At 38.7% G+C, this 57,671-nt stretch carries 58 protein-coding genes and 1 other RNA gene (2 of these 59 only partly in view); 52 read left to right on the forward strand and 7 right to left on the reverse strand.

Annotated features, from left to right (window positions below):
- Together FI644_RS17300 and FI644_RS17305 are read left to right on the forward strand one after the other, a co-directional pair.
- Positions 1-2,039, forward strand: the 3' portion of a protein-coding gene (locus tag FI644_RS17300; protein ID WP_053476977.1) for a vitamin B12-dependent ribonucleotide reductase. Its footprint begins 523 nt before the window's first position; 2,039 of the gene's 2,562 nt are visible here — the last part of the coding sequence; its start codon lies off the left edge, out of view; its stop codon occupies positions 2,037-2,039.
- A 146-nt stretch (positions 2,040-2,185) separates the two neighbouring features.
- Entirely contained in the window at positions 2,186-3,070 is an 885-nt protein-coding gene (locus FI644_RS17305; protein WP_053476976.1) for a patatin-like phospholipase family protein, read from the forward strand.
- A gap of 25 nt (positions 3,071-3,095) precedes the next feature.
- On the opposite strand, the gene FI644_RS17310 is transcribed toward FI644_RS17305, so the two are convergent.
- Entirely contained in the window at positions 3,096-3,485 is a 390-nt protein-coding gene (locus FI644_RS17310) for an SA1362 family protein (RefSeq protein ID WP_281176508.1), read from the reverse strand.
- Between the two features lie 237 nt (positions 3,486-3,722).
- Between FI644_RS17310 and FI644_RS17315 the strand changes: the two genes are divergently transcribed.
- The 4 genes from FI644_RS17315 (at position 3,723) to efp (ending at position 6,527) form a co-directional block, all read left to right on the forward strand.
- On the forward strand, positions 3,723-4,244 hold the full coding sequence (locus tag FI644_RS17315) for a YqhR family membrane protein (protein WP_053476974.1): 522 nt from the start codon (positions 3,723-3,725) through the stop codon (positions 4,242-4,244).
- A gap of 131 nt (positions 4,245-4,375) precedes the next feature.
- Positions 4,376-4,822, forward strand: coding sequence for a type II 3-dehydroquinate dehydratase (gene aroQ / locus FI644_RS17320; RefSeq protein WP_053476973.1), 447 nt, complete (start codon positions 4,376-4,378; stop codon positions 4,820-4,822).
- Between the two features lie 2 nt (positions 4,823-4,824).
- Positions 4,825-5,886, forward strand: coding sequence for a M24 family metallopeptidase (locus FI644_RS17325; RefSeq protein WP_053476972.1), 1,062 nt, complete (start codon positions 4,825-4,827; stop codon positions 5,884-5,886).
- Between the two features lie 83 nt (positions 5,887-5,969).
- On the forward strand, positions 5,970-6,527 hold the full coding sequence (efp, locus tag FI644_RS17330) for an elongation factor P (protein ID WP_056685514.1): 558 nt from the start codon (positions 5,970-5,972) through the stop codon (positions 6,525-6,527).
- A 42-nt stretch (positions 6,528-6,569) separates the two neighbouring features.
- Here the strand turns inward: efp and FI644_RS17335 are convergent, their stop codons facing one another.
- Entirely contained in the window at positions 6,570-6,749 is a 180-nt protein-coding gene (locus FI644_RS17335) for a hypothetical protein (RefSeq protein WP_053476970.1), read from the reverse strand.
- 142 nt (positions 6,750-6,891) lie between these two features.
- Between FI644_RS17335 and ssrS the strand changes: the two genes are divergently transcribed.
- A non-coding RNA gene (gene ssrS, locus FI644_RS17340) (6S RNA) lies at positions 6,892-7,075 on the forward strand.
- A gap of 48 nt (positions 7,076-7,123) precedes the next feature.
- Here ssrS and FI644_RS17345 read toward each other — a convergent pair.
- Positions 7,124-7,792, reverse strand: coding sequence for an SIMPL domain-containing protein (locus tag FI644_RS17345; RefSeq protein ID WP_212139242.1), 669 nt, complete (start codon positions 7,790-7,792; stop codon positions 7,124-7,126).
- Positions 7,793-8,341: 549 nt separating this feature from the next.
- Here FI644_RS17345 and spoIIIAA point away from each other — a divergent pair.
- The 8 genes from spoIIIAA to FI644_RS17385 all read left to right on the forward strand — a co-directional run bounded on the left by spoIIIAA (position 8,342) and on the right by FI644_RS17385 (position 13,594).
- Positions 8,342-9,274 (forward strand): stage III sporulation protein AA, encoded by a 933-nt coding sequence (gene spoIIIAA / locus FI644_RS17350; protein WP_053476968.1) that lies wholly within the window; start codon positions 8,342-8,344, stop codon positions 9,272-9,274.
- Positions 9,268-9,783, forward strand: a complete 516-nt coding sequence (gene spoIIIAB / locus FI644_RS17355; RefSeq protein ID WP_053476967.1) for a stage III sporulation protein SpoIIIAB — start codon at positions 9,268-9,270, stop codon at positions 9,781-9,783. Before spoIIIAA ends, spoIIIAB begins: the two co-directional genes overlap by 7 nt.
- Before the next feature lie 20 nt (positions 9,784-9,803).
- Complete coding sequence (gene spoIIIAC / locus FI644_RS17360) at positions 9,804-10,010, forward strand: stage III sporulation protein AC (protein ID WP_009794945.1); 207 nt, start codon at positions 9,804-9,806, stop codon at positions 10,008-10,010.
- 14 nt (positions 10,011-10,024) lie between these two features.
- Entirely contained in the window at positions 10,025-10,414 is a 390-nt protein-coding gene (gene spoIIIAD / locus FI644_RS17365; protein ID WP_172797718.1) for a stage III sporulation protein AD, read from the forward strand.
- A gap of 110 nt (positions 10,415-10,524) precedes the next feature.
- Positions 10,525-11,733 (forward strand): stage III sporulation protein AE, encoded by a 1,209-nt coding sequence (gene spoIIIAE / locus FI644_RS17370; protein WP_053476965.1) that lies wholly within the window; start codon positions 10,525-10,527, stop codon positions 11,731-11,733.
- Positions 11,734-11,745: 12 nt separating this feature from the next.
- A complete protein-coding gene (spoIIIAF, locus tag FI644_RS17375) occupies positions 11,746-12,375 on the forward strand; it encodes a stage III sporulation protein AF (RefSeq protein ID WP_053476964.1) in 630 nt (209 codons plus the stop codon).
- Positions 12,368-13,042 carry a stage III sporulation protein AG gene (gene spoIIIAG / locus FI644_RS17380; protein ID WP_053476963.1) on the forward strand — a complete coding sequence of 225 codons (675 nt, stop codon included), beginning with the start codon at positions 12,368-12,370 and terminating at the stop codon, positions 13,040-13,042. Before spoIIIAF ends, spoIIIAG begins: the two co-directional genes overlap by 8 nt.
- Positions 13,043-13,045: 3 nt before the next feature.
- Entirely contained in the window at positions 13,046-13,594 is a 549-nt protein-coding gene (locus tag FI644_RS17385) for a SpoIIIAH-like family protein (protein WP_053476962.1), read from the forward strand.
- 51 nt (positions 13,595-13,645) lie between these two features.
- On the opposite strand, the gene FI644_RS17390 is transcribed toward FI644_RS17385, so the two are convergent.
- A complete protein-coding gene (locus FI644_RS17390) occupies positions 13,646-15,127 on the reverse strand; it encodes a methyl-accepting chemotaxis protein (RefSeq protein WP_142108662.1) in 1,482 nt (493 codons plus the stop codon).
- Between the two features lie 299 nt (positions 15,128-15,426).
- On the opposite strand from FI644_RS17390, the gene accB reads away from it, so the two are divergent.
- The 14 genes from accB (at position 15,427) to spo0A (ending at position 30,049) form a co-directional block, all read left to right on the forward strand.
- A complete protein-coding gene (accB, locus tag FI644_RS17395; RefSeq protein ID WP_053476960.1) occupies positions 15,427-15,915 on the forward strand; it encodes an acetyl-CoA carboxylase biotin carboxyl carrier protein in 489 nt (162 codons plus the stop codon).
- A 14-nt stretch (positions 15,916-15,929) separates the two neighbouring features.
- Positions 15,930-17,288 (forward strand): acetyl-CoA carboxylase biotin carboxylase subunit, encoded by a 1,359-nt coding sequence (gene accC / locus FI644_RS17400; RefSeq protein WP_053476959.1) that lies wholly within the window; start codon positions 15,930-15,932, stop codon positions 17,286-17,288.
- Positions 17,289-17,303: 15 nt separating this feature from the next.
- Positions 17,304-17,708, forward strand: coding sequence for an Asp23/Gls24 family envelope stress response protein (locus tag FI644_RS17405; protein ID WP_053476958.1), 405 nt, complete (start codon positions 17,304-17,306; stop codon positions 17,706-17,708).
- A 255-nt stretch (positions 17,709-17,963) separates the two neighbouring features.
- On the forward strand, positions 17,964-18,353 hold the full coding sequence (gene nusB, locus FI644_RS17410; RefSeq protein WP_053476957.1) for a transcription antitermination factor NusB: 390 nt from the start codon (positions 17,964-17,966) through the stop codon (positions 18,351-18,353).
- A gap of 47 nt (positions 18,354-18,400) precedes the next feature.
- A complete protein-coding gene (gene folD / locus FI644_RS17415; protein ID WP_053476956.1) occupies positions 18,401-19,267 on the forward strand; it encodes a bifunctional methylenetetrahydrofolate dehydrogenase/methenyltetrahydrofolate cyclohydrolase FolD in 867 nt (288 codons plus the stop codon).
- 243 nt (positions 19,268-19,510) lie between these two features.
- Positions 19,511-20,851, forward strand: a complete 1,341-nt coding sequence (xseA, locus tag FI644_RS17420; RefSeq protein ID WP_053476955.1) for an exodeoxyribonuclease VII large subunit — start codon at positions 19,511-19,513, stop codon at positions 20,849-20,851.
- A 5-nt stretch (positions 20,852-20,856) separates the two neighbouring features.
- Entirely contained in the window at positions 20,857-21,090 is a 234-nt protein-coding gene (locus FI644_RS17425) for an exodeoxyribonuclease VII small subunit (protein WP_053476954.1), read from the forward strand.
- A 2-nt stretch (positions 21,091-21,092) separates the two neighbouring features.
- Positions 21,093-21,986 carry a polyprenyl synthetase family protein gene (locus tag FI644_RS17430; RefSeq protein WP_053476953.1) on the forward strand — a complete coding sequence of 298 codons (894 nt, stop codon included), beginning with the start codon at positions 21,093-21,095 and terminating at the stop codon, positions 21,984-21,986.
- A 317-nt stretch (positions 21,987-22,303) separates the two neighbouring features.
- Positions 22,304-24,196 carry a 1-deoxy-D-xylulose-5-phosphate synthase gene (gene dxs, locus FI644_RS17435; protein WP_053476952.1) on the forward strand — a complete coding sequence of 631 codons (1,893 nt, stop codon included), beginning with the start codon at positions 22,304-22,306 and terminating at the stop codon, positions 24,194-24,196.
- Between the two features lie 2 nt (positions 24,197-24,198).
- Positions 24,199-25,044 (forward strand): TlyA family RNA methyltransferase, encoded by an 846-nt coding sequence (locus FI644_RS17440; RefSeq protein WP_053476951.1) that lies wholly within the window; start codon positions 24,199-24,201, stop codon positions 25,042-25,044.
- Positions 25,045-25,255: 211 nt separating this feature from the next.
- Complete coding sequence (gene ahrC, locus FI644_RS17445; protein ID WP_053476950.1) at positions 25,256-25,705, forward strand: transcriptional regulator AhrC/ArgR; 450 nt, start codon at positions 25,256-25,258, stop codon at positions 25,703-25,705.
- 197 nt (positions 25,706-25,902) lie between these two features.
- Entirely contained in the window at positions 25,903-27,591 is a 1,689-nt protein-coding gene (gene recN / locus FI644_RS17450; RefSeq protein ID WP_053476949.1) for a DNA repair protein RecN, read from the forward strand.
- Between the two features lie 122 nt (positions 27,592-27,713).
- The gene (spoIVB, locus tag FI644_RS17455) at positions 27,714-29,003 is read left to right on the forward strand and encodes a SpoIVB peptidase (protein WP_053476948.1); all 1,290 of its coding nucleotides are present in this window, start codon (positions 27,714-27,716) and stop codon (positions 29,001-29,003) included.
- Between the two features lie 257 nt (positions 29,004-29,260).
- A complete protein-coding gene (spo0A, locus tag FI644_RS17460; protein WP_053476947.1) occupies positions 29,261-30,049 on the forward strand; it encodes a sporulation transcription factor Spo0A in 789 nt (262 codons plus the stop codon).
- A gap of 92 nt (positions 30,050-30,141) precedes the next feature.
- On the opposite strand, the gene FI644_RS17465 is transcribed toward spo0A, so the two are convergent.
- The gene (locus tag FI644_RS17465) at positions 30,142-30,285 is read right to left on the reverse strand and encodes a YycC family protein (RefSeq protein WP_075209181.1); all 144 of its coding nucleotides are present in this window, start codon (positions 30,283-30,285) and stop codon (positions 30,142-30,144) included.
- 27 nt (positions 30,286-30,312) lie between these two features.
- On the opposite strand from FI644_RS17465, the gene FI644_RS17470 reads away from it, so the two are divergent.
- Positions 30,313-31,035 (forward strand): glycerophosphodiester phosphodiesterase, encoded by a 723-nt coding sequence (locus FI644_RS17470; RefSeq protein ID WP_053476946.1) that lies wholly within the window; start codon positions 30,313-30,315, stop codon positions 31,033-31,035.
- 37 nt (positions 31,036-31,072) lie between these two features.
- Here FI644_RS17470 and FI644_RS17475 read toward each other — a convergent pair whose 3' ends face one another.
- Positions 31,073-31,306, reverse strand: a complete 234-nt coding sequence (locus tag FI644_RS17475) for a DUF2627 domain-containing protein (protein WP_053476945.1) — start codon at positions 31,304-31,306, stop codon at positions 31,073-31,075.
- A gap of 162 nt (positions 31,307-31,468) precedes the next feature.
- Here FI644_RS17475 and FI644_RS17480 point away from each other — a divergent pair, with 162 nt between their 5' ends.
- From FI644_RS17480 to FI644_RS17560, 17 genes are all read left to right on the forward strand, one after another.
- Positions 31,469-33,535: a sigma-54-dependent Fis family transcriptional regulator gene (locus tag FI644_RS17480; RefSeq protein ID WP_053476944.1), complete on the forward strand. Its 2,067-nt coding sequence runs from the start codon at positions 31,469-31,471 to the stop codon at positions 33,533-33,535.
- 145 nt (positions 33,536-33,680) lie between these two features.
- Positions 33,681-34,586 carry a phosphate butyryltransferase gene (yqiS, locus tag FI644_RS17485; protein WP_142108663.1) on the forward strand — a complete coding sequence of 302 codons (906 nt, stop codon included), beginning with the start codon at positions 33,681-33,683 and terminating at the stop codon, positions 34,584-34,586.
- A gap of 35 nt (positions 34,587-34,621) precedes the next feature.
- The gene (gene bcd, locus FI644_RS17490) at positions 34,622-35,719 is read left to right on the forward strand and encodes a branched-chain amino acid dehydrogenase (protein ID WP_053476942.1); all 1,098 of its coding nucleotides are present in this window, start codon (positions 34,622-34,624) and stop codon (positions 35,717-35,719) included.
- Between the two features lie 146 nt (positions 35,720-35,865).
- Positions 35,866-36,972, forward strand: coding sequence for a butyrate kinase (gene buk / locus FI644_RS17495; RefSeq protein WP_053476941.1), 1,107 nt, complete (start codon positions 35,866-35,868; stop codon positions 36,970-36,972).
- 293 nt (positions 36,973-37,265) lie between these two features.
- The gene (gene lpdA, locus FI644_RS17500) at positions 37,266-38,684 is read left to right on the forward strand and encodes a dihydrolipoyl dehydrogenase (RefSeq protein ID WP_053476940.1); all 1,419 of its coding nucleotides are present in this window, start codon (positions 37,266-37,268) and stop codon (positions 38,682-38,684) included.
- 57 nt (positions 38,685-38,741) lie between these two features.
- Positions 38,742-39,737, forward strand: coding sequence for a thiamine pyrophosphate-dependent dehydrogenase E1 component subunit alpha (locus FI644_RS17505; RefSeq protein ID WP_056685505.1), 996 nt, complete (start codon positions 38,742-38,744; stop codon positions 39,735-39,737).
- Between the two features lie 15 nt (positions 39,738-39,752).
- Positions 39,753-40,736, forward strand: coding sequence for an alpha-ketoacid dehydrogenase subunit beta (locus tag FI644_RS17510; RefSeq protein WP_053476938.1), 984 nt, complete (start codon positions 39,753-39,755; stop codon positions 40,734-40,736).
- Positions 40,737-40,990: 254 nt separating this feature from the next.
- Positions 40,991-42,307 (forward strand): dihydrolipoamide acetyltransferase family protein, encoded by a 1,317-nt coding sequence (locus FI644_RS17515; protein WP_053476937.1) that lies wholly within the window; start codon positions 40,991-40,993, stop codon positions 42,305-42,307.
- A 391-nt stretch (positions 42,308-42,698) separates the two neighbouring features.
- Positions 42,699-44,528 (forward strand): methylmalonyl-CoA mutase family protein, encoded by a 1,830-nt coding sequence (locus FI644_RS17520; protein ID WP_053476936.1) that lies wholly within the window; start codon positions 42,699-42,701, stop codon positions 44,526-44,528.
- Positions 44,521-46,713, forward strand: coding sequence for a methylmalonyl-CoA mutase (scpA, locus tag FI644_RS17525; protein ID WP_053476935.1), 2,193 nt, complete (start codon positions 44,521-44,523; stop codon positions 46,711-46,713). Before FI644_RS17520 ends, scpA begins: the two co-directional genes overlap by 8 nt.
- Position 46,714: 1 nt before the next feature.
- Entirely contained in the window at positions 46,715-47,836 is a 1,122-nt protein-coding gene (gene meaB / locus FI644_RS17530; protein ID WP_053476934.1) for a methylmalonyl Co-A mutase-associated GTPase MeaB, read from the forward strand.
- A 249-nt stretch (positions 47,837-48,085) separates the two neighbouring features.
- Positions 48,086-48,523, forward strand: a complete 438-nt coding sequence (locus FI644_RS17535; protein ID WP_053476933.1) for a BrxA/BrxB family bacilliredoxin — start codon at positions 48,086-48,088, stop codon at positions 48,521-48,523.
- Positions 48,524-48,779: 256 nt separating this feature from the next.
- Positions 48,780-49,568, forward strand: coding sequence for a transporter substrate-binding domain-containing protein (locus FI644_RS17540; RefSeq protein WP_142108664.1), 789 nt, complete (start codon positions 48,780-48,782; stop codon positions 49,566-49,568).
- Positions 49,569-49,802: 234 nt separating this feature from the next.
- Positions 49,803-50,462, forward strand: a complete 660-nt coding sequence (locus tag FI644_RS17545; RefSeq protein ID WP_142108665.1) for an amino acid ABC transporter permease — start codon at positions 49,803-49,805, stop codon at positions 50,460-50,462.
- Complete coding sequence (locus tag FI644_RS17550; RefSeq protein ID WP_142108666.1) at positions 50,455-51,177, forward strand: amino acid ABC transporter ATP-binding protein; 723 nt, start codon at positions 50,455-50,457, stop codon at positions 51,175-51,177. Before FI644_RS17545 ends, FI644_RS17550 begins: the two co-directional genes overlap by 8 nt.
- A 102-nt stretch (positions 51,178-51,279) precedes the next feature.
- Positions 51,280-52,275, forward strand: a complete 996-nt coding sequence (locus FI644_RS17555; protein WP_142108667.1) for an aromatic acid exporter family protein — start codon at positions 51,280-51,282, stop codon at positions 52,273-52,275.
- Positions 52,276-52,298: 23 nt separating this feature from the next.
- Complete coding sequence (locus FI644_RS17560) at positions 52,299-52,811, forward strand: L,D-transpeptidase (protein ID WP_142108668.1); 513 nt, start codon at positions 52,299-52,301, stop codon at positions 52,809-52,811.
- A gap of 47 nt (positions 52,812-52,858) precedes the next feature.
- On the opposite strand, the gene prli42 is transcribed toward FI644_RS17560, so the two are convergent.
- On the reverse strand, positions 52,859-52,954 hold the full coding sequence (prli42, locus tag FI644_RS26400) for a stressosome-associated protein Prli42 (RefSeq protein WP_172797656.1): 96 nt from the start codon (positions 52,952-52,954) through the stop codon (positions 52,859-52,861).
- Positions 52,955-53,160: 206 nt separating this feature from the next.
- On the opposite strand from prli42, the gene mce reads away from it, so the two are divergent.
- The 5 genes from mce to FI644_RS17585 all read left to right on the forward strand — a co-directional run.
- Positions 53,161-53,571, forward strand: coding sequence for a methylmalonyl-CoA epimerase (mce, locus tag FI644_RS17565; RefSeq protein WP_142108669.1), 411 nt, complete (start codon positions 53,161-53,163; stop codon positions 53,569-53,571).
- Between the two features lie 4 nt (positions 53,572-53,575).
- Complete coding sequence (locus FI644_RS17570) at positions 53,576-55,126, forward strand: acyl-CoA carboxylase subunit beta (RefSeq protein WP_142108670.1); 1,551 nt, start codon at positions 53,576-53,578, stop codon at positions 55,124-55,126.
- A 129-nt stretch (positions 55,127-55,255) separates the two neighbouring features.
- Entirely contained in the window at positions 55,256-56,377 is a 1,122-nt protein-coding gene (locus FI644_RS17575; protein WP_142108671.1) for a tripeptidase T, read from the forward strand.
- A gap of 383 nt (positions 56,378-56,760) precedes the next feature.
- Positions 56,761-57,237 carry a chemotaxis protein CheW gene (locus tag FI644_RS17580; protein ID WP_056685499.1) on the forward strand — a complete coding sequence of 159 codons (477 nt, stop codon included), beginning with the start codon at positions 56,761-56,763 and terminating at the stop codon, positions 57,235-57,237.
- 95 nt (positions 57,238-57,332) lie between these two features.
- A protein-coding gene (locus FI644_RS17585) for a DNA polymerase IV (protein ID WP_142108672.1) crosses the window boundary here: on the forward strand, positions 57,333-57,671 show its 5' end (the start). It continues 948 nt past the right edge of the window; the window shows 339 of its 1,287 coding nt (coding positions 1-339); its start codon is at positions 57,333-57,335; its stop codon lies off the right edge, out of view.

Here is a 57,671-nt window from a genome sequence, read left to right on the forward strand (position 1 = left end):
TATATGGGGCGGGAGCAGATACGGACGTAACATACTTTAACTGCTATGTTATGCCATTTGTTCAAGATTCCCGTGAAGGCATCTCTGAACACCGTAAGCAGGTGATGGAAATCATGAGCCGCGGAGGCGGAGTCGGAACGAACGGTTCCACCTTAAGACCACGAAACACGCTGGCAAAAGGGGTTAATGGAAAATCATCAGGCTCTGTTTCATGGTTAGATGATATTGCGAAATTGACTCATCTTGTTGAGCAAGGCGGTTCCCGCAGGGGGGCCCAGATGATCATGCTTAGTGATTGGCATCCTGATATTATTGAATTCATCATTTCAAAAATGCAAAATCCAAGAATTTTGCGATTCTTGCTTGAAACGACGAATGATGAAACAATTAAAAAATATGCAAAAGAAAAATTAAAATATACCCCTTTTACTGAGCAAGAACTAGCAATGTACCAAGGAATTGTAAATTATAAACAAATTCCAGGACATGGCGGCTTTAATGAGAAAATTATTAATGATGCGGAAGAGAAATTAGCAACTGGCGGAAATTACTCTGTTCATAATTCTGAATTCCTTACTGGAGCGAATATTTCTGTTTGCTTAACGAAGGAATTCATGAATGCAGTTGAGAATGATGCTGAATATGAACTTCGATTCCCAGATGTAGAGAGCTATGATCAAGATGAAATGCGTATCTACAATGAGGAATGGCATAAATTTGGGGATGTCCGCGAATGGGAAAAGCTTGGTCATAAAGTCCGAGTTTATCGCAAAATCCAAGCAAAAGAGCTTTGGAATTTAATCAACATATGTGCGACTTACTCAGCAGAACCAGGCATTTTCTTTATCGATAATGCAAATGATATGACAAATGCAAGAGCATATGGACAGAAGGTTGTAGCAACAAACCCGTGTGGGGAACAGCCTCTCGCACCATACAGTGTCTGCAATTTGGCTGCGGTTAACCTAGCAGAAATGGCAGATAAGGAGAACAAAACAGTAAACTTTGAGAAACTAAAACGTACAGTTGAAGTTGGTGTACGGATGCAGGATAACGTAATAGATGCAACTCCATATTTTCTTGCAGAAAATAAAAAACAGGCTCTTGGTGAACGCCGTGTTGGTTTAGGAGTCATGGGTCTGCACGATTTATTAATCTATTGTGAAACAGAATATGGTTCTGAAAAGGGCAATGAGCTTGTTGATAAAGTATTTGAAACAATTGCGACGACTGCCTACCGTTCTTCTGTTGAACTTGCCAAGGAAAAAGGAAGCTTCCCGTTCTTAACTGGGGAAACAGAAGAAGAGACAAATCGTTTAAGAAAAGCCTTTACAGAAACTGGATTTATGCAAAAAATGCCTGCAGATATTCAACAATCAATTATCGAAAACGGAATTCGCAACTCCCATCTTTTAACCGTGGCTCCTACAGGATCCACAGGAACGATGGTTGGGGTATCAACAGGCCTTGAACCTTACTTCTCCTTCTCTTACTTCAGAAGCGGCCGTTTAGGCAAATTCATTGAAGTGAAGGCAGATATTGTTCAAGAATATTTAGATGCAAATCCGGATGCAGATCCGAATAACCTGCCTGAATGGTTTATTGCTGCTATGGACTTAGCACCAGAAGCGCATGCAGATGTTCAGTGCATTATTCAGCGCTGGATTGACAGCTCTATCAGTAAAACGGTTAATGCACCGAAAGGATATAGTGTTGAACAGGTAGAAAAGGTGTACGAGCGATTATACCGCGGCGGTGCAAAAGGCGGAACTGTGTATGTTGACGGTTCACGTGATTCGCAAGTTTTAACGTTAAAAGCTGAGGAAAACAGCTTCGATGATACGAGCTATGATAAAAAAGAAAAAACGAAACAACATGTTGTACTTGTTGATACAATCAATGATCTTCGTTCTACAAATGTAACGATTGGTTCAGAGGTTGGGAACACATGTCCAGTCTGCCGCAAAGGAAGCGTTGAGGAAATTGGCGGATGCAACACATGTACAAATTGCAACGCTCAGCTAAAATGCGGATTGTAGAATAAAAACGAAAGAAAAAGAAGATGGAGTCTTAGTCCATCTTCTTTTTTGCGTATCAAAATAAAAAACATCATGTCCACCGTACTATTTTTGTGTGTCCTTGATTAAAAATGTATCAAGTGAGTACATCGACGGGAGTGGCTTGCATGTATATAGACGGTGTTTTTTCAGGAGGGGGAATAAAAGGGTTTGCACTAATAGGTGCCTATGCTGAGGTTGAGAAAAGAGGCTTTCGTTTCAAAAGAGTAGCTGGGACAAGTGCAGGATCAATTGTCGCAGCTTTAATTGCTGCAAAATATACAAGTGAAGAAATTTATCAATTAATGGATGAACTTGAATTGGAGAAGTTTCTTGATTCGAGAAAAACCTATATCCCTTTAGCAGTGACGAAATGGGTGTTCCTTTATTGGCGACTCGGATTGTACAAAGGAGATGAACTGGAGAAATGGGTTAAAGAAAAGCTGGCTGCCAGAGGGTTAAGAAAGTTTTCTGATCTTCCTCAGCAGGCACTGAGAGTCGTTGCTTCTGACTTAACCAATGGCCGTCTCGTCGTTCTGCCGGATGATTTAATTCATTACGGCATTGATCCTGGGTCATTTTCAATTGCTAAAGCTATCCGAATGAGCTGCAGCCTTCCGTATTTTTTTGAACCAGTAAAGCTTCATACAAGGGGGGAGGCAAGTATTATTGTTGATGGCGGAGTACTGAGTAATTTTCCGATGTGGCTATTTGATAAAGACAATGTGAAAAAAATACGTCCAGTATTAGGAATAAAGCTAAGTCATAATGCCGTTGACCGACCGAAAAATAAAATCAAAAATGCGATCCAAATGTACGAAGCGTTATTTGAAACGATGAAGGATGCGCATGATTCGAGATATATTTCCAGAAAGCATGCGAAAAATATTATCTTTATTCCAACGGAGGGGGCATTAACAACAGAATTTCAATTAACTCAGGAGAAGAAACAAGCACTTGTCCAGTTAGGAGAGCAATGTGCAAATCAGTTCTTTTCACAATGGACGTATTAGACAAAAATAAAAAAGGTCGAGCTTATTATAGGGAAGCCCGATCTTTCTTTTTGCCTTTTTTTCCTTGAATCACGGTTAAATGTGTGGAAGACTTTTTTTTCGACTTTTTAAGAGATGTTAAGGAATTCCCGGAATTGGTCTTACGGGTATGTCCTTTCCCTAAGTGATTCGTCTGAAAACGCTTTTTTGATTTTTTTGCTGCGCGTATAAAGGCTTGTTGTTCACGTTTTCTTGGGCTAGCTTTATAAAAACGCTGAAAAATATAGTAAATTACAGCACCAACTAATAAAATGACAGCAATCCTTAGCAAAAAACCGGTAGGATTTGAGAACAAATTAGCAGTCATTCCCACGACAGCAAGTAAGATAAGGCCGAGGACTACGAATACTGAAATCCGATTTTTCAAGAAAGCCACCTCCCTATGAGCATGATGAGCATATTTTCTATCTTTTAAACTTGATCTACCTAGAAATTATTCGATATTTTTTGTTATTAACTCGTAAAAAGCTGTCTGTACCTATCTCTATTCTACAGAAAATATGAAAAAACCTCTAGGAAGGAGGCTTAATTTCCTTTAGGGTGTTTATCTAAATTCTTTTTCATGCAAGGGAATAAACCGGAAAGGACATAATAAGAAATGGAGGTGGTAAAAATGGCAGTAGAAAAGCAACTGGAACAAAATCAACGTGAAAAACCAATGTCCTTTATTACCTTGGTAATAGTAACTGGATTAATTGGTGGAATATTGTGGAGTGGTCTTGGCTATTTAGCCTACGTATTTAATTTAACAGGTATTAGACCCAATGTTATATTGGAGCCATGGACAATTGGGGACTGGAAAGAGGGCTGGCTTGGAACGGTTATTAGTATTGTAATGATTGGTGGAATATCCATTGTTCCAGCTTTTATCTATTATATTTTCTTACGCAGGTTCCCGAGTATCTGGATAGGGGCAGGTTATGGCATCGGTTTATTTATCGTTGTTTTTTTTATCCTCAATCCAATATTTCCAGGTATTGACCCTTTTAATGAACTTGAGAGAAATACCATTTTTACTTCTGTTTGTTTTTATATTTTATATGGTGTATTTGTAGGATATTCCATTTCATATGAAGAGAGCGAAATCAAATATAAAGAAAGAATGGAAAAAGACGCACAGCAGGATTCTAATTGAGAGAACTTAAAAAGCAGTTATATCCCCTGTTTGATCCTATCCTATTAAAGAAGCATTCTTAAAGTAGTGGAAAAGAAATCATTTATGATAAAATATTCTTGTAAATCAATCTTTTCCACGGGAGTGCGTAAATGAATAAAATATTATTATTGAATGGTCCCAATCTTAATTTATTGGGGAGACGTGAACCAGGTATATATGGTTCTACAACGTTAAAGCAGCTGGAAGAGAAAATTGTGGCTTTAGGCGAATCTAATGACACAGAAGTAGTCTGTTTTCAATCCAATCATGAAGGGGAGATCATTGATAAGCTTCATGAAGCAAATGATATCGGTGTGAATGGAATTATTTTTAACCCAGGTGCCTTCACGCATTATAGCTATGCAATAAGAGATGCAATTGCAGGGATACAGGTTTCTGTGATTGAGGTACATATTTCAAACGTCCATTCCCGTGAGTCCTTCCGTCATACCTCGGTCATTGCCCCAGTTGTGGCTGGACAAATTGTAGGCTTAGGCATGATTGGATATGAATTAGCCTTCCATGCTTTTCTAGAAAGAATAAAGGGGAGAGAATAAAAATGGAAAAATTACAAAGATTACGCTCAAGCTTTGAAAAACTAGGAATAGACGGCATGCTCATTACAAGTACATATAATCGCCGTTATATGACAAATTTTACTGGTTCTTCAGGGGTAGTGCTTATCAGCGGGGAGCATGCTCAATTTATTACAGATTTTCGCTATATTGAACAAGCTACTGCTCAATGTGCAGGGTATGAAATTGTTAAACATGCAGGCTCTATTCCAGATGAAGTAGCAGTACAAGTGAAGAAATTAGGAATAAAAAAGCTCGGCTTTGAACAAGATTATTTAACTTTTTCTGCTTTTAAAACATATGAAAAGGCCGTTCAGTCGGAATTAGTCCCTGTTTCTGGCGAAATTGAAAAATTACGCTTGATTAAGACGGATGCAGAGATTAAGATATTAAAGGTAGCGGCAGACATTGCGGATGCTGCCTTTAAACATATGGTTGAATACATCCGCCCAGGATTAACTGAGATGGAAGTTTCCAATGAGTTAGAGTTCTTTATGAGAAAAGCGGGTGCTGCCTCATCATCCTTTGATACAATTGTCGCTTCAGGCTATCGTGGTGCCCTTCCACACGGTGTGGCAAGTGATAAGGTAATTGAAAAAGGGGATATGGTAACTCTCGACTATGGTGCTTATTATAAAGGGTATGTCTCTGATATTACACGAACAGTAGCAGTCGGTGAACCTGATAAAAAGCTTAAGGAAATATATGACATTGTATTACAAGCACAAATGCGCGGAATGGATGGCATTAAGCCAGGGATGAGCGGAAAAGAAGCAGATGCTTTAACACGTGATTATATTACCGAAAAGGGGTACGGAGAATATTTCGGACATTCTACTGGCCATGGGATAGGCTTGGAAGTTCATGAAGGACCATCTCTTGCTTCTAAATCAGATATTATTCTTGAACCTGGAATGGTCGTAACGGTAGAGCCTGGCATTTACATACCAGGATTAGGCGGTGTCCGTATTGAAGATGATACTTTGATTACGAATGACCATAATGAAACGCTAACACATTCAACAAAGGATTTAATTATTCTTTAATAGCTTGCGTCTGGGGCTAGTGAATTATAGTAGCAGAGGCGTTGAAACTAGGCACGAAAAGCTAGACAATTAGGAGGAGTTACATGATTTCAGTAAATGATTTTCGTACAGGTTTAACAATTGAAGTTGATAACGGGATTTGGCGTGTAATGGATTTCCAACATGTTAAGCCGGGAAAAGGAGCGGCATTTGTCCGTTCAAAATTGCGTAATTTGCGTAACGGTGCTATTCAGGAAAAGACTTTCCGTGCAGGTGAAAAAGTTGCAAAAGCACAAATTGACAATCGCAGAATGCAATATTTATATGCAAATGGAGATCAGCATGTTTTCATGGATAACGAATCTTATGAACAAATTGAACTGCCAGCAGCATCTATTGAATATGAACTAAAGTTTCTAAAAGAAAATATGGAAGTTCAAATCATGTTGTATCAAAGTGAAACACTTGGGGTCGAACTCCCAAATACGGTTGAATTAGAAGTAACTGAAACAGAACCCGGCATTAAAGGTGATACTGCTTCAGGCGGCACTAAACCAGCAACACTTGAAACAGGTCTAATTGTTCAAGTCCCTTTCTTTATCAACCAAGGCGATAAATTAATTATTAATACTACAGAAGCTTCATACGTTTCACGTGCATAATATGGAAAATGAAAATCCCGAAAGGAAGTCCTTTCGGGATTTTTAGTTGTCTTTTTTTATTGTTGACCGGCCTTCTGCCCCAGGGGAAATATCTGTATCACTTCGATTATTATAGGTAGGATCAGAAATTGCTTCGGTTCTATTATCACGTGTTCCTCCAAGATATCTGTACTTTAAATCTCTTTGGTTTTTTAAGAATTCTTCGCGATTTTCGTTTGTCATAAATACTTTCCCTTCATTTCTTTATTTCAGCCATATATAGTATTGTTATCTACTTCCAATAGATTATGATAATAAATATCAGATTTCTCCTTCTATTTATTTCCACTTGTACAGTTGGCTAATATAAGCTAAGATAGGAATACAGAAGCTGCGTTGTTCGCTTGTATATGAAGTTTCAACCTTTATTTAGAATGAGGGAGTTCAATATCATTGCTGGAACATCATGCCTCCATTTGATGAGGACGAATGAGAAAGCAATTGCGGACACCCACCTGTTGGAGCAGGTATGAAACTCCGTATAAATCGGCGGCAAAGGCGGCTATACATAACAAATGAGAAAAGCAATAACCAAATGGGTTATTGCTTTTTTTATTTCATGAATATATATATTCAGCAGTGATATAACTTTTAAATTCTATTGTCCCTGGCTGAATTGGAGTAGCAACCTCGCTTTTTGCAAAGGCGGTTGCCTGGAAGGGAATAGGGGCACCTTGCTGATGTATATTTTCTATCACTTGTATTGGTGTTTTTATTAATTTGACACCTAAAGTCCCCGCAATTGTTTCTGCTTTCTGGAAGGAATTTACAACTGCTAAGGATAGCGCCTGTTGGACGAACTGGTCAGCATCCTTTGTAGTAAATTGTATTCCAGAGACGATGTTTGCACCATTGCTGACAGCTGTATCAATGACTATCCCGGTATTTTCTATATGTTCAATAGTAACAAGGAGAAGATGTTGAACTTTATACCCTCTAAAAATTTGTTCTCCATCCTTATAATCATATTGCGGAAAGATAGAATAGTCGACAGTTTGAATCTGTTGCTCCGGCACTCCAAGTTTCTTTAATGCCTCCTTAATCCTCGCTATGATTATTGAATTATTATTCTGAGCCTGTGTTACATCCATAGCCTCAGTAGATGCCCCTAATGTCACCTTAGCCATATTTGGCTGCACTGAAACTCTGCCTTCCCCAAAAACACTTATTATATTCATCCTTTTATTTGACATGTAATTATTTCTATATGGCGGATAGTAGTACATTCTCTCCTGCACTTCCCTTCACTATTTTGGCTTTATTTATATGTACGATAAAAGGAAAGGCAACATTCGAAAATTTTAATAGAATTTAGGGCAACAGAAGAAATCAAGTCATATTGTTTTAAAGCAGGCATACATTTTAAGTAGTGCTAGTCCAAATAGAAAAGCGAAAGCGCCTTGTTCAGGGGCGACAAGCATAAGACGAGCCGACGGGAAGGTTGCTCTTTAACCTTCATGGCGGATGGGCTTATGACCTCGAGCCCCTAGGCGCAGCAGCTAGACAAATAGAAAAGCGAAAGCGCCTTGTTCAGGGGCGACAAGCATAAGACGAGCCGACAGGAAGGTTGCTCTTTAACCTTCATGGCGGATGGGCTTATGACCTCGAGCCCCTAGGCGCAGCAGCTAGACAAATAGAAAAGCGGAAGCGCCTTCGGAACAATCAAAGTGCCGATTGTTCCTGCGGGGATTACTCAAAGGAGATTTCCTTAGTGCCCACCCCCGACAAGCACAAGTTTGCTAGTAAATCAGACTATGATTAGGAGGATTAGTGCATTGGAAACGATTCTAGCCTTTTTGCCGAAAACGATAGCTGATCAATTGCAGCATTTTTCCCCTCCTCAATTGCTGGAGTTAGAAGAGATACGAGTCCGAATTCATCGACCCGTTGAATTAACTGTGAAAGGAATTCCGACGTTTTTACCCTATATTGTAAAACCGGATGATGCTGTTCATCTGCTAAATAAAATTAGCCACTTTTCCATCTATACCCTTGAGGAAGAATTGCGGAGGGGTTATATCACAATTGAGGGTGGACATCGTGTGGGATTGGCAGGCAAGGTTATTCTTGAATCTGGCAAGGTAAAAGCGATAAGAGACATTTCATCCTTTAATATCCGAATTGCCAGAGAACAAATTGGTATTGCCGACAGGCTAGTCCCTCATTTATATAATGAGAGCTGGCTTCATACGATGATTATCGGTCCACCTCAAACAGGTAAAACGACGCTTTTGCGTGATATTGCAAGAATCATATCTAGCGGGGATAAGAATGGGCTTTTCCATTCATATAAAGTAGGGATCGTTGACGAACGATCAGAAATTGCAGGAAGTGTAAATGGAATCCCGCAAATGACATTTGGCCCTCGAATCGATGTCCTTGATGCTTGTCCGAAAGTAGAAGGGATGATGATGATGATTCGCTCGATGAGCCCCGACGTACTGATAGTTGATGAAATTGGCAGGCAGGAAGATGCAGATGCCATTATGGAAGCGGTAAATGCCGGAATCAAATTAATGATGACAACACACGGCACCTCATTAGAAGAGATAAGAAAACGGCCAACCATTCGACCTATTCTTGAGATGGGTATTTTTCAGCGCTTCATTGAATTGAACAGGAGAAGCGGGCCCGGAAGCATAACGAGCATGAAAGATGGGACAGGCCGAGAACTCCTGAATGAAGTGAGAAGTGATGTAAGATGGTGAAAGTCATAGGGGCTATTTTTATCATTATAGCTACTACTTGGGCTGGATTTGAGGCGGCCAGACATCTAAATGAGCGGCCGCGTCAGCTGCGGCAATTAAAATCAGCACTCCAGTCTTTAGAGGCGGAAATTATGTACGGCCACACCCCACTGCACGAGGCCGCAAGAAGGCTTGCTTCGCAGCTATCAAAACCGCTGTCGTCCTTCTTTGAGTCCTTTGCGAAAAGATTGACTCATTCAGAAACAACAGTGAAAGATGCCTGGGAGCAGAGTTTAAAGGAAATATGGAAAATTACTGCACTAAAGCAAGGGGAATTTGAAATCATGAAACAATTCGGGGAAACATTAGGCAGGCATGATCGGACTTCTCAGCAAAAGCAAATTATGCTTACCTTGGCCCATTTAGAACGTGAAGAAGCAGATGCATATGATAAGCAGGCAAAATACGAAAAAATGGTTAAAAGCTTAGGTTTCTTATCAGGGCTTTTACTAATTATCTTATTAATGTAGAACGAGGCGGAGGAGAGTTTATGGGCTTAGAGGTCGATATTATTTTTAAAATTGCTGGTGTGGGGATTGTTGTTGCATTTTTACACACAATCCTTGATCAAGTGGGGAAGAAGGAATATGCCCAGTGGGTGACATTGTTTGGCTTTATCTACATTTTATTTATGGTTGCTTCCATTGTTGATGATCTGTTTCAAAAAATTAAGTCTGTCTTTCTTTTCCAAGGCTAAAGGAGGGCTTCGCCATTGAAATTCTCCAAATAGTTGGTGTGGCACTTGTTGCTACATTTCTTGCATTGATTGTAAAAGAACAAAAGCCAAATTTCGCCTTCTTACTAATTGTATTTGTTGGCTGTGCAATTTTCCTTTTTTTGGTTGATCAAATTTATGCGATTATCCACATGATTGAACAAATAGCAGTAAATGCAAAAATCAATATGATGTATATTGAAACAATCTTAAAAGTAATTGGGATCGCCTATATTGCTGAATTTGCTGCCCAAATCACAAAAGATGCGGGTCAAGGAGCCATTGCTTCCAAGATCGAGTTAGCAGGGAAAATTTTAATCCTTGCAATGGCCATTCCTATTTTGACAGTAATGATTGAAACAATCATTCAAATGATTCCTGGCTAGACCGAATCCAACTGTAGTTCCCACCTCACGATGCTGCATAGCTCTCCTACCATTCCAATTTTATTGAATCCAGAATTTTCAAAAACAGCCTTCTAAAATGAGGTGTAACAATGAAGCATTTGATGCTGAAAGTGATGTTTCTCAATCTTTTCCTGTTTTTTTTACTAATTCAAAGTGTACAAGCCTCTCCAGATACTACTAACGTAAATGAAGATTTAGATGTAATTAACCCGCAGGCAATCGTTGACTCCCAACTTGATTCACTTAATATCGACGAATTAAAAGGGTTTTGGGAAAAAATCAGCAATGAATATGGCGGTTTTTTACCAGAGAGTCAAAAAGGAAGTCTATATGAATTTTTAAAAGGAGAAAAAAGCTTTTCCTTTCAGGAATGGGTTTCGGGTTTTATAAAGTTCATTTTCCATGAGTTTATTGTCAATGGGAAACTGCTGGGTTCGTTAATCCTTCTGACTGTATTCAGCATGTTTCTGCAATCACTGCAAAACTCTTTTGAAAAGAGCACAGTCAGTAAAGCGGCATATGCGATTGTTTTTATGGTTTTAATCATTATTGCATTAAATAGCTTCCATGTTGCCATTAGCTATACACAGGAAGCAATTGACACGATGATTTCTTTCATTATGGCGCTTATTCCGTTGTTGTTAGCATTAATTGCTTCCTCAGGCGGAATCGTATCAGCTGCATTCTTTCATCCGGTCATCCTCTTTTTAATGAATATGAGTGGATTATTTATCCAATATGTGGTTCTCCCATTATTATTTCTATCTGCATTACTTAGCATTGTTAGTACATTATCAGAGAATTACAAGGTGACCCAGCTTGCTAATTTGCTGAAAAATTGGAGCATAGGACTTCTCGGAACATTCCTAACTGTCTTTCTCGGCGTTATCTCTGTTCAAGGGGCATCTGCCGCTGTAACAGACGGAATTACGCTGCGGACGGCAAAATTTATCACCGGAAACTTTATCCCGGTCATAGGACGAATGTTTACAGATGCTACAGATACGGTGATTAGTGCCTCTGTCTTATTAAAAAACACAGTAGGGATCGCAGGTGTAGCGATTTTAATCATCATTGCTGCCTTTCCAGCAATCAAAATATTAATGATTGCTTTCATATATAAATTTGCAGCTGCGATTTTGCAGCCCTTAGGCGGAGGGCCAATCATTACCTGCTTGGACATCATCAGCAAGAGTGTCATTTATGTTTTTGCCGCTCTCGCTATTGTCTCGCTAATGTTTTTTTTAAGCATTACAGTTATTATCGCAGCCGGAAACTTGACGATGATGGTCAGGTAGGAGGTGAGCTAAATGGATTTTATTAAAGAATGGATAACGAATATCATCTTATTTGTGCTCTTGGCAACTGTTATTGATATGCTCCTTCCAAATTCAAATTTGCAAAAATATATCAAAATGGTTACGGGACTTCTTCTGATTGCGATTATTTTGACGCCAATATTGAAGTTAGTCTCCAATGATTTTGAAGAAGTGCTCGCAGCAATCCCTTCTATTGAAGCATCTGGAGAAAAAAACTTAGAAAATTCCATCGAAATGCAGAAAAAAGAAATACAAGCATTCCAACATGCATATATTTTAGAAGAAATGCGTGTCCAATTAAAAAAGGATACGGAAGAGGAGTTGATGGAACAGTACGGATTGGAAATTGTGAATGTAGATTTTTTAGCAGATGAATATGATCAGCGTGCTTCCCCAGAAAACTTGCAAAAGGTTGTAGTCTATCTTAAACACATGGATGAAGTAACCGAAGCTGTTGAAGTGGTAAAAAGGGTAGAAATTAATACTGAAGAAACTCTTCCTTCAAATCAGGCAAATGATGAAACAAAAAAAGTTGCTTCACTAATCGCACAAAAATTGGGTGTGGATGAAAACATGATCGAAGTATCGGTAGAAGGAGGGAAGATGAATAAGGATGGATAAGGATAAAGGACCTTTAAATTTTTTAAAAAAGCTATTATCAAAGGATGAACAGTCAGATAAAAAGCCAGGCAAATATCAATATTTGCTGCTTGTCCTTCTCTTTGGAGCTGCAATCATGCTAGTCAGTAATATCTTTTTTAAAGATAAAACGGCAGATACAAGCTTGCCAGTTTTTAATAATCAAGCTGGAGCTAAGAATGAAGAGGATGTTGCTACCTTTGGCAAGGAGCAGCCAGAAGGCAATAGTGTCATTGCTGATTATGAGCGAGCATATGAAACACAAATAAAAGAAATTCTTGATGACATTGTAGGAGTCGAGGGTGCCACAGTTCTTGTGAACGTGGATGCAACCGAACAAAAGGTGTTAGAGAAAAATACAACAAGTAAGACACAAACGACGGATGAAACAGACCGTGAAGGTGGAAAGAGAAAGGTAGAAGATCAATCGAAGGAAGAGCAGCTAGTCATCATTAGAGAGGGAGAAAAAGAGGTTCCAATTGTTCTGGAAACGAAAAAACCAAAAATTAGAGGTGTGGCCATCGTGGCAAAAGGAGCAGAAAATATTCAAGTGAAAAGCTGGATCATTGAGGCGGTATCAAGGGGTCTTGATGTACCAAGTCATCGAATATCAGTCATGCCGAAAAAAACGAAAGCTAAGGGGGAATAATAAATGTTATTGAAAAAACAAACAGTCTGGTTGTTAACAATGCTAAGCCTTGTTGTCGTATTGTCTGTGTACTATATTACTTCACCTGAACAAAGAGGAAATGATTTAGCAGATACGGAAGAAAATGCAGAACAAAAAAATGAAGAAGCGGTAAATACGGACTCTACTGATGCTGATAGTGATATCATTACAAATGCTGCTGGCGATGAAAAGTTCGAGGCATTACGACTACAGTTAAATGACGAGCGCAACAAACAAGTTGAAGAATTGACTGAAGTGATGGCTACTACAGATCTACCTGCAGAAGAAATTAGCGGAGCAAAGGACCAAATTGATAAGCTTGATGAATTAGCAGAAAAGGAATACATTCTTGAAACGCTTATTAAGGCGATGAATTATGAAGATGTTCTTGTTCGTGCAGATGAGAAAAATGTTCAAGTGACTGTGAAAGCAGAAAAGCTTTCTCGCACAGAAGCGAATGAAATTATTCGCCAGGTAAAAAGTGAAATTGGTGACCTGCAATTAGTAACAGTGGAATTTCAGCCTGAATAATATCAAATTCGGAAGCTGTGCTTAGACAAAATAGCGAGGGGAGATCCCTCGCTATTTCTTTTGTAACTCGATCAGCTGTTCTATTGAATCATGGGCATTGGATACAGAAATAAATAACTGTTCATGATGATTTGTTTGAAGGCCAACTGTTGATGCAATCTCTTGCAGGGAAGCACTAGCTTGTTCAATTACCGAGCTAAATTCACTAATGGATTCACCAATTAGGTTTGATGAATGGTAAATTTGTTTAGTATGTGAATCGTATTGTGTAATATCATCTTTAAGATTGAAAAAGGTTTTCTGGATCTTTTGAAAGACCTCTTGTGTTTCATTGGCAAGGGAAAGATTATTCGTTAATTTTTCTCCTGTAGTATAAATTGTATTTTTTGTGCGTTCTGTATCCATCATTACATTTTGTAAGTTTTCAGTGATTTGCGCAGCTGTTTTTCTTGAAATATCTGCAAGCTTCCTTACTTCTTCAGCTACTACAGCGAATCCCTTTCCGCTAGCACCAGTCCTAGCAGCCTCAATGGATGCATTTAAAGCGAGAAGATTTGTTTGATTCGCGATATCCTGAATCGCTGAAGCAAATTGGGATGTTTCTTTCACAAGGCTTCCTAATGAGGAAATTTGGGTATTTACAACACTCATTTCAGCTAAAGAAAAAGAAATATCCTCACGAAGATTCGTTACTAAAGAATCTCCTTCATAGGTTGTTTGTTCAGCGTCAATCGCATCTTTATGAAGTTTATCGACGAGATGGGCTGTATTTTCAGCAAGTTGATTCGCTTCGTTAAGCGCGTGCGTAATATCAATAATCGTATCTGTTTGCGTTTGTATGCCTGCTGAGATTTCTGTAATTGTATCATTCATTTCAATTGCAGATTGGTAATTTTCTTTACTAAGCCGTTTGACATCTTCTATAAGAGAAGAAATACTAGTGGTACTGTTAGCAACGGTTTCCTTCATTGTGATGTTATTCTCCAATAATAATTGCGTTTCTTTTTGGGCTGAAACAATATTCTTCGATAATTTTTTTGCTAGTGCGAGCTGAAAAGTTAGCAGAATTGTTATTAGTATAAAGAGTAAATACACGGTCACATAATTTTTTCCTTCTAGTGGAAGCTGATCGTGGTGCATAACCGTAAATACAGTTATTACAACTAAACCGATAGCTGAAGCGAGCCATAATAAACATCGTTCCATATAAATAGCTGCAAGGGCAAGAATGAAAAAGATGAGAAAATAAGCAGTTGGAGAAACACTATTTTCCATAATGATAAACATAACACCAGCTACTAAAAAAATGGATAAATAGGGAATGACTTTCATTGCTCTCTTTAAATAGTGGATGATAGCGACAATGCCAACCCCTACACCACCAGTAATTATAATGGATAAAATAACGGCAATTTCTTTTTTCATTACTATATCCACAAGGGCTGCTAGGATGACACATACAAAGGCAGCTTTCACAACTAGGGAGTTTTTCCTTATTAAGTCTTCCTTTTTAATCTCTTCAATCGTCTTCATTTCCACTCTCCCTCTCACTTCTAGTCCATTTGAATGATTATTTCGCTATATTTATTCAAATTTCCTCTGTAAATAGTCACAAAGTTTTCAAAAACAGAGAAATGCATCTTTAAAGTGAAGGTTTCAAATGATAAGGTTGAAAGAAGGAAAATGAAAATATTATGCATAGTTGATAATCCCGTATTGAATTTTAATAAGATCTTATCGTATGATATTAGTAGCTAGTCATAATTTTTTCATCGTATTATTTTCTAATGTTTTTTTAGGAATAAACGAATTGATAATAAGGGGTGCCAAAAATGTTAAAAGTTCAGGAAATTCGTGAACTGATTAAACTTGTTGATCAGTCGAATATTGATGAGTTTGTATATGAGCATGATGGATCGAAAATTAAGATGAAGAAGAAAACAGCAGAGGCTGTTGTTGTTCAGCCGGCTAAAACGGTTATTGAAGAAGTTCAAACACCTAAAGAAGCTGTAAAAGCTCCGGTTAAACAAGAGACAGTTGTAGAACCAGCTGTTACTGAAGCAGTTAAAGAAACTGAAAATCTACATAAAATTGTTTCGCCAATGGTAGGAACGTTCTATCAATCATCCTCACCAGATGCTGAAAGCTATGTAAAAACAGGATCGAAAGTATCAAAAGATTCAATTGTTTGCATCGTAGAAGCAATGAAGCTGTTTAATGAAATTGAAGCTGAAATTAATGGAGAAATTGTTGAAATATTAGTTAGTGATGGACAATTAGTTGAATACGGTCAGCCATTATTTTTAGTAAAGCCTGAGTAAGGAGCGGTAACAGGATGATTAAAAAACTGTTAATTGCAAATAGAGGAGAAATTGCTGTTCGTATTATTCGCGCTTGCCGCGAAATGGGCATTGAATCTGTTGCAGTATATTCTGAAGCTGATAAGGAATCGCTTCATGTTCAGCTTGCAGATGAAGCCTATTGCATTGGTCCGACAGCATCAAAGGATAGTTATTTAAATTTCACGAATATTATTAGCGTCGCTAAGCTAACGGGTTGTGATGCGATTCATCCGGGATATGGATTTTTAGCAGAGAATGCCGATTTTGCAGACCTTTGCCGAGAATGTAATATTATTTTTGTCGGTCCTACTCCAGAGGCAATTACGAAGATGGGAACGAAGGATATCGCAAGAGAGACAATGAAGGAAGCTGGCGTTCCGATTGTTCCTGGTTCAAATGGGATAATTAAAGATGTAGAAGAAGCCATTGAACTGGCTAATAAAATTGAATATCCGGTGATTATTAAAGCTACGGCTGGCGGCGGCGGAAAAGGAATTCGTGTCGCACGTAACGAGGCAGAGCTTGTAAAAGGGATTACGATTACCCAGCAAGAAGCCTTAACTGCATTTGGAAACCCAGGTGTTTATATAGAAAAATATATTGAAGATTTCCGCCATGTTGAAATACAAGTGCTTGCAGATTCGTTTGGAAACGTTGTTCACCTAGGGGAAAGAGACTGCTCTATTCAAAGACGTCTGCAAAAACTGCTTGAAGAAACTCCTTCACCTGCATTGGATGAGGAAACGCGTAATAAAATGGGTAATGCAGCTGTAAAGGCAGCACAAGCAGTTGATTATACTGGGGCAGGAACGATAGAATTTATCTATGATTACCATGGACGCAACTTTTATTTCATGGAAATGAATACACGGATTCAGGTTGAACACCCAGTAACAGAAATGGTAACGGGTGTGGATTTAATTAAAGAGCAGATTAAAGTGGCATCAGGTGAGAAGCTGGAATTTAGCCAGCAGGATGTAACTTTTAGTGGCTGGTCGATTGAATGCCGTATCAATGCTGAAAATCCAGAAAAGAACTTTATGCCATCTGCAGGGAAAATTACCATGTATCTCCCTCCTGGCGGTTATGGTGTTCGAGTTGATTCTGCTGCGTACCCAGGGTATGTGATTCCGCCTTACTACGATTCCATGATTGCAAAGGTAATCACTTATGGACATACAAGGGATGAAGCTATTGCTCGGATGAAAAGAGCATTAAGTGAATTTGTTGTAGAGGGTATCCATACGACAATTCCGTTCCATTTAAAGCTTTTAAGCCATGAACAGTTTATAGATGGAAATTTTAATACAAAGTTTTTAGAAATATATAATGTAATGGATAAAAAAGATTAAAATGGAGGTGCAAGGATGAGCGAAAATATTTTAGAGATGAATAAAGAAAACGCTGGTCTTGGTAAAGTTGAAATTGCTCCTGAAGTGATAGAAGTGATAGCTGGTATCGCGGCATCAGAGGTCGAGGGGGTTGCCCAAATGCGCGGGAACTTTGCTTCAGGTGTTGTTGAACGTTTAGGAAAGAAAAACCATGGTAAAGGCGTTAAGGTTGAGTTATCTGATGAGGGAATTAAAGTGGATGTTTATTGCTCAATGACGTTCGGTATATCCATTCCGAATGTAGCGCAAAAAATTCAAGATAATATCCGCCAGGCTCTTCTGAATATGACAGCGCTAGAAGCACAAGAAGTAAATATTCATGTAGTCGGTATTACATTTGAAAACCAAAAGCATGAAGTGGAAGTAGATCAGGAAATGTAAAGAGTGAGGCCAAAGACGTTCATTTTGTCTTTGGCTTTTTTACGTTACAAAAAAACTTTTTATACTGTGATCTAAGACGTTTAATTACTAAATATTTCTTGCTAAAGTAATGAATGACGGTTTATAACCGTTTTTACAAGGGGAATGATGATGGTATAAGAAGATGCGTATTCGATATACTTATGCTATGATTACTAATGTATTTTTTGAACGATTATAGCAGAAATTTTCCCTGTAAAAGGAGTTATGGAATAGATGAAAAGAAGAACAGCCAGAGAAAAGGCATTACAAGCATTATTTCAAATTGATATGAGTCAGGTAGAACCAGGTTCAGCCATTGAACATGTACTGGAAGGTGCGCCAAATGATAAATATTTAAGCAAATTAGTACATGGTGTATTAGAGAATAAAGACCATATTGATCAATCAATTAAGAAGCACCTTTCAAATTGGACACTGGAAAGATTGGCAACCGTAGATCGAAATCTATTAAGATTATCCGTTTATGAGTTACAGTTTGGCAGTGAAGAGATTCCGCCAAATGTTGCAATTGATGAAGCCATAGAAATTGCAAAAATGTATGGTGACGATCAATCAAGTAAGTTTATAAACGGTGTTCTATCAAAGATTAAACAGCAACTGTGATTCATTCAACCAGCGGTTTACTCACATTACATTAGGAGGAAGCTTAAATGGGGAAAAGTTTAATTGATGGAAAAGAAATTGCTAGACAAAAGAAAACCTTAATTGCTGAAGAGGTTGAGAAACTAAAAAAGGACGGTATCGTTCCTGGTCTTGCTGTTATCTTAGTTGGAAATAATCCAGCCTCTAAAACTTATGTAACCAACAAAGAAAGAACATGTCGTGAGCTTGGCATGCATTCTGTGTTAATTGAACTTCCTGAATCAGTAAGTGAAGAAGCCTTATTAAATCAAGTAGCTGAATTAAATGAAGATTCGAGCATTCATGGCATTCTTGTACAAATGCCATTGCCAGACCATATTAATGAAAAAAAGGTAATTGAAGCGATTTCACCTGAAAAAGATGTGGATGGATTTCACCCTGTAAATGTCGGCCGGATGATGACAGGTCAGGATTCTTTCTTACCATGTACACCTTATGGGGTTATGGAAATGTTAGATTACATAGGTGCTGATATTGCCGGGAAACACGTAGTTGTTGTTGGGCGCAGTAATATTGTTGGGAAACCAGCTGGACAGCTATTTTTAAATAAGAATGCTACCGTTACTTATTGCCATTCCAAAACACCTGACTTGAAAGCTTTTACAACGCAGGCAGATATTCTTGTTGCAGCTGTTGGCAAGGTTAATATAATTACGAAGGACCATGTGAAAGAAGGAGCAATTGTCATCGATGTCGGCATGAATAGAAATAGTGAAGGCAAGCTCTGTGGCGATGTGGACTTTAGCAATGTGAAGGAAATTGCAAGCTATATTACTCCAGTTCCTGGAGGCGTAGGCCCAATGACCATTACAATGCTCATGTTCAATACCTTAAAAGCAGCGAAAGCCATTAAGAACAAAGCGACTACAGTGTAAAAATTAAATAAAAATAATCACTCTGCCTTTTCATTAGACACCTTTCCAATCCGTTTATATGTGACGGCTGGAATAACTAAATCTATCATGAAAGGGCAGTTTTATTGTCGTATTATTCTAAGAAGAGAAAGATTTTAATTTTGGATTTTAAGAATTGTCTAGCTACAACGCCTATCGCCTATCAAACTTCGGCGATTACCAAGGCGCTTACGCTTTTCTAATTTTAAGGAGACTGACTATTTTATGAATGATAAGCGATATTTAACAGTCAATGCTCTAACGAAATACATAAAAAGAAAATTCGATGCAGACCCACATTTACAGGATGTCATGGTAAAGGGAGAAATATCAAATTTTAAACAGCATTCGAGCGGACATATGTATTTTACCTTAAAGGATGAAAAAGCTCGGGTTCTTGCTGTTATGTTCTCGAGATATAACCATATGATGAAGTTTTCTCCTGAAAACGGAATGAAGGTGCTAATAAGAGGGGACCTAACTGTTTATGAACCGAGCGGTCAATATCAAATTTACATTAAGGAAATGCAGCCAGACGGAATCGGGGATTTATATTTAGCTTATGAACAGCTAAAGGAAAAATTGGAAAAGGAAGGCTTGTTCTCGGCAGAATCTAAAAAACCAATCCCAAAGTTTCCGAAAACTGTCGGAGTGGTCACTTCACCGACGGGGGCTGCCATCCGTGATATTATTACAACGATTAAAAGGCGTTATCCTGTAGCGAACATTCTTATTTTTCCTGCTCTCGTTCAAGGTGGACAAGCAGCTCCTTCCATTGTGAAAGCCATTCAAATGGCTAATAGCCGTGAGGAAGCAGATGTCCTGATTATTGGACGCGGAGGCGGATCTATTGAAGAATTATGGGCCTTTAACGAAGAAATAGTAGCAAAATCTATTTTTCATTCTCGTATTCCGATTATTTCTGCGGTTGGTCATGAAACAGATTTTACAATTGCAGATTTTGTAGCTGATTTAAGAGCGCCTACACCGACTGGAGCAGCAGAAATGGCAGTGCCGCATATTGAAGATTTATCGGAACGGATTTTTAATAGACAGTCTCGGATGATTCGAGCATTAAAAGAGCAATTAAATCTACAAAATGAAAGGCTTGCAAGAATTCAAAAATCTTATGCATTCCGCTATCCTCATAAATTATATGAACAAAAGCTTGAGCAGGTCGACAAATGGACAGAGCAGCTCCAGAGAGGTTCAAAAAAGCTTTTTGAATTGAAAGCTGAAGAGTGGATAAACCTGCAAAAAAGATTGAAGCGAAGCCATCCAAATGAAAGAATCGATGAAGCCAAGCTGCATCAGGAAAAGGTGCAGAAATCATTAAATCGAGCGATAGCAACAATTTTTGCATTGAAAGAAAAAGACTTTTCCCACATGCTTACAACATTGGAAGCGCTAAGCCCATTGAAAATTATGGATAGAGGGTATAGTCTTGTTTATTCTGATGAGGGAAAATTGATTAAAACAGTCAATCAAGTGAAGCGGAATGAGCAAATAAAGGTAAAGGTATCGGATGGTGCTATTCATTGTTTAGTAACAGATATTGAGGAGTGAGAAGGATGTCTGCAGAACAAAAACTTACTTTTGAAGAAGCGATGAAACATTTAGAAGAAATTGTTGATAAACTGGAGGAAGGAGATGTACCTTTAGAAGAAGCTATTAATATTTACAAAAAAGGAATGGAATTATCAAAGCTGTGCCATGATAAATTGAAAAATGTGGAGTCTCAGCTAACAGAAATTTTGACAGAGGACGGACGAAAAGAAAATTTCGTCATAACTGAGGAGGAGTAATTTTGTCACAAGAATCGTTTTCAACATTTGCAAGCACACACAAACTGTTACTTGAAAAGGAATTAAGGGATCGTGTGAATCAATTAACTGCCCCTCCAGTTATTAAGGAATCAATGCTTTATTCTTTGGAGGCAGGCGGTAAGCGGATTAGGCCATTGCTGCTTTTTGCAACATTATCTGCTTTTGGGGAGGACACAAGAAAAGGATTACAAGCGGCTGCAGCAATCGAAATGATTCATACGTACTCCCTTATTCATGATGATCTGCCGAGTATGGATAATGATGATTTAAGAAGGGGAAAGCCGACAAATCATAAAGTTTTCGGGGATGCCTTTGCTATTCTGGCAGGAGATGCTCTTTTAACATACAGTTTTCAGCTGCTTGCGGAAACGCCTGATGATTTTGCAGATGCGTCGACAAAGCTTGCTTTAATCAAGGAGCTAACTAAAGCATCTGGCGCAGAAGGAATGGTAGGCGGCCAAGTTGCGGATATAAGCGGAGAAGAGAAAGATTTATCGTTAAGTGATTTAGAGTATATTCATATTCATAAAACTGGCAAACTCCTTGAATGCAGCGTTGTTTCCGGAGCTATTTTAGCTGGAGCAACAGAAGAGCAAATCAAAATTCTTGCAAAATTTGCTTATCATCTTGGTCTTGCTTTTCAAATTCGAGATGATATTCTTGATTTGGAAGGAGTCGAAGAGATAATTGGCAAACGCGTAGGAAGTGACGAGATCAATCATAAAGTAACCTATCCATCCCTTTTATCTCTAGATGGGGCGAAGGATGCCCTGCATCAACATATTGAATTAGCAAAACACCAATTAAAGACAATAGGATTAAATGTCGAATGGCTTGAGGCAATTACAAATTTGATTGAGACAAGAGATCACTAATAAATAACTGAAGTATTTCCACAAGAACAAGCAATTTTGCTTTTTCTTGTGGATTTATTTCATACTGTTATAATATACACTATAAAAAACTTTTGAATTAGAAAATTGTCTAGCTTCTGCGCCTACCCCCTGACAAGCACAAGCCAATCCTCCCAGAAAGGAAAGAACGCCTTTCCGAGAGGCTCGTCTTGTGCTTGTCAGGGGTGACCACTAAGGAAAGCTCCTTAGAATAATCGTCGCAGGAACAATCTGTAGTTTGATTGTTCCGAAGGCGCCTCCGCATTTCTATGAACTAATGAAAGTGAGTGATCCGTTGAATGGATCTTATGAAAATTAAGGACCCTTCTTTTTTAAAGAAACTCTCAAATAAAGAATTACAAACATTGAGTCAGGATATACGACAATTCCTGATTGAAAGGTTATCAAGCACTGGCGGCCATATAGGACCTAACTTAGGTGTTGTTGAGCTAACAATTGCCCTGCATAAATGTTTTGACAGCCCTAAGGATAAAATTATTTGGGATGTTGGTCACCAATCGTATGTGCACAAAATTTTAACGGGCCGTGCAGATCAATTTGATACTTTAAGACAGTATAAAGGTTTATGCGGGTTTCCAAAAATGGCTGAAAGTGAACATGATGTGTGGGAGACAGGGCATAGCTCCACTTCCTTATCAGCTGCAATGGGAATGGCTATTGCGAGAGATTTGAAAAAAGAGAGTTCCTATGTTGTACCAGTCATTGGGGATGGTGCATTAACAGGTGGGATGGCTTTAGAAGCATTAAACCATATTGGTCATGAAAAGAAGAATATGATTGTGATTCTAAATGATAATGAAATGTCTATTGCACCGAATGTTGGAGCTTTACACAATGTTCTCGGCAAACTTCGCACGGCTGGGAAATATCAGTGGGCAAAGGATGAGCTCGAATATCTTCTTAAGAAGATCCCGGCAGTTGGAGGTAAGCTTGCTGCAACTGCTGAGAGAGTAAAGGACAGCCTTAAATATCTGTTTGTCTCCGGTGTGTTTTTTGAAGAGTTAGGCTTTACGTATTTAGGCCCAGTTGATGGACATGATTTCGAAAATTTATTCGAAAATCTAAGTTATGCGAAGAAAACAGAAGGACCGGTTCTTCTTCATGTGATTACAAAAAAAGGAAAAGGCTACAAACCAGCTGAAAATGATACGGTTGGAACATGGCATGGGACAGGTCCATATAAAATGGACACAGGCGATTTTGTTAAGCCAGTGAATACACCACCTGCGTGGAGTAAGCTAGTGAGTGAAACGGTTCGGAAACTGGCAAGAAAAGATGAACGAATTGTTGCGATTACCCCAGCCATGCCAGTTGGATCCAAGCTTGAAGGCTTTGCCAATGAATTTCCAGAGAGAATGTATGATGTGGGAATTGCAGAACAGCATGCGGCAACAGTAGCTGCAGGCCTTGCGACACAAAAAATGAAGCCATTTCTAGCGATATATTCAACATTCCTTCAACGTGCATATGACCAAGTCGTACATGATATTTGCCGCCAAAACTTAAATGTTTTTATCGGGATTGATCGTGCTGGTCTTGTAGGTGCCGATGGTGAAACGCATCAAGGTGTATTTGATATTGCTTTTTTAAGGCATGTTCCGAATATCGTTCTAATGATGCCGAAGGATGAAAATGAAGGACAGCACATGGTTTATACAGCTGTCCAATATGATGAAGGGCCAATAGCAATGAGATTTCCGCGAGGCAATGGACTTGGAGTACCGATGGATGAGACACTAAAGCCAATCCCTATAGGAACGTGGGAGGTACTAAAAAAAGGTCAGGATGCAGCTATTTTAACGTTTGGCACAACAATTCCGATGGCTTTGGAAGCGGCAGGCATTTTAGAAAAACGCGGAGTTTCAGTTAAAGTAATTAACGCAAGATTCATTAAGCCGTTAGATCAGGAAATGCTTTTAAAACTATTTAAAGAAAATATGCCGATTTTAACTATTGAAGAAGCGGTTCTCCAAGGAGGATTCGGCAGCTCTATACTAGAATATGCTCATGAAAAGGGATTCCACCATATGGAAATTGACTGTATGGGAATTCCTGATCAGTTTATTGAGCATGGAAGTGTAGAGAAACTTTTAGAAGAAATCGGCATGACCACGGATGATGTAGTAAAGCGAATGAACATTCTAGCAAGAAAAAAACAAAAAAGGGCTTAAGCATGAAAATAAAGAAAGAACGATTAGATGTTTTATTAGTTGAAAGAGGATTGGCAGAAACAAGAGAAAAAGCAAAAAGAACCATTATGGCCGGACTTGTATTCAGTAATGAAAATCGCCTTGATAAGCCAGGAGAAAAAGTAAATAGTGATATTCCATTAAGAATAAAAGGGAAGGTTTTACCTTATGTAAGCAGGGGCGGTCTAAAGCTTGAAAAGGCTTTAAAAATATTTAACTTAAATGTGAAGGATAAAGTTCTTTTAGATATTGGCGCCTCTACAGGTGGCTTTACGGATTGTGCACTGCAGAATGGGGCAAAAATGTCCTATGCTTTAGATGTTGGCTATAACCAGCTAGCGTGGAAGTTAAGGCAGGATGAGCGTGTTATTGTGATGGAACGAACGAATTTCCGTTATGTGACACCTGCAGACCTGACAGAAGGGATGCCGAATCTTGCATCCATCGATGTATCCTTTATCTCATTAAAATTGATCCTTCCTGTACTAAAGACGCTGCTCGTATTGAATAGTGATGTGGTTGCACTTGTAAAACCTCAGTTTGAAGCAGGCCGTGAACAAGTAGGGAAAAAAGGAATTGTCAGGGATTCGAAGGTACATGAACAGGTCCTTGAAATGATTATAGAATTCTCACTTGGTCTTGGATATAATGTATGCGATCTATCGTTCTCTCCAATAACTGGAGGAGATGGTAATATAGAATTTTTACTCCACCTTTCCTGGACTGGAGAAAAGGCGATTGGGGAAAACATGCTTCAAACAAAGCCAAAGGATATCGTACAGGAAGCTCATTCAGAATTAAAAACAAAACAATCCAATCAAGAGGAATAGGCTGTGGCTTATTTCTTTTTTTTTCGGGGAGAATAACAAAAAATATTTATGTTAGATTGCAGTAAATATTCCCCCGGAAATTGAAGAAAAATTGTACATTATAGGGAAAATCAGCTAACATATAGGTAGGATTTAGTGTTTTTTCCTTAAAATATTTATTAAATTCACGAGTAAAGTCTTATGGAAAAGAAACATAAATTGAGGTGAAATAATGAATAAAGGCCAACGCCATATTAAAATTCGGGAGATTATTGCAAATAATGATATTGAGACACAGGATGATCTTGTCGATGAGTTAAAAAGTGCTGGTTACAATGTAACACAGGCAACCGTTTCAAGAGATATTAAAGAACTTCATCTTGTAAAAGTACCTTTAATTGATGGGCGGTATAAATATAGTCTCCCAGCTGACCAACGTTTTAATCCATTACAAAAGCTAAGAAGAAATCTTATGGATGCATTTGTTCGAATTGACACTGCGGGTCATCTTCTCGTTATGAAGACCTTGCCAGGAAATGCAATGGCCATTGGAGCATTAATTGATAATCTGGATTGGGAAGAGATATTAGGAACGATTTGCGGGGATGATACAATCTTAATTATTTGTAGAACACCTGAGGATACGGAAGCTATTTCAAACCGCTTTCTTGAAATGCTATAACTTTAATCAGCATAAGTCTTGCTTTTAGAAAAGAAATGAATATAAAAAAGCATTCCATTTTTACACGGTCAAACCAAGCTGAATAAAGTTAAAGACTCCGGCAGATGACTCAGATTTTTTGGAACTTATTGAGCATGCTCGTTAAAAATCTGGGCGCAAATCCGCCAGGGCGTATTTGATATGGGGTGAGAAGATTCATGATAACTGAATTATCGATAAGAAATTTTGCAATTATTGAAGCCCTATCAATTTCCTTTGATAAGGGCTTAACTGTATTAAGCGGGGAAACAGGAGCGGGAAAATCAATTATTATTGATGCTATACATTTACTTGTAGGTGGAAGAGGATCTGCTGAGTTTGTCCGTCATGGATCCGAAAAGGCGGAAATTGAAGGATTATTTCAACTAGACGATCCAAACCATCCATGCTTTGCAAAAGCAAATGAATTTGGCATTGAGCTTGAGGATGGAATGGCTATTTTACGAAGAGATATTTCTAGCAATGGAAAAAGTGTTTGTCGAATAAACGGAAAGCTTGTTACAATTTCAACTTTAAGGGAAATTGGCAGTACACTTATTGATATACATGGACAGCATGAGCATCAAGAGCTCATGGATGAAACGATGCACCTTTCTCTTCTTGATCAATTTGGAGGCGAAAAGATTACTTCGGCTCTTAAAGAATACCAGCAAGTGTACCATACTTACGAGCAAAAGGTAAAACAATTAAAGAATCTAAGCGAAAATGACCAGCAAATGGCACATCGACTTGATTTGATTCAATTTCAGCTTGATGAAATTCGCTCAGCTGACTTGAAGTTAAATGAAGATGAGGAGATGCTAGAAGAAAAACGGAAGCTTAGTAACTTTGAACGGGTATATGATTCCTTGCAATCAGGTTACAATGGATTACAAGGAGAATATAAAGGGCTGGATTGGATTGGGCTAGTGATGGGGCATATTCAAAATGCGGCAGAGCTTGATCCTGCATATAAGGAATTAGCCGAGTCTGTTTCTAATAGCTTCTATCAGCTGGAAGACGCAGCACGCACGATTCGTAATGAAATGGATTTTCTTGAATATGATCCAGTTAGATTAGCCGAAATCGAAGATAGATTGAATGAAATCAATCAATTGAAGCGGAAATATGGCAAAACTGTAGAAGAAGTCTTGGAATATGCTTCGAAAATTGAGGAAGAAATAGAAACATTGTTAAATAAGGAAACGCATATTGACCAACTAGAAAAGGAAATTGCTTCTCTAAAGAAGGACCTTTTAATCGAAGCAGAAGAATTAAGTGCACTTCGGAAAATTTCCGCACAAAATTTAACAGAATTTATTCACAAAGAATTAAAAGAGCTCTATATGGAGAAAACTGTATTTGAGGTTCAATTTATCAAAAATACAGAAAGCTTCATGAGGAATGGAATGGATAAAGGTGAATTTTATATTTCTACAAATCCAGGGGAACCATTAAAGCCCCTTTCTAAAATTGCCTCAGGAGGAGAGCTTTCTAGAATTATGCTTGCGTTAAAGAGTATTCTTTCTAAGCATCAAGGCGTAACCTCCATCATATTTGATGAAGTTGACACGGGAGTAAGTGGCCGGGTTGCCCAGGCAATTGCAGAAAAGATTCATAAAGTGGCTGTTAATTCCCAAGTTTTATGTATTTCTCATTTGCCTCAAGTGGCAGCAATGGCTGACACACATTTATATATTGCAAAGAATATCATTGATGGACGAACAAAAACAACGGTTAAATCACTAAATGAATCCGAAAAGATTAAAGAAATTGGCCGGATGATTTCTGGTGTCGAAATTACTGAATTAACGAAGGAACATGCAAAGGAGCTTCTTCAACTTGCAGAGCAATTAAAGATACATTGAAAAGCTATCCAAAGGAGGATAGCTTTTTTCTCTCTATACCAGTTATAAATGCTCGCCTTGCAGGCAAAATTAAAGATGTAGCCATTTGACGTTGTGGATTAGAAGCGAGGAGAGTGAAAAATTTGACATTAAATGTTTTTAGAAAAATAATTGGTGGAATTCTCCTTGTTTCATTAATTGCAATTGGTTTCTCAAAACCCTTTCAAGAATATTTGCATATACCAAATACGATTACTCTTTTTGAAGGTCAGCATTTTGAAATGACAAAGGCCAAATTGGTGTCTGCAGAGCTGTCTTCAATGAGTGAAAGCATTGCTCTTAAAGAAGACATACATTCAGTCTCCCTGGAAGGAAATAAGCATGGAGAAAATGAAATGTTTTTAGAGCTAGCAGGTTTTCCGATCAAAAAGGTTGATGTAAATGTATTGAAAGATTTTAAAGTTATTCCTGGCGGTCAATCAATCGGTGTAAAATTAAATACGATTGGCGTACTTGTTGTTGGCCACCATCAGATTGACACTTTAGATGGTAAAGCATCCCCTGGAGAGATAGCGGGAATCAAAATAGGGGACATCATAACTGAAATAAATGGGAAAAAGATTGAAAAAATGTCGGATGTTGCTCCCTTTGTTCAAGAAGCAGGAAATACAAGCACACCTCTAAAAATAATGCTTAATCGTGAAAATGAAAAAATATCAACTGAATTAACTCCGATGAAAGATAAGGCGGAGGGTTCATATAAACTTGGCTTATATATTAGAGATTCGGCAGCAGGAATTGGAACGATGACTTTTTACCATCCAGAATCAAGAAAGTATGGTGCGTTAGGTCATGTTATATCTGATATGGATACGAAGAAGGCAATTGTTGTGGATGATGGACAGATTGTTCGTTCAACGGTCACCTCAATTGAAAAAGGAAGCAATGGGAATCCTGGTGAAAAGCTAGCTCGTTTCTCGCCTGATAAAGAAGTCATAGGAAATATTGTTAAAAACAGTCCATTTGGTATTTTTGGCAAGTTAAATCAAGATGTTAAGAATGGCGTTTTTGATAAGCCGATGCCGATTGCTTTATCCCATCAAGTAAAAGAAGGTCCAGCTCAAATATTAACAGTTGTGGATAATGACGAAGTTAATCTTTTTGACATCGAAATTGTAAGCACGATCCCCCAAAAGTTTCCAGCTACAAAAGGGATGGTCATAAAAGTAACGGATCCTAAGCTATTAGCAAAAACAGGCGGTATTGTTCAAGGGATGAGCGGGAGTCCTATTATACAAAATGATAAAGTAATTGGGGCAGTTACCCATGTCTTTGTAAATGATCCAACCTCTGGCTATGGTGTCCATATAGAATGGATGCTGCATGAAGCCGGGATTAACATCTATGAACAGCCAAGAGAGAAAGCATCTTAATAATAAGGGTTAATGATGGGAGACAGAAGGAAAACCTTCTGTCTCTTCATTTATGTTATAATGGAGTAAAGATTATTCGACAAATATAATGAAATTAGTCGAATTTGAGAGAAAATAAAAGAAAACTAATGAATTTATCCTATTTTTGAGAAAATTTAAAAAAACTAAAGGATTTTCTGTTGCATTGTCGAATTTCTCAATTAGAATAAAAATATAGATGGCAAAGAGACTAACATGGTTCGAGGAGGAAAGAATAAGTGAAGAAAATTAGAGTATGTGTGGTTGATGACAATCGAGAGCTTGTCGGACTTTTAGATGAATACATTTCATCTCAAGAGGATATGGAAGTTATAGGTGTTGCTCATAATGGACAGGATTGCTTGGATATTCTTGAGCATGAAGAATTAGATGTACTTGTATTAGATATTATTATGCCACATTTAGATGGTCTTGCAGTGCTTGAAAAATTACGGGATATGAAGAAAGCGCAATTGCCAAACGTGATCATGCTTACTGCATTTGGCCAGGAAGATGTAACAAAGAAAGCAGTTGATTTAGGGGCATCTTATTTTATCTTAAAACCATTTGATATGGATAATTTAGCTAGACATATTCGTCAAGTTAGCGGAAAAACAAATCCGATTATTAGAAAATCCTCATCGAGCTATCGTCCTCATGTAGAATCTAAGCCAAAGAATCTTGATGCTAGTATTACAAGCATTATTCATGAAATTGGTGTGCCTGCACATATTAAAGGATACATGTATCTTCGTGAGGCAATTTCGATGGTTTATAATGATATTGAACTTCTTGGTTCTATTACGAAGGTTTTATATCCAGATATCGCAAAAAAATATAATACAACGGCAAGCCGTGTAGAACGGGCGATTCGCCATGCAATTGAAGTTGCTTGGAGCCGGGGCAATATTGATTCAATCTCTTCACTATTCGGTTATACGGTAAGTATGTCTAAGGCTAAGCCGACAAATTCGGAGTTCATTGCGATGGTTGCTGATAAACTGCGTTTAGAACATAAAGCGTCTTGAAAGGGCTAGAACCCGTGTAATAATAATGAATTAGAGCGCCCTTAATTAGGAGCGCTCTTTTTTACTGATCGCACATTTACTTATTACGATCGTTATTCTTGGGTAGTTTTCTTATCTGCATCCAGCATTTTTTGCATCAAAATATGCTGAGGCATGTGCATGATTTGTTCAATTGGGAGTTTTAATTTTTCAGCAAGCATTTTTGCTGTTTCAGCCGATATTTGTAAAGGTTTCATTTTTTATTCCTCCAAAGGGGTGATTTGATGACACTTGTATTTGCTCATAGAGGGTATTCGCAGGCATACCCTGAAAATACAATGAAAGCATTTAAAGAAGCAGCCTTAGCGGGTGCTCATGGTCTTGAGCTTGATGTACAGCTAACAAAGGATGGACAATTAGTTGTCATCCATGATGAAAAAGTGGATCGGACCACGAATGGAAAAGGCTTTGTTAAAGATTTTACCTTTAAAGAAATTAGAAAGCTAGATGCTAGTTATAAAAAGAAGAGGCTTTTGCAAAAAGAACCTATCCCTTCATTAGAGGAAGTATTAGAATGGATGACGACGAATCAAATTATCTGTAATATCGAATTAAAGAATGGGGTATTTCCTTATAAAGGAATGGAGGAAAAGGTAATTGATCTTATCCATACGTATAAGATGAAAGATAGAGTAATCCTTTCTTCATTTAATCATTATAGTATTGTTTACTGCTATAGGATTGATCAAGAGATAGAAACGGCTCCGTTGTTTTCGGAAGGGTTATATATGCCTTGGGTTTATGCTCAATCGATTGGTGCAAAGAGTATTCATCCTAGACATACTGCTGCACCTAATGAATTGGTTAGGGCTTCTATAGAATATGGAATTGCTGTACGGCCATATACTGTAAATAAAGAGAAGGATTTGCAAAGATTTTTTGCAATTGGATGCTCAGCTGTTATTACTGATGACCCTGTTAAGGCATTGCAAATTAGAAATAGATAAAATGAAAAAAAGCAATCGGCACATATCGCCGATTGCTTTATTTTTTAAAACGGTTTTGTACTTTATTTCTTTTTCGATCACGGTAAAGGATAAAGCCAGCAACAAAACCCAGTCCTAGTAAAAATAAGAGCAAACCGGCTAGGAACTGCATCCATAAATAGGGGAACGGGCTTTGCAAAATGCCAAAAACCATATCTCTCATCAATTTAATGCCATAAGCTGCTAAAAATCCAGGTATTAATAATATGATTAAAGCAAATATTCTTATCATCAGTAGATCCCTTCATTTTTTTCCTTCTAAAAAAAGTATTCAATTTATATAGAAATTTGTCAAGCACAACAATCATGTATAAAATAAGAATATATGAAAAAAATTGCGTAATAGATAGAAAATTCGTGAAATAATTTTCAAGGCATAAAGGTGGTATTACACATGCAAACAGTCATGATTGTTGGAGCGGGTAAAGGCGGTTCGGCGATCTTAAAGATAATGAGAGAAACAGAGATGCTAAAAGTTACTGCGGTAGTGGATTGTAACCCAGAAGCACCTGGTATAGAAAAAGCAGGGAATGTAGGAATTCCAACAGGTACAGATTGGAGGCAATTTATTGACCAGGATATTGATATCATCGTTGAAGTAACAGGGAGGCAGGATGTTTTCCTAGAACTTCGAGAGGCAAAAAAGAAAGATTCTGTATTGATACCGGGAACTGTCGCCTTTTTAATTGCTGGTCTCATAGAAGAAAAAGAAAAACTTATTTCAAGTATCGAAAATGAGACGTATAAGCGTGATCTAATTTTTAATACAACTGGTGATGGGATGATCGGAATTAACCAAGATTCAGAAATCATTCTTTTTAACCGGAGCGCGGAAAAAATGACAGGGATAAAGGCAAAGGAAGCAATTGGCCGCCCGATAGATCAAATCATTTCAAATACTCGATTAAAACGGGTAATGAAGACTAGGCGAATAGAATCTAATCAGGAACTTATATTGAATAACGGACTAAAAGTTATTACGACAAGGATTCCGATGATTGGTGAGAAAAATGAATTGCTTGGTGCGTTTTCCGTTTTTAAAGACATAACTGAAGTCATGAATTTAGCTGAGGAAATAACGGATTTAAAGGAAATTCAAACGATGCTTCAGGCGATTATCCAATCAAGTGATGAAGCAATATCAGTAGTAGATGAAAATGGAAAAGGGTTATTAATTAATCCCGCTTATTCTCGTATTACTGGTCTTTCGGAGGAAGAAATCATTGGAAAACCCGCAACGACTGATATTTCCGAGGGGGAAAGTGTGCATATGAAGGTCCTTCAAACGAGAAGGGCTGTAAGGGGAGTGGCAATGAGAGTTGGTCCCAATAAAAAGGAAGTTGTTGTCAATGTAGCACCTGTCATTGTGGATGGCATCATTAAAGGAAGTGTTGGGGTTATCCATGATGTTTCTGAGATTGAATCATTAAATAGAGAATTGCATCGGGCCCGACAAATAATACGTACACTTGAAGCAAAATATTCCTTTGATGATATCATTGGGCGTTCTGAGGAGATGACCATTGCTATTGAACAAGCACGCCTTGGTGCCAAAACCCCTGCAACCGTATTGCTGAGAGGGGAATCAGGAACTGGAAAAGAGTTATTTGCCCATGCTATTCATAATGGTAGTGATCGGAGGTACAATAAATTTATTCGTGTTAACTGTGCCGCTTTATCTGAGTCACTTTTAGAAAGCGAACTGTTCGGTTATGAAGAGGGAGCGTTTTCGGGAGCGAAAAGAGGCGGGAAGAGAGGACTATTTGAAGAGGCGAACAATGGGAGTATTTTCCTTGATGAGATTGGTGAGTTAACTGCGAATACACAGGCTAAACTATTAAGGGTTTTGCAAGAAAAAGAAATCACCCGTGTCGGCGGGACTAAGTCCATCCCGATTAACGTAAGAGTGATTGCGGCAACTAATGTTAATTTAGAAAAAGGAATTGCTAGCGGAACTTTTAGGGAAGACTTGTATTATAGGCTAAATCGGATGCCTATTCATATCCCTTCATTACGAAAAAGGAAGGAAGATATTCCTTTACTATGCACTCGGCTTATTCAAAAAATCAATCAAGAATATGGGCGAAATGTAGAAAGTATATCAGATTTTGCTATGAAAAAGCTGATGGAATATGATTGGCCGGGCAATGTTCGGGAGCTGGAAAATATTCTAGGCAGAGCAATTATTTTTATGAATTACAATGAAATTCAGCTAGAAGAACACCATGTTCCTGAATTAATTAAAAAAACGAATAAACCGAATGTACAAATGGAAATGCCGATAAAAAATGATAAAACATTGGCACAGTTAGTTGAACAATATGAAGAAAGAATGATCCTAAAGACCCTCCAGGAAATGGAGGGGAATAAAACGATGACGGCAAAATCCCTCGGGTTGTCCGTAAGGAATTTGTACTATAAGCTAGAAAAATACGGCATTGCAAATAGTAGCATGCAATAATTTTCATGTGTGAAATTTTTTTCACAATAAAACTATTGTAAAAAAGCGTTTTCGCCGCATTTGTATTTTGGCACGCTTCTTGCATATTAGAATAATGAGTGTAGCAACATGAAATTGTAATAAGTGCTTTAAAGGGGTTGAGACGATGGAATTGGATTCGCTTATACAGAGAGCAACCCAATACGAAGAAAAAACTGTAGCAGTTGCTGCCGCAGAAGATCATGAAGTGATCGAAGCTGTCGCTTCCGCGCTCGAAAGGAATTTAGCAAAATTCATATTATTTGGAGATAAAGAAAAAATTCTTCAAATAATGGAAGAGCATCATGGCGATTTAGCTAAGAACGAAAAACTTCAAATCATTCATACTCATTCACCAGCTGCATCTGCAGAACATGCGGTTAAAGCTGTCAAACTGAATGAAGCAAATGTATTGATGAAGGGGAATGTCCCAACTGCTACGATATTAAAGGCTGTATTAAACAAAGAATATGGTCTGAGAGCAGGAAGTGTTTTATCACACGTTGCTGTTTTTGAGGTACCCGGTTTTGACCGGTTTACAATTGTAACCGATGCAGCAATGAATATTGCACCAGATTTAGAGCAAAAGGCGCAAATCACAAGAAATGCTGTCGGAATCGCAAAAAGCATTGGTGTTGACAATCCGCGTGTTGCACCTATCGCAGCTGTGGAAGTAGTTAACCCAGCGATGCAGGCAACTTTAGATGCTGCCGCTTTGACTACTATGAATAAGCGTGGTCAATTGACTGATTGTATTGTAGATGGTCCACTTGCTTTAGATAATGCAGTATCCTTAACTGCTGCTGAACATAAAGGGATAAAAAGCGATGTTGCTGGACAAGCAGATATTCTGCTAGTACCAACAATTGAAGTGGGAAATGCCCTTTATAAGTCATTGATTTACTTTGCAAAAGCAAAAGTTGGAGCAGTTATTGCTGGGGCAAAAGCACCGATCGTTTTAACATCTAGAGCTGATTCAGCTGAGAGCAAGCTATACTCATTAGCATTAGCGATCTGCTCTGCTTCAAAATAATAAACAAACGTATAATTATTGGGAGGAATTTTAACATGGAAATTTTCAAATATCTAGAAAAGTATGATTATGAACAAGTAGTAATTTGCCAAGATAAAACATCAGGTTTAAAAGCAATCATCGCAATCCATGACACTACATTAGGACCAGCACTTGGTGGTACGCGTATGTGGACATATGCTTCAGAAGATGCTGCAATTGAAGATGCATTACGTCTTGCAAAAGGTATGACTTACAAAAATGCTGCAGCTGGTCTTAACCTAGGCGGCGGTAAAACAGTTATCATTGGTGATCCTAAGAAAGACAAGAACGAAGAAATGTTCCGTGCGTTTGGCCGCTACGTTCAAGGCTTAAATGGCCGTTACATCACTGCTGAGGATGTAGGTACAACTGTTGCTGATATGGACCTTATCCATGAAGAAACTGACTATGTAACAGGTATTTCTCCTGCATTCGGATCATCAGGTAACCCATCTCCAGTAACAGCTTATGGTGTTTACGTAGGGATGAAAGCTGCAGCTAAAGCAGCATTTGGCACTGATTCTTTAGAAGGCAAAGTAGTTGCAGTACAAGGTGTAGGTAACGTAGCGTACCACCTATGTAAACATCTTCATGAAGAAGGCGCTCAATTAATCGTTACAGACATTAATAAAGAAGCTGTACAACGTGCAGTTAACGACTTTGGTGCTAAAGCAGTTGAACCAGATGAAATTTACGGCGTTGAATGTGATATCTATGCACCATGTGCACTTGGCGCAACAGTGAATGACGATACAATTCCACAATTCAAATGTAAAGTTATTGCTGGATCAGCTAACAACCAATTAAAAGAAGAGCGTCATGGCGATATTATTGATGAAATGGGTATCGTTTATGCTCCAGACTATGTAATCAACGCTGGTGGCGTTATTAACGTTGCTGACGAATTATATGGCTACAATGCAGAACGTGCAATGAAAAAAGTTGAAGGTTTATACGATACGATTGAAAAAGTTATCGAAATCTCAAAACGCGATGGCATTCCAACTTATAAAGCAGCTGACCGTATGGCTGAAGAAAGAATTGAAAGAATGCGTAATTCTCGCAGCCAATTCCTTCAAAATGGCCACCACATTTTAAGTCGTAAAAAATAATAAACAGTAAATGTAAGAACAAAAGATAAGGTCAAAGCGCTAAATTGATATTTAGCGTCTTTGACTCATTTAGTAAAAATAGAGCGGATTTATCTCAGCACCTTGTCTTTAAGGTGCCAGACTGCTTTTTAAATGGAGGTTTAACTGTGCAAGAACAAGGACATCGAATTCTCGTTATCAACCCTGGTTCTACTTCAACGAAAATTGGAGTTTTCGATAATGATATTTCTATTTTAGAAAAAACATTACGCCATGATACAGATGTAATTAACTCATTCGAAAATATTATTGATCAATATGAATTCCGAAAAAACGCTATTCTTGAGACTTTGGATCAAGAAGGCTTTAATATATCTAAACTAAGCGCTGTTTGTGGTCGCGGTGGATTGCTAAGACCAATTGAAGGCGGAACGTACTCTGTAAATGATGCCATGCTTCAAGATTTACGTGAAGGATTTGCTGGTCAGCATGCTTCCAATCTGGGCGGTATTATTGCATATGAAATTGCAACAGCTTTAAATATACCTTCTTATATCGTTGACCCTGTTGTTGTTGACGAAATGGATCCAATTGCTCGTATTTCTGGTTTATCTAAAATTGAACGTGTAAGTATTTTCCATGCCTTAAATCAAAAAGCGGTTGCTCGCAGAGTAGCCAAAGAATTAGGCAAAAAGTACGAAGATATGAACTTAATTGTCACTCATATGGGTGGAGGAATTACAGTTGGTGCTCATAAGAAAGGCAGAGTAATCGATGTAAATAACGGACTGCATGGGGAAGGTCCTTTCAGCCCTGAACGTGCTGGAACTGTTCCGATTGGCGATTTAGTTTCATTATGCTTCTCCGGTCAATACTACCGTGAAGAAATTACGAAAATGCTTGTTGGCCAAGGTGGTCTTGTTGGATACCTAGGTACGAACGATGCAGTTAAAGTAGAAAAAATGATCGAAGCTGGCGATGAAAAAGCGAAGCTGGTATATTCAGCAATGGCTTATCAAGTTGCTAAAGAGATTGGTGCTGCTAGTGCCGTCCTTAATGGAAAAGTTGATGCTATCATCATTACTGGCGGACTTGCTTACGGTAAGGGCTTCGTAAAAGAAATCAGCGACCGTATTAGCTGGATTGCCGATGTAATTGTTCAACCAGGCGAAGACGAATTACAAGCTCTTGCTGAAGGTGCACTTCGTGTCCTTCGTGGAGAAGAAAATGAAAAAGTATATCCAGGAAATGTGAATGTAGAAGCTACTGTTTAATAGTAGGGAACTTCTCTTCTTGTAGTATAAATACTGTCTAGCGCAAGCTGCCAGCCCCCCGCAGTACAGGACGTTCTCGTGTCGACTATCCGACAGGATAAGGAAAGCTTCGGCAGCGACACATCGCACGATCAAAAGCGAAGCTTTTGGGAGGACGTCACGCATTTGTTGACCTCGAGGTCACAAGACAACTCTCCCGCAAAAGGTAAAGAATACTTTTCTGTGGGAGAATTGTGTTGTGGGACTGAAGGGTGAGCAAGGCGCTTGCGCTTTTCTGATTAGGAGGAAATATTGTGGCAGAAGAATATGATTTGGTCATTCTTGGTGGAGGAACTGGCGGATATGTAGCAGCTATCCGTGCATCTCAACTTGGATTAAAAACTGCATTAGTAGAAAAAGGAAAACTTGGTGGTACATGCTTACATAAGGGATGTATTCCAAGTAAAGCATTACTTCGCAGTGCGGAAGTATATGCACAAACAAAGCATAGTGAAGACTTTGGTGTTATCACAAGTGATGTTTCTGTGAACTTTGGTAAAGTTCAAGAGAGAAAAGGCAAAATCGTTGATCAGCTTCATAAAGGTGTTCAGCACTTAATGAAGCAAGGAAAAATTGACGTGTTTGAAGGAATGGGACGTATTTTAGGTCCTTCAATCTTCTCTCCAATGCCAGGAACAATTTCTGTTGAAATGAACAACGGAGAAGAAAATGCTATGCTAGTTCCTAAAAATGTCATCGTTGCAACTGGCTCACGTCCACGTACTTTGCCTGGGCTTGAGATTGGCGGTAATGTAATGACATCTGATGAAGCTTTAGCAATGGAAGAAATTCCAAAGTCAATCATTATTGTTGGCGGCGGCGTTATCGGTATTGAGTGGGCTTCAATGCTATCAGATTTCGGAGCAGAAGTTACTGTTATCGAATATTCAGATCGTATTATCCCAACAGAAGATAAAGAAATCTCAAAAGAAATGCAGCGCTTGATGAAGAAAAAGGGTGTAAACATCGTAACAAGTGCAAAAGTTCTTCCTGAAACATTAAAACAAGGGAATACTGTTTCAATTTCTGCAGAAGTTAAAGGCGAACAAAAAGAATTTACAGCTGAAAAAATTCTTGTATCTGTTGGCCGTCAAGCGAACGTAGAAGGCATCGGACTTGAAAATACAGATATCCAAGTGGAAAAAGGCTATATCGTTGCAAATGAATTCTTCCAAACAAAAGAATCTCATATTTATGCGATTGGTGATGTAATCGGCGGATTACAGCTTGCACACGTTGCTTCACATGAAGGAATCGTTGCAGTTGAACATATTGCTGGTGAAAATCCATCTCCAATCGACTATGATCTTGTTTCTAAATGCATCTACAGTTCTCCTGAAGCTGCAAGCGTTGGGATAACTGAAGATCAAGCAAAAGAAAAAGGATTTAAAGTGAAAACTGGGAAGTTCTCTTTTAAAGGAATCGGAAAAGCACTTGTATTTGGTGAATCTGATGGTTTCGTGAAAATCGTTGCCGATGAAGAAACAAATGATATTCTTGGCGTGCATATGATTGGTCCACACGTAACAGACATGATTTCTGAAGCTGGACTTGCTAAAGTACTTGATGCAACTCCTTGGGAAGTTGCGCATACAATTCATCCGCACCCAACATTGTCAGAAGCAATTGGTGAAGCAGCTCTAGCTGTGGATGGAAAAGCTATTCATGGATAAAAATATAGAGAGCTAAAAGATAGCTCTCTAGTACATATTTATTTAGGAGGTTACAAAATGGCTAAAAAAAATCGTCATAAAGATTTAGGTTTAAGCGATGAGAAAGTATTAGAAATGTATGAAATGATGCTTTTATCACGTCGTATTGATGAGCGTATGTGGCTATTAAACCGCGCTGGTAAAATTCCATTTGTTATTTCATGTCAAGGTCAAGAGGCAGCTCAAATTGGTGCAGCATATGCACTTGATAAAGAGAAGGATTATGTTCTTCCATACTACCGTGACATGGGTGTTGTATTAACTTTTGGTATGACTGCAAGAGACTTAATGCTTTCAGCATTCGCAAAAGCAGAAGATCCAAACTCAGGCGGCCGTCAAATGCCAGGACACTTTGGTCAAAAGAAAAATCGCATCGTAACAGGTTCTTCTCCAGTTACTACGCAAGTTCCACACGCAGTTGGTATTGCTTTAGCTGGAAAAATGGAAGGAAAAGACTTAGTAACTTTTGTAACATTTGGTGAAGGTTCTTCTAACCAAGGAGACTTCCATGAAGGTGCAAACTTTGCTGGAGTTCACAAGCTTCCTGTTATTTTCATGTGTGAAAATAATAAGTATGCGATCTCAATTCCAATTGAAAAACAATTAGCATGTGAAAAAGTTTCTGATCGTGCAATTGGTTACGGTATGCCAGGGGTTACTGTAGACGGAAATGATCCACTTGAAGTGTATAAAGCAGTTAAAGAAGCAGCTGATAGAGGCCGCCGTGGTGAAGGTCCATCACTTGTTGAAACGGTATCTTACCGCTTAACTCCACACTCTTCTGATGATGATGATCGTCCATATCGTTCACGTGAAGAAGTTGAAGAAGCAAAATCGAAAGATTCTATTATTACTTTCGCTGCTTACTTAAAAGAAAATGGCATTTTAAATGATGAAAAAGAAAAAGAAATGAACGATCGTATTATGGCAATCGTTAATGATGCAACAGATTATGCTGAAAATGCTCCATATGCTGATCCAGAACATGCATTGAAATACGTATACGCAGAATAGTAAGGGGGAACAAACATGGCTGTAATTTCATATATTGACGCGGTAACAATGGCAATCCGCGAAGAAATGGAAAGAGATCCAAAAGTTTTTGTTTTAGGTGAAGATGTTGGATTAAAGGGTGGAGTTTTTAAAGCTACCACTGGTTTATATGATAAATTTGGTGAAGACCGTGTACTTGATACACCACTTGCAGAATCTGCAATTGCTGGTGTAGGTGTTGGAGCAGCAATGTACGGATTACGTCCAATCGCAGAAATGCAATTTGCTGATTTCATTATGCCTGCTGTAAACCAAATTATTTCTGAAGCAGCAAAAGTTCGTTACCGTTCAAATAATGATTGGACTTGTCCAATGGTTATTCGTGCACCATATGGCGGCGGCGTTCACGGTGCATTATATCACTCTCAATCTGTAGAGGCTGTTTTTGCAAACCAACCTGGTTTAAAAATTGTCATGCCTTCTACTCCATATGATGTAAAAGGATTACTTAAAGCGGCAATTCGTGACGAAGATCCCGTTCTATTCTTCGAACACAAGCGTGCATACCGTCTAATCAAAGGCGAAGTTCCTGATGATGATTATGTATTGCCAATTGGTAAAGCTGATGTGAAGCGTGAAGGAGAAGACCTAACAATCATCACTTACGGTCTATGTGTACATTTTGCACTTCAAGCTGCTGAAAAGTTAGCAAAAGATGGTATTTCTGTACATGTACTTGATTTAAGAACGGTTTACCCGCTTGATAAAGAAGCTATCATCGAAGCTGCTTCAAAAACAGGTAAAGTTTTACTATTAACTGAGGATACAAAAGAAGGAAGCATCATGGGTGAAGTGGCAGCAATCATTGCTGAAAACTGCCTATTTGATCTGGATGCACCAATTATGCGTCTTGCTGGTCCTGATGTTCCTGCAATGCCATACGCTCCTACTATGGAGAAATTCTTCATGGTTAACCCAGATAAAGTAGAAAAAGCAGCACGAGAATTAGCTGAGTACTAAGAAAAGCGAAGGCGACTGTACAGCCGTCGACAAGCATAAGACAGTCAGTTGGTAGGAAGTGATTTTCTTCCTATCAGCTGAATGGCTTATGACCTCGAGGGCTAGGAGCCGCAGCAGGAGAAAAGAAAAGCTTAGGCGGTTGTACAGGACTTTAAGTTCCTGAACAACTGTTGTTTGACTTTTGCTAGAAATTTAAAACAGATCTTAGATAAATTGCAACTAGAAATATAAATGCTTGAAGGAGGTCAATTCCATTGGCTATCGAACAAATTAAAATGCCCCAGCTTGGGGAAAGTGTAACAGAAGGTACAATTAATCAATGGTTAGTTTCTGTTGGTGATAAAGTAAGTAAATATGATCCACTTGCAGAAGTAACGACAGACAAAGTAAATTCTGAAGTACCATCTTCTTTTGATGGTGTTATTAAAGAATTGATTGCTCAAGAAGGAGAAACGTATGAAGTCGGTGCAGTAATCCTTACTATTGAAACAGAAGGCGGCGGTTCAGCAGCTCCTGAAGCTCCAGCAGCACCAGCGACTGAAGCACCTGCAACACCTGCTGCTAGCACTCCTGCTCCAGCAGCAGCAGCTCCAGTTGCAAAAACTGACAATGGCGGCGCACGTTATTCACCAGCAGTTCTTAAGCTTTCTCAAGAGCACGGAATTGACTTAAGCCAAGTAACTGGCACTGGTGCTGGCGGCCGTATTACTCGTAAAGACTTAAATGCATTAATCGAGTCTGGCAATATTCCTAAAGCAGGCGCTGCACCAGCTGCACCTGTACAAGAAACTGCACCAGCAGCAGCAGCTCCAGCTCCACAAGCTGCGGCACCTAAAGCGGCAGCGGCTACAAATGTACCAGTTGTACCTGGTGATATCGAAATTCCAGTATCTGGCGTTCGTAAAGCAATCGCAGCAAACATGCTTAAGAGCAAGCACGAAGCTCCACATGCATGGACAATGATTGAAGTGGATGTGACAAATCTAATGAGTTTCCGTAACTCATTAAAAGCTGACTTCAAGAAGAAGGAAGGCTTCAACCTTACACCATTTGCTTTCTTCGTAAAAGCAGTTGCTCAAGCGCTTAAAGAGTTCCCTATGATCAACTCTATGTGGGCTGGCGACAAAATTGTTCAGAAGAAGGATATCAACCTTTCAATCGCAGTTGCTACTGAAGATGCATTATACGTTCCAGTAATCAAAAATGCTGATGAAAAAACAATCAAAGGCATTGCTCGTGAAATCGGTGAACTTGCTGGTAAAGTACGTTCAGGTAAATTATCTGGAGCAGATATGTCTGGTGGTACGTTCACAGTAAATAACACTGGTTCATTCGGTTCTATCCAATCAAACGGTATCATCAACCATCCACAAGCTGCAATTTTACAAGTTGAATCAATCGTAAAACGCGCAGTTGTTATGGATAACGGAATGATCGCTGTTCGCGACATGGTTAACCTATGTATGTCACTTGACCACCGCGTTTTAGACGGACTTGTATGTGGTAACTTCTTAAAACGTGTGAAAGAAATCCTTGAAAACACTTCTAAAGAAAATACATCTGTTTATTAATATCAAGAAAAAGATTCGCTACAATTATTGTAGCGGGTCTTTTTTATTTTGAAATAACTTATAGCCCTAGAGGTTTAATAGCGGAGAGTTATCCTTACTCTAAAAAGAAAATGATGGTTTCACCTATTTAGTTCGGACATTAAGTAAATTTTTTAAAGAATGGATACATACATTTAGATGGGCACAAAACAGTATATAAACAGAATCGCTGCAGCGCAGAGGATTAATTTCTAAAGAAATCAGTAAACTTGATGCCTAATCATGAATTGCTTGTTTTTCGTATGTATATTAAAATAATAACGTAATGACAATTTTGAATTTTAATTTAATTTTACTGGAGAATCCGAATTGCAGGTAAGGGGGGAAAGCTGTCTATTTTCGGGCAGTCAAGATGACATTAAATAAGATGATTAATGAAACTTTTGAAGCGTATACACTGGAGACTTGGGAGAAAAAATCAGAAGAATCATTAAAGGGTAAATCCATTGCTTCCTTATCCAAAAATACATATGAAAACATCCTTTTGAAACCGCTTTATTCAAAAGAGGATTTGAAAATAAACAGTACTGGGCAGTTTCCAGGACAAACTGATTTTAGAAGAGGGGCAGATCCGGCAGGCTATCTATCCAGTCCGTGGAAGGTGGCACAAAGGATTGATGCAGAGAATGGAGAAGAATTACGAAAAAAACTGCATGCGTCTTTTGAAAGAGGACAAACGGCTATTTCCTTTCATTTAGACAAGGACATTGTAAAGGATTTTGTGAAGATTATAGATGGCATATATGCAACATTCGCCTTTGGTATCGAAGCAGGCAATGATCAAGCGGAAGTTTTGGAAAAATTATCTGATTTAGCTGATTGTGACAAAGTTTCAGGCTATATTGGCAGGGATCTCTTACAAATAGCATCTAATGATGGGCTGAAACAGGAATATGATAAATGGTCCGAAATGATCCAGTTATTCGATAGGAAAATGCCCAATTTGCGAACAATCCTAGTGGATACTAGTGTATATCATAAAGCAGGGGCAAATGCTATTCAGGAATTAGCTGCCGCTCTTTCTACTGGAGTTCAACATATTCAGGAGCTTCTTGAAAGAGGGATGTCCTTAGAGAAAATTTTATCAAAAATGGTTTTTAAATTTTCCATTGGCGCAAACTTCTTTATGGAGATGGCAAAGCTTCGTGCAGCAAGAATTCTATGGAGCAAGATAGCAGAAGCATACGGTGCAAAGTCGGAAGAACAAAAGATGGTGATTTCAGCTGAAACGTCCCCTTTTACCAAAACAGCTTATGACCCATATGTAAATTTGTTGAGGGCCGGAAATGAAGCTTTTGCAGGTGTACTAGGCGGAGTTCAATTTCTACATGTAAGCCCATTTAATGAGCCTGAAGGGAAAACAACCCACTTTTCTGATCGAATTGCACGAAATACTCAGCTTATTTTAAAAGAAGAAGCCCATTTAAAGAATATTGTCGATCCAGCAGGCGGTTCATGGTATGTGGAGAATCTGACAAATGAACTTGCTGAAAAGGCTTGGGGATTATTTCTGAAGATAGAAGAGAAGGACGGAATGGCTTCAGTATTGAAAACAGGATGGATTCAAGAACAAATTGCCGAGGTAATGAAGAAGAGAAACGAAGATCTCTTCATGCGAAAACAAAGTATGATCGGAACGAATATTTATGCTAATCTTAACGATCACCCATTGCAGAATGTGATGGAAAGCTTAGAAGCCAATCATGCATTGCCAAATAATCGTCTATCAGAACCATTTGAAAAATTACGCAGGGCAGCTCAAAGGCTAGTGCAATCAGGCAGTGAACCAAAGGCTGGACTTATTTGTATCGGTGAGTTAAAGAAGCATAAAGCTAGAGCAGATTTCATGACAGGTTTTCTGGCACCTGGCGGGATTAAAGCGGATGCTAGCGAAAATATTGATCATCCGAAATCCGCTTTACAATTCATTCAGGAATCCAATTTACACCATTATGTCTTATGTGGAACGGACAAGCAATATGATGAGTTAGCGCTGGAGCTGGTCCACTCAATAAAGGAAAATTATCCGGATGTACGGCTATACTTGGCGGGACTTCCTGAGGAAAGCAAACAAGCAGCATTACAGCAGGCGGGAATCGAGCAATTTATTCATGCGAAAAGCAATTGTTATGAAATATTAACTTCCTTGCTTAGTGAAATGGAGGCGGAAGTCAATGAGTAAAAAACCTGATTTTAATAAAATTTCGCTTTTTGATCATAAGCAAGCTTCAAAAGAAGAATGGAAAAAAACAGTACAGGAAGAGTTACATGAATCAATAGATAATCTTCTATTTGAAACGTACGAACAAATTCATGTAAAGCCTCTTTATACAGAAGAAGATGTTAATACTCTCGAACATCTTGACGGAAAACCAGGTCTTCCTCCGTATACTCGCGGGCCTTACCCGACTATGTATGTGAATAGACCATGGACGGTCCGTCAGTATGCTGGGTTCTCAACCGCGGAAGAAAGCAATGCTTTTTATCGCCGCAATCTAGCAATGGGGCAGAAGGGCCTTTCAGTGGCCTTTGACCTTGCAACACACAGAGGCTATGACTCTGACCATCCAAGGGTAGTAGGGGATGTTGGAAAAGCTGGTGTAGCAATTGACTCTGTTCTTGATATGAAAACACTTTTTGACGGGATTCCTTTGGATCAAATGTCTGTCTCAATGACAATGAATGGAGCCGTACTTCCCGTCATGGCCTTCTTTATTGTTACAGCTGAGGAACAGGGTGTAAGTCAGGAAAAACTTTCAGGTACGATCCAAAATGATATTTTGAAAGAGTACATGGTGCGTAATACGTACATTTACCCTCCGGAAATATCAATGAAAATTATTGCAGATATATTTGAATATACATCCAAATATATGCCTAAATTTAATAGCATCAGTATTTCTGGCTATCATATGCAAGAAGCAGGAGCACCAGCTGACATTGAATTAGCCTATACACTTGCTGACGGTCTAGAGTACGTAAGAACTGGACTCTCGGCAGGGATTGATATTGATTCATTTGCGCCAAGGCTCTCTTTCTTCTGGGCGATCGGGATGAACTACTTTATGGAAGTGGCAAAAATGCGTGCTGCCCGTTTTATCTGGGCAAAGATGATGAAAACATTTGAACCGAAAAATCCTAAGTCTATGGCATTAAGAACGCATTCCCAAACATCAGGCTGGAGTTTAACAGAGCAGGATCCATTTAACAATGTTACAAGGACGCTGATTGAAGCCCATGCAGCTGCGATGGGACATACACAGTCCCTCCATACGAATGCACTTGATGAAGCAATTGCCTTGCCGACAGATTTTTCGGCACGTATTGCCCGAAATACACAGCTATTTCTGCAGGAAGAAACGGGAATTACGAATGTGATTGATCCATGGGCGGGCTCATATTATGTAGAAGCATTAACAGATCAATTGATAAAGCGAGCTTGGGAGCATATTGAAGAGATTGAAAACCTCGGCGGGATGGCAAAAGCGATTGAAACTGGCTTGCCAAAGATGAAAATTGAAGAGGCAGCTGCCCGCAGACAAGCACAAATTGATTCTGGAAAAGAGACGATTATCGGCGTGAATAAATATCGCCTTGATCAAGAAGAACCAATTGAAATCCTTGATATTGATAACACGGCTGTTCGCTTAAAACAAATTGAAAAGCTGGAGAATTTAAAAGCAGCACGTGATGAGGAGAAGGTTATAGAAGCACTTGAAGCAATAACGAAAGCTGTAGAAACAGGAGAAGGCAATCTACTTGATCTTTCTGTACAGGCTGCAAGAGTGCGTGCAACACTTGGAGAAATTTCATATGCCATTGAAAAGGTAGCTAATCGCCATAAGGCAATTATTCGCTCCATAAGCGGCGTGTATAGCTCAGCATTCTCAAATGAAGAAGAGATTACAGAAGTGAAGCTTATGACTGATGAATTTCTTGAAAATGAAGGAAGAAGACCAAGGATTCTCGTAGCAAAAATGGGGCAGGATGGTCATGATCGAGGAGCTAAAGTCATTGCCACAGCATTCGCGGATTTAGGCTTTGACGTCGATATCGGCCCATTATTCCAAACACCGGAAGAAACGGCAAGACAAGCAGTAGAAAACGACGTCCATGTGATCGGTATGAGTTCACTTGCTGCAGGTCATAAAACTCTTCTTCCTCAGTTAATTGAAGAGCTTGCGAAGCTTGAAAGAGAGGACATCCTAGTTGTGATTGGCGGAGTGATTCCTGCACAGGATTATCAATTTCTTCTTGAAAATGGAGCTGCTGCAATTTTTGGACCTGGAACTATTATCCCAGTCGCTGCTCAAAAAGTAATTCGTGCCATCTATAACCGTCTTGGATATGAGGAAGTGTCACAGTAAAATGGATAAAAGACCAGAATGGTTTGAAGGGGAAAATCCTGATAATTTTGCTAGCGTTGTTAGAAAAGGTGTTCAAACAGGTCAGTCTGAATCTTCCTTTATTAAAAAAGGACGCTTTCAAAAGAAGAATCGGCCAGAAGTGAATATTGATGAATGGACTGAAGGCATTTTAACAGGAAACCGTGGAATGCTAGCTCAAGCGATCACATTAATTGAAAGCAATGCAGAGCATCATTTTCGAACAGCCCAAAAACTTCTGCAAGAGCTTCTTCCGCATTCAGGTAATGCTATCCGCATTGGAATTACAGGTGTACCAGGTGCTGGGAAAAGTACATTTATTGAAGCATTTGGCACATTCCTATGTGATCTAGGATTGAAGGTTGCTGTGCTCGCAGTTGATCCAAGTTCAAGTATAAGCGGAGGCAGTATTCTTGGGGACAAAACGAGAATGGAACAGCTTTCGCGAAACCCAAGAGCATTTATTCGCCCCTCTCCATCTGCTGGTAAACTCGGAGGGGTTCATCGGAAGACGCGCGAAACAATTACTTTGTGCGAAGCAGCTGGCTTCAATGTCATTCTTGTAGAAACAGTTGGCGTGGGGCAAAGTGAAGTACTTGTTAGAGACATGGTCGATTTTTTCATGCTACTAGTTTTGACTGGTGCGGGAGATGAGCTGCAAGGGATGAAGAAAGGGATCATGGAGCTGGCAGATGCTGTACTTGTTAACAAAGCGGATGGAGAGAACAAACGATTGGCATTAAAAACGAAAGCTGAATACAATCGGATTCTTCATTTTCTCCAGCCAGCAACAAAAGGATGGCAAACAAAAGCAGCCACATGCTCTGCGATCTATCAAGAAGGAATGAAAGATATTTGGGATACTATTCAATCATTCGAAAAGACAACAAAGAAATCTGGCGTATTTGAAAATAGGAGAAGAGCGCAAACGAAGGAATGGATCTACTCAATGATTATTGATCAGCTCCAATTTAGTTTTTTCAACCATCAAGAGGTGAAACCGCTGCTGCCTCAAATGGAAAATGAAGTAATCGCAGGAGCCCGAACAGTGACATCTGCAGTAGAGGAATTATTCCAAGCATATTCGATTAATAAAAAGTTGTAAAAAGCTGCCTTTGGCAGCTTTTTAACTTAATGGGCTAGGAAAACTATTATTTAAAAAGGTCAAATGTAATTGTGACAATCCACCTATTATTGCAAAACGCCAAAAATAATTGCGTCCCTCTAATTATTTTTGCAAATCACCCAAATAGATTAACGGGTACCTTAAAGCCCTCTACGTTGAAAAGAATGTTCATCTATTGGTATGATGTAGGTATGGAAGTTTTATATCCAAAAAGGAGCGAACATACAGATGAATATGGATTTTAATTTTTTTATGAATGATGTTGTAGCAAATGCACGCAGAGAAATTGTTGATGCTGGCTATACAGAATTAAAAACACCTGATGAGGTTGAAAAAGCAATTGCAGAAAAAGGAACAACTCTTGTAATGGTTAACTCTGTTTGTGGATGTGCGGGTGGGATTGCTCGTCCAGCAGCTGCTCATGCGCTGCATTATGATAAGCGTCCAGATCATTTAGTGACAGTATTTGCTGGTCAGGATAAAGAAGCAACTGAAACAGCACGCAGCTATTTTACTGGATTCCCGCCATCTTCTCCTTCCTTCGCATTATTAAAAGACGGAAAGCTATGTGCGATGATTGAGCGTCATGATATTGAAGGACATGAACCAATGGCAGTTATTCAAAAGCTTCAAAATGCATTTGAGCAGCATTGCGAAGATCTATAATGTAGAAAAAAGCCTCGTATGAGGCTTTTTTTTATTTCTGTTACATAATATCCTTAGAAAAAATAGGACTAAATATTTATTTTCAAAAGAATAATATATAAAAATAGTATTGCATAAATATAATAATGTGTTAAAATACATTCAAGTGAATAATTATTAATATACGATTGATACTTGAAAATTAATAATTTATCGCTAATAATAGATAATAGTCAATTATAATAATTTTCAGAAAAGTTATAGGGGGAAAATAATAATGAAAAAAATAGTTTCTATCTTTTTTATTAGTATTCTATTAATTGGTTTACTAGCAGCTTGTGGAACAAGTGAGGAGGCATCATCTAATGGATCCAAGGATAAGGATTCTGATAAAAAAGTTTTAACGATGGGAACATCAGCAGACTATGCACCATTTGAATATATTGATACGGCAAAAGGTGATGAGATTATCGGAATTGATGTTGATATTGCGAAAGCGGTAACTGAAAAGCTTGGCTATGAATTTAAAATTCAAGATATGGATTTTGGCGGATTAATTCAGGCACTTCAATCCGGTCAAGTAGATTTTGTATTATCTGCCATGTCTGCAACAGACGATAGAAAAAAGAGTGTAGACTTTAGTGAAATCTATTACACTTCTAAACATATGATTGTTTCTAAAAAGGACAGTGGAATAGAGAAGGTAGAAGATCTTAAAGGCAAAAAGGTTGGTGCGCAGCTAGGCTCTATTCAAGAGGAAAAAGCAAAGGACTTAGCAAAAGAAGTAGATATGACTGTTGAAAACCGCAACCGTATACCAGAATTAATTCAAGAAATTAAGGCTGGCCGTTTTGATGCAGCAATTATTGAAGACACAGTTGCACAAGGCTATTTAGAAAATAATGACGATATTGAAGGCTTCACAGTTGAAGATGCAGATGGCGGCTATGCGATTGCTCTTCCAAAAGACAGTGAGCTGACTGAAGAATTCAACAAAGCATTGAAAGAAATGATTGATAACGGGGAATTAGATAAGATTTTGAAAAAGTGGTTTGAAGGTGAATGATTATAAGCTAGGCTTCTAATCTACTAAAAACGTTCAGAAGGATACTCACTTCTGAACGTTTTTGCCCTCAAGCTAGCATCCACATTTCTATTGTCTAGCTTCTGCGCCTAGGGACTCGAGGTCATAAGCCAATCCAGCAAGAAGGTTAAAGTACAACCTTCTCACTGGCTCGTCTTATGCTTGTCGCCCCTGACCATGGCGCATCCGCATTTCTTATTGAGAGGATTGTTATACATGAACCTAGATTTTACATCCATTCTGCCTTCCCTCCCTTATATATTAAGAGGAATTGGCGTGACATTGCAAATTGTCGCTTTAGCAGGACTATTAGGGTTTTTACTTGGAATTATTCTATCACTATTTAAAATAAGCTCCATTAAAGTACTTGGATGGATTGCAGATGCTTATACATCGATCTTTCGAGGCACACCTTTAGTATTGCAGCTAATGATTATTTATTTTGGTTCACCGCAAATATTTGGCTATCAAATTGAACCATATGTGGCTGCTGTACTCGCTTTTGGGTTGAATTCTGCTGCTTATATTTCTGAAATTATTCGTGCGGGTATTCTTGCAGTTGATAAAGGACAAAGTGAAGCAGCAATGGCACTAGGTGTTCCTTACCGTAAGATGATGCTTAACATCATTCTTCCACAGGCTTTGAAAAATATTTTACCAGCATTAATGAATGAATTTATTACTTTGACTAAGGAGTCGGCCATCGTTACTACAATTGGGGTAATGGACATTATGAGAAGAGCCTATCAAGTGGGGGCGGACAAGTTTCGTTTCTTTGAACCATTATTATTAGCAGGTCTCATCTATTATTTAATGGTCATTACATTAACCATTCTTGGAAAAGTTGTTGAAAGGAGGATGAGACGCGGTGATTAAAATTGAAAATTTGCATAAACAGTTTGGAAAACTTGAAGTGCTAAAAGGAATTTCCACAACGATTAAGGCTGGCGAAGTTGTGGCCATTATCGGTCCTTCAGGATCAGGTAAGTCAACCTTCCTCCGTTGTATTAACCTATTAGAAAAGCCTACAAACGGGCGTATCTTTATCGGTGAACATGATATTACGGATAAAAAAACAAATATCATGAAGGTCCGTCAAAATGTAGGAATGGTTTTTCAGCATTTTCATCTATTCCCGCATAAGTCAGTCCTTGAGAATTTAACCTATGCCCCAATGAAAGTGAAGGGGCAGTCCAAGCAGGAAGCTGAGAAGATTGGCCATGAGCTATTATTAAAGGTTGGACTATCTGCGAAAGTAAATGAATATCCAAGCCGATTATCAGGAGGTCAAAAGCAAAGGGTTGCGATTGCTCGTGCATTAGCGATGCAGCCTGAGGTGATGCTTTTTGATGAACCAACATCAGCACTTGACCCAGAAATGGTCAAAGAGGTGCTGGATGTAATGAAATCACTGGCACATACAGGAATGACGATGGCCATTGTTACCCACGAAATGGGGTTTGCTAGAGAAGTAGCAGATCGTGTCTTATTTTTAGATGGTGGTGTACTCGTAGAAGATGCACCGCCTAGTGAATTCTTTTCCAATCCAACCTCTGATCGTGCAAAAGATTTCTTGCAAAAAATGCTTTGAAATGTATAATAAAATGGATGAAGATGGTCTTAATGATCATCTTCTCTTTTTTTGGACATAATTTGTTATGAAGTTAAATTAGTAATTGTAGGAGTTTTTTACATGAAGTTTAAAATTGGCTATCGAACAATAAAAACAGCTATTGGCACATCCGCATCGATTATTCTTGCTCAGATTTTGGGGTTCGATAATTTTGTTTCGGCAGGAATATTAACCATTCTATGTATCCAGGTAACGAAAAAGAAATCGATAAAGACTTCTTGGAACCGTTTCAGTGCCTGTTTGTTGGCGATGTTATTTTCTATAGTATTTTTCGAAGGGATGGCGTATCATCCGATCATCATCGGCTTTTTATTACTATTTTTCATCCCGACAGCAGTTATGCTTAAAATTAGTGATGGCATCGTGACGAGCAGTGTCATCATTCTGCATATTTATTCGGCTGGAGAGGTCACTTTTGATATTCTAATGAATGAATTAGGGATTATAACGATTGGGATCGGTGTTGCTCTTCTGGCTAATCTTTATATGCCAAGCCTTGATCAAAAACTGCTGGAATATCAAATCCAGATTGAAGAAAATTTTAAAAGAATATTTGATGAAATTGTTATTTATTTGCGTACAAACGAAAGTAATTGGGATGGGCTAGAGATAACCGAAACAGCCCAGTTAATTGAAGAAGCACAAGTCCTTGCCTATAGAGATGTGGAAAATCGCTTACTCCGTAATGAAAATGTGTATTATCACTATTTTAAAATGCGGGAAAAGCAATTTGAAATCATTGAGAGAGTTCTGCCTATTGTCATTTCGATTTCCTATACAATTGAACAAGGGGAAATGGTGGCTGATTTTATGGAAGAGTTAGCTGCAAATATTCATCCAGGAAATACAGCGAACCGCTTCTTAGATAAGCTATACGAGATGAAATCTTCCTTTAAAAGCATGGAGCTACCGAAAACAAGAGAGGAATTTGAAGCACGTGCGGCCCTTTTTCAATTTGTAAGGGAGATGGAAGAGTACTTATGGATTAAAAGCTCTGCAAAAGAGCTAAAGCGGGGAAAAAAGGAGAATCATTTCACTGAATCCGGTGCAAACTAACGGAAAAAAGATGAGGTGATTGTTTGCTTAAAATCATTTCCTCGGTACTGCTTGCGTTTATTTTCTCGCCTATTTGGCCATTGGGAACTAATCCGCTGCCTGGGGATCCATTTATTATCGTGAATAAAAAGCTAAATGAAATAGCTTTTATTAATGAAAATAGAGTTCAAACAGTGATTACTGCGGCGACAGGAAAGACAGAAGATTTAACCCCTGAAGGCCTCTTTACGATTACGGTGAAGGCAAAGGATCCCTATTACAGAAAAAAGGATATAAAGGGTGGAGATGCAAGTAATCCATTGGGAACGAGATGGCTTGGATTCGATGCAGAAGATACGGATGGGAGAATATATGGGCTTCATGGGACTAACGATCCGTCCTCTATTGGTAAATACGTGTCTCAAGGATGTATTCGCCTGCAAAATGAAGCAATAGAATCATTATATGAATTTATTCCAATTGGAACGAAAATATTAGTTACTTCTACTTCTCAAAACTACGAACAGCTTGGACAAACATATGGAGCAATAAAATGAAGGGACTGTCAAACATGACAGTCCCTCTTTATATGCAAATATTTTCTTTATAAAATCATCGTTAGTCCAATTAACAATGTTGAGGCAAGCATGGCAAAAATCATTAAATATACGATTATTTTTTGCATCTTTCTATTAGACAATGAATATACCCTCCTCTAAATCATCATTTGCTTATCTCTATTTTACTAGGAATTCTTAAAATGAACAACCGCTCGATTTTTTAAAGGATTTTCGACATGTTTAGCGAATATTAAAGTATCTGTATATTCTTATTATAAAAAAAAGCGTATAATTTTTGAATGTAGGGAACTTTATTGCGCATTGCTTGGAAAGGAAGGGGAACAAGTTGATTAAAAAAATTGATCATATTGGTATTGCCGTCCGTTCACTTGATGAGTCACTGCCATTCTATACGGAAATTCTAAAACTTCCGCTGCTTGGAATTGAAGAGGTGGAAAGTGAAAAATTAAAGGTAGCATTTTTGAAGGCGGGAGAGACGAAGCTAGAGCTATTAGAGCCAACGAATGAAGAGAGTGCGGTTGCAAGATTTATCGAGAAGCGGGGGGAAGGTCTGCATCATGTGGCACTTGGTGTAGACTCCATCCAAGACCGAATCGATGAAATAAAGGAAAAAGGCATTCGCATGATCCAGGATATACCGAAAACTGGAGCAGGCGGAGCCCAGGTAGCTTTCATGCACCCGAAATCGACAGGAAGTGTCTTATATGAATTTTGTGAGAAGAAAGGACTGAAATAAACTCATGACAGACATCTATGAAAAAATCAATGAATTATATGATCGCAAGCGAGAAATAGAATTAGGCGGCGGCGATGAGAAAATTGAAAAGCAGCATGAGAAAGGGAAGCTGACTGCAAGAGAAAGGATTGAATTATTAGTTGATCCAGGTACGTTTGTTGAGCTTAATCCGTTTATTGAGCACCGCTGTATGGACTTTGGTCTTGGTGGTCAAAAAGGACCTGGCGATGGAGTTGTGACTGGGTATGGAAAAGTGAACGGCCGACCGATTTTCTTATTCTCTCAGGATTTTACTGTTTTTGGTGGGGCACTGGGAGAGATGCATGCGAAGAAAATTGCTAATGTGATGGATCTGGCTGCAGAAAATGGAGCTCCTTTTGTTGGCTTGAATGATTCGGGCGGTGCGCGGATTCAAGAAGGCGTAGTTTCCTTAGATGGGTATGGGCATATTTTTTACCGGAACTCGATTTATTCAGGTGTCATACCGCAAATTTCCGTAATTATGGGACCTTGTGCGGGGGGTGCCGTTTATTCTCCAGCGATTACGGATTTTGTTTTTATGGTGGAGAAGACAAGTCAGATGTTTATTACAGGTCCAAAGGTGATTGAAACTGTAACCGGTGAAAAAATTTCATCGGAAGATTTAGGCGGGGCTAGCGTACATAATTCAATTAGTGGGAATGCTCATTTTAAAGGGGAAACAGAAGCTGAAGTGATTGATCAAGTACGTCAATTATTAAGCTACCTTCCGCAAAATAATGAGGAAAAGCCACCTAGAGTAGAGACGGATGCTGCAGATGATTACCGGCCAGATCTTACAGATGTTATTCCTTTCGATGCCGTTCGTCCTTATGACGTCAGAAAAGTCATCGAACAGGTTGTTGATACCGCTTCATTTATGGAGGTTCAGCCTGACTTTGCAAAAAATATTGTTGTTGGTCTTGCGCGAATCAAAGGACAGGTGGTTGGATTAGTTTGCAATCAGCCGAAAGTCATGGCAGGTGGTCTTGATATTGATTCATCTGACAAAGCGGCTAGATTCATCCGTTTCTGTGATTCATTCAATATTCCACTCATTACTTTTGAGGATGTAACAGGCTTCTTTCCTGGTGTAAAACAGGAGCATGGCGGCATTATCCGGCATGGTGCAAAGATTTTATATGCGTATTCCGAAGCGACTGTTCCGAAGCTCACTGTTATTTTACGAAAAGCCTATGGCGGAGCCTATGTGGCTTTGAACAGTAAGTCAATCGGTGCGGACCTTGTATTTGCTTGGCCAAATGCGGAGGTAGCTGTTATGGGCCCTCAGGGAGCAGCGAATATCATTTTTGCGAGGGAAATTTCAAACAGCGATGATCCTGAAGCGATCCGAGCACAAAAAATTGAAGAGTATCGCGAAAAGTTTGCCAACCCATATGTCGCAGCTAGCAGGGGGATGATTGATGATGTCATTGATCCTCGGGAAACAAGGATAAAGCTCATTCAAGCACTAGATATGCTGAGAAACAAGAAGGAAACGAGACCGAAAAAGAAGCATGGGAATATCCCATTATAATATTGATAATTAATCCTGAAAAAACAGAATGTTGTTCGCAAATACTCATCTATTTGCAAACAGAATCCATAAAGGTATACTAGAATAGTAAATAATGAATTTATACATAAATCGGGAGGATTGGACAATATGATTAATCATGAACGGTTATTAAATGAGTTTTTAGAGCTTGTACAAATTGATTCTGAAACAAAATATGAAACGGAAATTGCAAAGGTTTTAAAGCAGAAGTTTACTGACTTGGGCGTTGAAGTATTTGAAGATGATACAACCGCACAAACAGGTCATGGAGCAGGAAATTTGATTTGTACACTTCAAGGGACAAAAGAGGGGGTAGATACGATTTACTTTACATCTCATATGGATACAGTAGTCCCTGGAAAAGGCATTAAGCCTTCTATTAAAGACGGGTATGTTGTCACTGATGGGACAACGATTCTTGGCGCAGATGACAAAGCGGGGCTTGCAGCAATGTTTGAAGTTATCAAAGTGCTGAAAGAGCAAAGCATTCCTCATGGGAAAATCGAATTTATTATTACTGTTGGTGAAGAGTCTGGCCTCGTTGGTGCCAAGGCACTTGATTCTTCATTAGTTACTGCTAAGTATGGCTATGCGCTGGATAGTGATGGCAAGGTAGGAAATATTATTGTCGCTGCGCCTACACAAGCAAAGGTGAAGGCAACAATTCTTGGAAAAACGGCTCATGCTGGTGTTGCACCAGAAAAAGGAGTTTCTGCTATCACAATCGCTGCTAAAGCGATTTCAAGAATGCCTCTAGGACGTATTGATGAAGAAACAACTGCGAATATTGGCCGTTTCGAAGGTGGTACGCAAACAAACATCGTTTGTGACCATGTTGAAATTTTGGCTGAGGCTCGCTCATTAGTGAATGAAAAAATGGAGCAGCAAGTAAGTAAAATGAAAGAAGCTTTTGAAACAGCAGCTGTCGAAATGGGCGGTAAAGCTGAAGTGGAAGTAGAAGTTATGTACCCAGGCTTTAAATTTGGCGAAGGTGATCATGTGGTTGAAGTGGCACGCAAAGCTGCTGCAAAAATTGGCCGCAGCTGTGAGTTATTAAAGAGCGGGGGCGGAAGTGATGCGAACGTGATTGCAGGCTTTGACATCCCAACTGTTAATCTTGCAGTTGGCTACGAGGAAATTCACACAACGAATGAACGGATGCCGATTGAAGAATTAAATAAATTAGCTGAAATGGTGATTGCGATTATTGAGGAAGTAACAGCTCAATAAAAAAATGAGAGAAGAGAACCTTATTAAAAATGGGTTCTCTTATCTATTTAAAAAAGACTCTATTCAAAAGATTGTTTTTGGATAAATGGTGTGAGTGAAAATCCTAGGCAAAATAAGGTTGATTGTAGCGGAAGATGTGAGACTCTTCGGGAGGAGCGGACAGTTGAGACACCACAGGCGCTTTAGCAATGAGAAGGTTCAGGGCACACCCTGCAGAAAGCGAGTGACCTGGAGCGGAAATCAACTTCTGCGAATTCGTGTTAGGGGCAACAGTGTTTACGAAAACATCCTTTAAAAAAGAAAGCAGCAGGAAGTAGAATATGTTATATTTAATCTAGTAATAGTGGTACTATACACCCACTTGAGTGCAGGAGGGGTAGATTTTGGAAGAGATGAATAAGGTAGTTGTGTTTCAAGTTGGCAATGAAGAATACGCCATTCCCATTCATTTTGTTATGTCGATTGAAAAAGTAGAGGGGATTACACCAATCCCTCATTTACCTGCTTATGTAAATGGGATTACAAGAGTACGGGATGAGCTTATTCCGGTCGTTGACTTTGAAAGAATTCTTTATAACCGCTCATTTAAAGCAAATGAATCGACAAAAATGATTGTTTTACAAACAGAAATGCTGTCAATTGGCGTTATTGTTTCAGATGCGAAGGAAATCATTGACATTCCATCTGATAAATTAAAACAGCTAGGGCTTCTTGCTTATCAAAAAACAACATATTTTACTGGCGTTGCAAACCTGGATTCACGAGTGATTACAATGATTGATCCATCTATTCTCGTTCAATCACTAGATGGGATTAGAGAGATTCAGGAGTTTATGAAGACACAAAAGGAAACGGCATAAATAGGATTGAACAGAGGATTAATGAATCCTCTGTTTTCTTTTTGTTAGATAAATTTGTTAAAATAGTAGAAGAATAAGTACAAGGAAGTGCCGGCATGAAACAAATGTATCCGAAAAATGGACGAGTCATTTTGCATGTTGATATGAATAGTTTTTATGCTTCGGTCGAAATGGCCTATGATCCATCTTTAAAGGGGAAACCATTAGCGATTGCAGGCAATCCAAAGGAACGGCGGGGAATTATTGTGACGTGCAGCTATGAGGCGAGAAAGTTCGGTGTGAAAACAACGATGCCTCTTTGGGAGGCACAAAAGCTTTGCCCGCAGCTGATTGTTAAAAAGCCTAATTTTGATCGGTATCGTGCCGCTTCCATCGGGATGTTTGAAATATTAAATCAATATTCGTCATTAGTTGAGCCCGTTTCAATTGATGAA

Source organism: Cytobacillus solani, assembly GCF_006704205.1.
In the GTDB taxonomy this organism is placed as follows: domain Bacteria; phylum Bacillota; class Bacilli; order Bacillales; family Cytobacillaceae; genus Cytobacillus; species Cytobacillus solani.

Coding starts and splice junctions, on each gene's coding strand:
- FI644_RS17305 (WP_053476976.1), top strand. CDS start 2,186: ATGTATATAGACGGTGTTTTTTCAGGAGGGGGAATAAAAGGGTTTGCA.
- FI644_RS17315 (WP_053476974.1), top strand. CDS start 3,723: ATGGCAGTAGAAAAGCAACTGGAACAAAATCAACGTGAAAAACCAATG.
- aroQ (WP_053476973.1), top strand. CDS start 4,376: ATGAATAAAATATTATTATTGAATGGTCCCAATCTTAATTTATTGGGG.
- FI644_RS17325 (WP_053476972.1), top strand. CDS start 4,825: ATGGAAAAATTACAAAGATTACGCTCAAGCTTTGAAAAACTAGGAATA.
- efp (WP_056685514.1), top strand. CDS start 5,970: ATGATTTCAGTAAATGATTTTCGTACAGGTTTAACAATTGAAGTTGAT.
- FI644_RS17335 (WP_053476970.1), bottom strand. CDS start 6,749: ATGACAAACGAAAATCGCGAAGAATTCTTAAAAAACCAAAGAGATTTA.
- FI644_RS17345 (WP_212139242.1), bottom strand. CDS start 7,792: ATGTACTACTATCCGCCATATAGAAATAATTACATGTCAAATAAAAGG.
- spoIIIAB (WP_053476967.1), top strand. CDS start 9,268: ATGGTGAAAGTCATAGGGGCTATTTTTATCATTATAGCTACTACTTGG.
- spoIIIAC (WP_009794945.1), top strand. CDS start 9,804: ATGGGCTTAGAGGTCGATATTATTTTTAAAATTGCTGGTGTGGGGATT.
- spoIIIAE (WP_053476965.1), top strand. CDS start 10,525: ATGAAGCATTTGATGCTGAAAGTGATGTTTCTCAATCTTTTCCTGTTT.
- spoIIIAF (WP_053476964.1), top strand. CDS start 11,746: ATGGATTTTATTAAAGAATGGATAACGAATATCATCTTATTTGTGCTC.
- spoIIIAG (WP_053476963.1), top strand. CDS start 12,368: ATGGATAAGGATAAAGGACCTTTAAATTTTTTAAAAAAGCTATTATCA.
- FI644_RS17385 (WP_053476962.1), top strand. CDS start 13,046: ATGTTATTGAAAAAACAAACAGTCTGGTTGTTAACAATGCTAAGCCTT.
- FI644_RS17390 (WP_142108662.1), bottom strand. CDS start 15,127: ATGAAGACGATTGAAGAGATTAAAAAGGAAGACTTAATAAGGAAAAAC.
- accB (WP_053476960.1), top strand. CDS start 15,427: ATGTTAAAAGTTCAGGAAATTCGTGAACTGATTAAACTTGTTGATCAG.
- accC (WP_053476959.1), top strand. CDS start 15,930: ATGATTAAAAAACTGTTAATTGCAAATAGAGGAGAAATTGCTGTTCGT.
- FI644_RS17405 (WP_053476958.1), top strand. CDS start 17,304: ATGAGCGAAAATATTTTAGAGATGAATAAAGAAAACGCTGGTCTTGGT.
- nusB (WP_053476957.1), top strand. CDS start 17,964: ATGAAAAGAAGAACAGCCAGAGAAAAGGCATTACAAGCATTATTTCAA.
- folD (WP_053476956.1), top strand. CDS start 18,401: ATGGGGAAAAGTTTAATTGATGGAAAAGAAATTGCTAGACAAAAGAAA.
- xseA (WP_053476955.1), top strand. CDS start 19,511: ATGAATGATAAGCGATATTTAACAGTCAATGCTCTAACGAAATACATA.
- FI644_RS17425 (WP_053476954.1), top strand. CDS start 20,857: ATGTCTGCAGAACAAAAACTTACTTTTGAAGAAGCGATGAAACATTTA.
- dxs (WP_053476952.1), top strand. CDS start 22,304: ATGGATCTTATGAAAATTAAGGACCCTTCTTTTTTAAAGAAACTCTCA.
- FI644_RS17440 (WP_053476951.1), top strand. CDS start 24,199: ATGAAAATAAAGAAAGAACGATTAGATGTTTTATTAGTTGAAAGAGGA.
- ahrC (WP_053476950.1), top strand. CDS start 25,256: ATGAATAAAGGCCAACGCCATATTAAAATTCGGGAGATTATTGCAAAT.
- recN (WP_053476949.1), top strand. CDS start 25,903: ATGATAACTGAATTATCGATAAGAAATTTTGCAATTATTGAAGCCCTA.
- FI644_RS17465 (WP_075209181.1), bottom strand. CDS start 30,285: ATGAAACCTTTACAAATATCGGCTGAAACAGCAAAAATGCTTGCTGAA.
- FI644_RS17470 (WP_053476946.1), top strand. CDS start 30,313: ATGACACTTGTATTTGCTCATAGAGGGTATTCGCAGGCATACCCTGAA.
- FI644_RS17475 (WP_053476945.1), bottom strand. CDS start 31,306: ATGATAAGAATATTTGCTTTAATCATATTATTAATACCTGGATTTTTA.
- FI644_RS17480 (WP_053476944.1), top strand. CDS start 31,469: ATGCAAACAGTCATGATTGTTGGAGCGGGTAAAGGCGGTTCGGCGATC.
- yqiS (WP_142108663.1), top strand. CDS start 33,681: ATGGAATTGGATTCGCTTATACAGAGAGCAACCCAATACGAAGAAAAA.
- bcd (WP_053476942.1), top strand. CDS start 34,622: ATGGAAATTTTCAAATATCTAGAAAAGTATGATTATGAACAAGTAGTA.
- FI644_RS17505 (WP_056685505.1), top strand. CDS start 38,742: ATGGCTAAAAAAAATCGTCATAAAGATTTAGGTTTAAGCGATGAGAAA.
- FI644_RS17510 (WP_053476938.1), top strand. CDS start 39,753: ATGGCTGTAATTTCATATATTGACGCGGTAACAATGGCAATCCGCGAA.
- FI644_RS17520 (WP_053476936.1), top strand. CDS start 42,699: ATGACATTAAATAAGATGATTAATGAAACTTTTGAAGCGTATACACTG.
- scpA (WP_053476935.1), top strand. CDS start 44,521: ATGAGTAAAAAACCTGATTTTAATAAAATTTCGCTTTTTGATCATAAG.
- meaB (WP_053476934.1), top strand. CDS start 46,715: ATGGATAAAAGACCAGAATGGTTTGAAGGGGAAAATCCTGATAATTTT.
- FI644_RS17535 (WP_053476933.1), top strand. CDS start 48,086: ATGAATATGGATTTTAATTTTTTTATGAATGATGTTGTAGCAAATGCA.
- FI644_RS17540 (WP_142108664.1), top strand. CDS start 48,780: ATGAAAAAAATAGTTTCTATCTTTTTTATTAGTATTCTATTAATTGGT.
- FI644_RS17545 (WP_142108665.1), top strand. CDS start 49,803: ATGAACCTAGATTTTACATCCATTCTGCCTTCCCTCCCTTATATATTA.
- FI644_RS17555 (WP_142108667.1), top strand. CDS start 51,280: ATGAAGTTTAAAATTGGCTATCGAACAATAAAAACAGCTATTGGCACA.
- FI644_RS17570 (WP_142108670.1), top strand. CDS start 53,576: ATGACAGACATCTATGAAAAAATCAATGAATTATATGATCGCAAGCGA.
- FI644_RS17575 (WP_142108671.1), top strand. CDS start 55,256: ATGATTAATCATGAACGGTTATTAAATGAGTTTTTAGAGCTTGTACAA.